This window comes from Streptomyces sp. NPDC001270, from assembly GCF_042896695.1.
GTDB lineage: Bacteria > Actinomycetota > Actinomycetes > Streptomycetales > Streptomycetaceae > Streptomyces.
On record NZ_JBIAXM010000012.1, the window covers coordinates 97,980 to 155,650 of the forward strand.

The 57,671-nt window shown below is 70.4% G+C and carries 49 protein-coding genes, 2 tRNA genes and 1 pseudogene (1 of these 52 only partly in view); 32 read left to right on the plus strand and 20 right to left on the minus strand.

Annotated elements, in window-relative coordinates; all coding sequences use genetic code 11:
- From murJ to trxA, 6 genes are all read left to right on the plus strand, one after another.
- Positions 1-2,533 (plus strand): murein biosynthesis integral membrane protein MurJ (gene murJ / locus ACFY2B_RS21455; protein ID WP_390764677.1); only part of this gene is annotated, 2,533 nt, incomplete at its 5' end.
- A gap of 119 nt (positions 2,534-2,652) precedes the next feature.
- Positions 2,653-4,377, plus strand: a complete 1,725-nt coding sequence (locus ACFY2B_RS21460; protein WP_390764678.1) for a protein kinase family protein — start codon at positions 2,653-2,655, stop codon at positions 4,375-4,377.
- Between the two features lie 26 nt (positions 4,378-4,403).
- Positions 4,404-5,129 (plus strand): RNA polymerase sigma factor SigM, encoded by a 726-nt coding sequence (gene sigM / locus ACFY2B_RS21465; RefSeq protein ID WP_390764679.1) that lies wholly within the window; start codon positions 4,404-4,406, stop codon positions 5,127-5,129.
- A 536-nt stretch (positions 5,130-5,665) separates the two neighbouring features.
- Positions 5,666-6,082 carry a hypothetical protein gene (locus tag ACFY2B_RS21470; RefSeq protein WP_390764680.1) on the plus strand — a complete coding sequence of 139 codons (417 nt, stop codon included), beginning with the start codon at positions 5,666-5,668 and terminating at the stop codon, positions 6,080-6,082.
- A gap of 169 nt (positions 6,083-6,251) precedes the next feature.
- Positions 6,252-7,220 (plus strand): thioredoxin-disulfide reductase, encoded by a 969-nt coding sequence (trxB, locus tag ACFY2B_RS21475; RefSeq protein ID WP_390764681.1) that lies wholly within the window; start codon positions 6,252-6,254, stop codon positions 7,218-7,220.
- 43 nt (positions 7,221-7,263) lie between these two features.
- Positions 7,264-7,596, plus strand: coding sequence for a thioredoxin (trxA, locus tag ACFY2B_RS21480; protein ID WP_376525389.1), 333 nt, complete (start codon positions 7,264-7,266; stop codon positions 7,594-7,596).
- A gap of 119 nt (positions 7,597-7,715) precedes the next feature.
- On the opposite strand, the gene ACFY2B_RS21485 is transcribed toward trxA, so the two are convergent.
- The 9 genes from ACFY2B_RS21485 to rpmH all read right to left on the minus strand — a co-directional run bounded on the left by ACFY2B_RS21485 (position 7,716) and on the right by rpmH (position 14,712).
- Positions 7,716-8,333 (minus strand): GNAT family N-acetyltransferase, encoded by a 618-nt coding sequence (locus ACFY2B_RS21485; protein ID WP_390764682.1) that lies wholly within the window; start codon positions 8,331-8,333, stop codon positions 7,716-7,718.
- Positions 8,334-8,650: 317 nt separating this feature from the next.
- Complete coding sequence (locus ACFY2B_RS21490; RefSeq protein ID WP_390764683.1) at positions 8,651-9,748, minus strand: ParB/RepB/Spo0J family partition protein; 1,098 nt, start codon at positions 9,746-9,748, stop codon at positions 8,651-8,653.
- Complete coding sequence (locus ACFY2B_RS21495) at positions 9,745-10,818, minus strand: ParA family protein (protein ID WP_390764800.1); 1,074 nt, start codon at positions 10,816-10,818, stop codon at positions 9,745-9,747. The genes ACFY2B_RS21490 and ACFY2B_RS21495 overlap by 4 nt, the downstream gene beginning before the upstream one ends.
- 328 nt (positions 10,819-11,146) lie before the next feature.
- On the minus strand, positions 11,147-11,863 hold the full coding sequence (gene rsmG / locus ACFY2B_RS21500) for a 16S rRNA (guanine(527)-N(7))-methyltransferase RsmG (protein WP_376525395.1): 717 nt from the start codon (positions 11,861-11,863) through the stop codon (positions 11,147-11,149).
- A 114-nt stretch (positions 11,864-11,977) separates the two neighbouring features.
- Entirely contained in the window at positions 11,978-12,490 is a 513-nt protein-coding gene (locus ACFY2B_RS21505) for a protein jag (protein ID WP_390764684.1), read from the minus strand.
- A 15-nt stretch (positions 12,491-12,505) separates the two neighbouring features.
- Positions 12,506-13,816, minus strand: a complete 1,311-nt coding sequence (gene yidC / locus ACFY2B_RS21510; protein ID WP_390764685.1) for a membrane protein insertase YidC — start codon at positions 13,814-13,816, stop codon at positions 12,506-12,508.
- A gap of 3 nt (positions 13,817-13,819) precedes the next feature.
- Positions 13,820-14,185 carry a membrane protein insertion efficiency factor YidD gene (gene yidD / locus ACFY2B_RS21515; RefSeq protein ID WP_390764686.1) on the minus strand — a complete coding sequence of 122 codons (366 nt, stop codon included), beginning with the start codon at positions 14,183-14,185 and terminating at the stop codon, positions 13,820-13,822.
- Positions 14,182-14,553 carry a ribonuclease P protein component gene (rnpA, locus tag ACFY2B_RS21520; protein ID WP_390764687.1) on the minus strand — a complete coding sequence of 124 codons (372 nt, stop codon included), beginning with the start codon at positions 14,551-14,553 and terminating at the stop codon, positions 14,182-14,184. The genes yidD and rnpA overlap by 4 nt, the downstream gene beginning before the upstream one ends.
- A gap of 21 nt (positions 14,554-14,574) precedes the next feature.
- Complete coding sequence (gene rpmH, locus ACFY2B_RS21525; RefSeq protein ID WP_003956500.1) at positions 14,575-14,712, minus strand: 50S ribosomal protein L34; 138 nt, start codon at positions 14,710-14,712, stop codon at positions 14,575-14,577.
- Positions 14,713-15,086: 374 nt separating this feature from the next.
- On the opposite strand from rpmH, the gene dnaA reads away from it, so the two are divergent.
- The 9 genes from dnaA (at position 15,087) to ACFY2B_RS21570 (ending at position 28,339) form a co-directional block, all read left to right on the plus strand.
- The gene (gene dnaA / locus ACFY2B_RS21530) at positions 15,087-17,024 is read left to right on the plus strand and encodes a chromosomal replication initiator protein DnaA (RefSeq protein WP_390764688.1); all 1,938 of its coding nucleotides are present in this window, start codon (positions 15,087-15,089) and stop codon (positions 17,022-17,024) included.
- A gap of 1,121 nt (positions 17,025-18,145) precedes the next feature.
- Positions 18,146-19,276 (plus strand): DNA polymerase III subunit beta, encoded by a 1,131-nt coding sequence (dnaN, locus tag ACFY2B_RS21535; protein ID WP_376525401.1) that lies wholly within the window; start codon positions 18,146-18,148, stop codon positions 19,274-19,276.
- Positions 19,277-19,421: 145 nt separating this feature from the next.
- Positions 19,422-20,297 (plus strand): phosphogluconate dehydrogenase (NAD(+)-dependent, decarboxylating), encoded by an 876-nt coding sequence (gnd, locus tag ACFY2B_RS21540; RefSeq protein ID WP_390764689.1) that lies wholly within the window; start codon positions 19,422-19,424, stop codon positions 20,295-20,297.
- Positions 20,298-20,350: 53 nt separating this feature from the next.
- Positions 20,351-21,511: a DNA replication/repair protein RecF gene (gene recF / locus ACFY2B_RS21545; protein WP_390764690.1), complete on the plus strand. Its 1,161-nt coding sequence runs from the start codon at positions 20,351-20,353 to the stop codon at positions 21,509-21,511.
- Positions 21,508-22,050, plus strand: a complete 543-nt coding sequence (locus ACFY2B_RS21550; RefSeq protein ID WP_376525404.1) for a DUF721 domain-containing protein — start codon at positions 21,508-21,510, stop codon at positions 22,048-22,050. Before recF ends, ACFY2B_RS21550 begins: the two co-directional genes overlap by 4 nt.
- Positions 22,051-22,519: 469 nt before the next feature.
- The gene (gyrB, locus tag ACFY2B_RS21555) at positions 22,520-24,580 is read left to right on the plus strand and encodes a DNA topoisomerase (ATP-hydrolyzing) subunit B (RefSeq protein WP_390764691.1); all 2,061 of its coding nucleotides are present in this window, start codon (positions 22,520-22,522) and stop codon (positions 24,578-24,580) included.
- A gap of 42 nt (positions 24,581-24,622) precedes the next feature.
- Positions 24,623-27,220 carry a DNA gyrase subunit A gene (gene gyrA / locus ACFY2B_RS21560; RefSeq protein ID WP_390764692.1) on the plus strand — a complete coding sequence of 866 codons (2,598 nt, stop codon included), beginning with the start codon at positions 24,623-24,625 and terminating at the stop codon, positions 27,218-27,220.
- A gap of 20 nt (positions 27,221-27,240) precedes the next feature.
- Positions 27,241-28,074, plus strand: coding sequence for a DUF3566 domain-containing protein (locus tag ACFY2B_RS21565; protein ID WP_390764693.1), 834 nt, complete (start codon positions 27,241-27,243; stop codon positions 28,072-28,074).
- A 188-nt stretch (positions 28,075-28,262) separates the two neighbouring features.
- Positions 28,263-28,339, plus strand: a tRNA-Ile gene (locus ACFY2B_RS21570).
- 236 nt (positions 28,340-28,575) lie between these two features.
- Here the strand turns inward: ACFY2B_RS21570 and ACFY2B_RS21575 are convergent.
- Complete coding sequence (locus ACFY2B_RS21575) at positions 28,576-29,883, minus strand: MFS transporter (protein WP_390764694.1); 1,308 nt, start codon at positions 29,881-29,883, stop codon at positions 28,576-28,578.
- A 1,201-nt stretch (positions 29,884-31,084) separates the two neighbouring features.
- Here ACFY2B_RS21575 and ACFY2B_RS21580 point away from each other — a divergent pair.
- From ACFY2B_RS21580 to ACFY2B_RS21590, 3 genes are all read left to right on the plus strand, one after another.
- On the plus strand, positions 31,085-31,573 hold the full coding sequence (locus ACFY2B_RS21580; protein ID WP_390764695.1) for a hypothetical protein: 489 nt from the start codon (positions 31,085-31,087) through the stop codon (positions 31,571-31,573).
- Between the two features lie 396 nt (positions 31,574-31,969).
- The gene (locus ACFY2B_RS21585) at positions 31,970-32,158 is read left to right on the plus strand and encodes a ferredoxin (RefSeq protein WP_390764696.1); all 189 of its coding nucleotides are present in this window, start codon (positions 31,970-31,972) and stop codon (positions 32,156-32,158) included.
- A gap of 17 nt (positions 32,159-32,175) precedes the next feature.
- Positions 32,176-32,313: a hypothetical protein gene (locus tag ACFY2B_RS21590; RefSeq protein WP_390764697.1), complete on the plus strand. Its 138-nt coding sequence runs from the start codon at positions 32,176-32,178 to the stop codon at positions 32,311-32,313.
- Positions 32,314-32,650: 337 nt separating this feature from the next.
- Here ACFY2B_RS21590 and ACFY2B_RS21595 read toward each other — a convergent pair whose 3' ends face one another.
- Positions 32,651-32,989, minus strand: coding sequence for a DUF6344 domain-containing protein (locus tag ACFY2B_RS21595; protein ID WP_390764698.1), 339 nt, complete (start codon positions 32,987-32,989; stop codon positions 32,651-32,653).
- 348 nt (positions 32,990-33,337) lie between these two features.
- Here ACFY2B_RS21595 and ACFY2B_RS21600 point away from each other — a divergent pair, with 348 nt between their 5' ends.
- Positions 33,338-33,466, plus strand: coding sequence for a DLW-39 family protein (locus tag ACFY2B_RS21600; protein ID WP_003999697.1), 129 nt, complete (start codon positions 33,338-33,340; stop codon positions 33,464-33,466).
- Between the two features lie 643 nt (positions 33,467-34,109).
- The gene (locus ACFY2B_RS21605) at positions 34,110-35,450 is read left to right on the plus strand and encodes a hypothetical protein (RefSeq protein WP_390764699.1); all 1,341 of its coding nucleotides are present in this window, start codon (positions 34,110-34,112) and stop codon (positions 35,448-35,450) included.
- A gap of 188 nt (positions 35,451-35,638) precedes the next feature.
- Here the strand turns inward: ACFY2B_RS21605 and ACFY2B_RS21610 are convergent, their stop codons facing one another.
- Both ACFY2B_RS21610 and ACFY2B_RS21615 read right to left on the minus strand, forming a co-directional pair.
- Positions 35,639-37,477, minus strand: a complete 1,839-nt coding sequence (locus ACFY2B_RS21610) for a protein kinase (protein ID WP_390764700.1) — start codon at positions 37,475-37,477, stop codon at positions 35,639-35,641.
- Positions 37,478-37,626: 149 nt separating this feature from the next.
- Positions 37,627-38,175: a helix-turn-helix domain-containing protein gene (locus ACFY2B_RS21615; protein WP_376525415.1), complete on the minus strand. Its 549-nt coding sequence runs from the start codon at positions 38,173-38,175 to the stop codon at positions 37,627-37,629.
- A 183-nt stretch (positions 38,176-38,358) separates the two neighbouring features.
- On the opposite strand from ACFY2B_RS21615, the gene ACFY2B_RS21620 reads away from it, so the two are divergent.
- Positions 38,359-38,431 (plus strand) — tRNA-Ala (locus tag ACFY2B_RS21620).
- Positions 38,432-39,061: 630 nt separating this feature from the next.
- Complete coding sequence (locus ACFY2B_RS21625; RefSeq protein WP_390764701.1) at positions 39,062-39,358, plus strand: hypothetical protein; 297 nt, start codon at positions 39,062-39,064, stop codon at positions 39,356-39,358.
- Positions 39,359-39,628: 270 nt separating this feature from the next.
- Here ACFY2B_RS21625 and ACFY2B_RS21630 read toward each other — a convergent pair whose 3' ends face one another.
- Positions 39,629-41,104 carry a serine/threonine-protein kinase gene (locus tag ACFY2B_RS21630; RefSeq protein WP_390764702.1) on the minus strand — a complete coding sequence of 492 codons (1,476 nt, stop codon included), beginning with the start codon at positions 41,102-41,104 and terminating at the stop codon, positions 39,629-39,631.
- 334 nt (positions 41,105-41,438) lie between these two features.
- On the opposite strand from ACFY2B_RS21630, the gene ACFY2B_RS21635 reads away from it, so the two are divergent.
- The 5 genes and pseudogenes from ACFY2B_RS21635 to ACFY2B_RS21655 all read left to right on the plus strand — a co-directional run bounded on the left by ACFY2B_RS21635 (position 41,439) and on the right by ACFY2B_RS21655 (position 47,079).
- Positions 41,439-42,677 (plus strand): hypothetical protein, encoded by a 1,239-nt coding sequence (locus ACFY2B_RS21635; RefSeq protein ID WP_390764703.1) that lies wholly within the window; start codon positions 41,439-41,441, stop codon positions 42,675-42,677.
- A 148-nt stretch (positions 42,678-42,825) separates the two neighbouring features.
- Positions 42,826-43,818, plus strand: coding sequence for a PP2C family protein-serine/threonine phosphatase (locus tag ACFY2B_RS21640; protein ID WP_390764801.1), 993 nt, complete (start codon positions 42,826-42,828; stop codon positions 43,816-43,818).
- 230 nt (positions 43,819-44,048) lie between these two features.
- A complete protein-coding gene (locus tag ACFY2B_RS21645; RefSeq protein WP_390764704.1) occupies positions 44,049-45,584 on the plus strand; it encodes an ABC transporter permease in 1,536 nt (511 codons plus the stop codon).
- Between the two features lie 30 nt (positions 45,585-45,614).
- A pseudogene (locus ACFY2B_RS21650) lies at positions 45,615-46,688 on the plus strand (ATP-binding cassette domain-containing protein); the annotation flags it as partial.
- Between the two features lie 67 nt (positions 46,689-46,755).
- Complete coding sequence (locus tag ACFY2B_RS21655) at positions 46,756-47,079, plus strand: AAA-associated domain-containing protein (RefSeq protein WP_390764705.1); 324 nt, start codon at positions 46,756-46,758, stop codon at positions 47,077-47,079.
- Between the two features lie 324 nt (positions 47,080-47,403).
- Here the strand turns inward: ACFY2B_RS21655 and ACFY2B_RS21660 are convergent, their stop codons facing one another.
- The 4 genes from ACFY2B_RS21660 to ACFY2B_RS21675 all read right to left on the minus strand — a co-directional run bounded on the left by ACFY2B_RS21660 (position 47,404) and on the right by ACFY2B_RS21675 (position 51,462).
- Positions 47,404-47,823: an ArsR/SmtB family transcription factor gene (locus tag ACFY2B_RS21660; RefSeq protein WP_390764706.1), complete on the minus strand. Its 420-nt coding sequence runs from the start codon at positions 47,821-47,823 to the stop codon at positions 47,404-47,406.
- Positions 47,824-47,948: 125 nt separating this feature from the next.
- A complete protein-coding gene (locus tag ACFY2B_RS21665) occupies positions 47,949-50,468 on the minus strand; it encodes an FtsX-like permease family protein (RefSeq protein ID WP_390764707.1) in 2,520 nt (839 codons plus the stop codon).
- Positions 50,469-50,470: 2 nt separating this feature from the next.
- Positions 50,471-51,229, minus strand: a complete 759-nt coding sequence (locus ACFY2B_RS21670) for an ABC transporter ATP-binding protein (RefSeq protein ID WP_390764708.1) — start codon at positions 51,227-51,229, stop codon at positions 50,471-50,473.
- A complete protein-coding gene (locus ACFY2B_RS21675) occupies positions 51,226-51,462 on the minus strand; it encodes a hypothetical protein (protein ID WP_390764709.1) in 237 nt (78 codons plus the stop codon). Before ACFY2B_RS21675 ends, ACFY2B_RS21670 begins: the two co-directional genes overlap by 4 nt.
- 209 nt (positions 51,463-51,671) lie before the next feature.
- On the opposite strand from ACFY2B_RS21675, the gene ACFY2B_RS21680 reads away from it, so the two are divergent.
- Entirely contained in the window at positions 51,672-53,000 is a 1,329-nt protein-coding gene (locus ACFY2B_RS21680; RefSeq protein ID WP_390764710.1) for a sensor histidine kinase, read from the plus strand.
- A 237-nt stretch (positions 53,001-53,237) separates the two neighbouring features.
- Complete coding sequence (locus tag ACFY2B_RS21685; protein WP_390764711.1) at positions 53,238-53,897, plus strand: response regulator transcription factor; 660 nt, start codon at positions 53,238-53,240, stop codon at positions 53,895-53,897.
- 210 nt (positions 53,898-54,107) lie between these two features.
- On the opposite strand, the gene ACFY2B_RS21690 is transcribed toward ACFY2B_RS21685, so the two are convergent.
- Positions 54,108-54,809, minus strand: a complete 702-nt coding sequence (locus ACFY2B_RS21690; RefSeq protein ID WP_390764712.1) for a DUF5324 family protein — start codon at positions 54,807-54,809, stop codon at positions 54,108-54,110.
- A 332-nt stretch (positions 54,810-55,141) separates the two neighbouring features.
- On the opposite strand from ACFY2B_RS21690, the gene ACFY2B_RS21695 reads away from it, so the two are divergent.
- Both ACFY2B_RS21695 and ACFY2B_RS21700 read left to right on the plus strand, forming a co-directional pair.
- On the plus strand, positions 55,142-55,675 hold the full coding sequence (locus ACFY2B_RS21695; protein WP_390764713.1) for a peptidylprolyl isomerase: 534 nt from the start codon (positions 55,142-55,144) through the stop codon (positions 55,673-55,675).
- Between the two features lie 126 nt (positions 55,676-55,801).
- Positions 55,802-56,698 (plus strand): rhomboid family intramembrane serine protease, encoded by an 897-nt coding sequence (locus ACFY2B_RS21700; RefSeq protein WP_390764714.1) that lies wholly within the window; start codon positions 55,802-55,804, stop codon positions 56,696-56,698.
- Positions 56,699-57,014: 316 nt separating this feature from the next.
- Here ACFY2B_RS21700 and crgA read toward each other — a convergent pair whose 3' ends face one another.
- Complete coding sequence (crgA, locus tag ACFY2B_RS21705) at positions 57,015-57,269, minus strand: cell division protein CrgA (protein WP_390764715.1); 255 nt, start codon at positions 57,267-57,269, stop codon at positions 57,015-57,017.
- Between the two features lie 142 nt (positions 57,270-57,411).
- Here crgA and ACFY2B_RS21710 point away from each other — a divergent pair, with 142 nt between their 5' ends.
- Positions 57,412-57,671: the 5' end (the start) of a DUF881 domain-containing protein gene (locus ACFY2B_RS21710; protein ID WP_390764716.1), read on the plus strand. Its footprint extends 547 nt past the window's final position; only the first 260 of its 807 coding nucleotides appear in the window; it begins with the start codon at positions 57,412-57,414; its stop codon lies off the right edge, out of view.

Consider the following 57,671-nt stretch of genomic DNA (forward strand, 5'->3'; position numbering starts at 1 on the left):
CGGGGGGGGGGGGGGGCGCGGGGGGGGGGGGGGGGCGGCCCCCGCCGCCGCCCCCCCCCCCCCGGGGGGGGGGGGGGGGGGCGGGGCCGCCCCCCCCCCCCCCCCCCCCCCCCCCCCCCCCCCCCCCCCCGGCCAGGTGCCGCCGCAGCACGCGGCGGACATGTACCTCCAGGACGCCTACGACCAGGACCCCTACCGGGCCCAGGACCTCACCGCCCAGGATCCGGTCGGTGAGGCGCTCTACGACCGGGCAGCACACCCCCCGCCGCCCCCGGGGACGTATCCGCAACAGCCGCTGTACGGCCAGCCGCCCCAGTCGCCCTACGCCCCCGACCCCCGGGTGTGGGCCCAGACCCCGGCGCCCGAACCGGCCGGACCGACCCAGCACATGCCCTTCGGTGAGGACCCTCGGACGACCCAGTTCGTCGGCGTGGACGACCTTGTCACGCACTCCGGCGAGGAACGCCACGAGCCGGACGCCTTCGCTCATCTCTTCCGGGACCAGCAACAGGGCACCGGACAGCCGCCCATGACGTTGCCGGCCGACTCCGGCCCGGGCGGTGGGCAGGGACCCGCAGGGCCGTACCAGGCGTCGCCGCAACCCGCTACTCCGAACCCGGCAGGGGAGTACCCAGGGCAGTATCAAGCCGCGCCGCACCCGGGGCCGCAGTACCAGGGGGGCCGGCCCCCCGCGGCCCAGTACCCGGCGGGGCAGTATCCGCAGGCTCCGTATCAGCAGGCCCAGTACGAGCAAGGACCGTACGGGCAGGCGCAGTACCAGGCGGCCCCCTCCACGGCCGGCCCGACCGCACCGGCGGGTGGCGTCCCCGGACCCGCCCCGACCGATGCCGCCACGGCCTCGGCGTCCGCTTCCTCCGCCGCCGCTCCCGCCGCGAAGAAGGGCGGGCGCGCGGCCGGTCTGCTGAAGTCGAGTGCCGTGATGGCGGCCGGCACCATGGTCTCCCGCCTGACCGGTTTCATCCGCTCCGCGCTCATCGTGTCGGCGCTGGGTGTCGGTCTGCTCGGCGACACCTTCCAGGTCGCCTACCAGTTGCCGACGATGATCTACATCCTGACCGTCGGCGGTGGCCTCAACTCCGTGTTCGTGCCGCAGCTCGTGCGCGCCATGAAGGAGGACGAGGACGGCGGCGAAGCCTACGCCAACCGGCTGCTGACCCTGGTAATGGTGGCGCTCGGCGCGCTCACGGTGCTCGCCATCGCCGGCGCTCCGCTCCTCATTCGCCTGCTGTCGGACTCGGTGGCGAGCGATCCGGGGGCAAACGAGGTCGGCATCACCTTCGTCCGCTACTTCCTGCCCTCGATCTTCTTCATGGGCGTCCATGTGGTGATGGGTCAGATCCTCAATGCCCGGGGCAAGTTCGGCGCGATGATGTGGACCCCGGTCCTGAACAACATCGTCATCATCGTGACGCTCGGCATGTTCATCTGGGTCTACGGCACCGCGGCGCACTCCGGGATGAAGGTCACGAACATCCCGCAGGAGGGCCAGCGCCTGCTCGGTATCGGCGTGCTGCTCGGACTCGTCGTCCAGTCCCTCGCGATGATCCCGTACCTGCGGGAGACCGGATTCCGGCTGCGGCTGCGGTTCGACTGGAAGGGCCACGGTCTCGGCAAAGCGGCCACGCTCGCCAAGTGGACCTTCCTGTTCGTCCTCGCCAACCAGGCGGGCGCACTCGTCGTCTCCCAACTCTCCACCTCAGCCGGCAAACATTCACCCGTGGACGGCACCGGCTTCGCCGCCTATGCGAACGCCCAGCTGATCTGGGGTCTGCCGCAGGCCATCATCACCGTCTCGCTGATGGCGGCCCTGCTGCCGCGCATCTCGCGCTCGGCCGCGGAGAACGACACCGGCGCCGTCCGCGACGACATCTCCCAGGGACTGCGGACGACGGCCGTGGCGATCGTGCCCGTGGCGTTCGGCTTCGTGGCCCTCGGCATCCCGATGTGCACGCTGATCTTCGGCTCCTCAGGCACCAGCGAGGCCACCAACATGGGTTACATGCTGATGGCCTTCGGCCTCGGCCTGATCCCCTACTCCGTGCAGTACGTCGTCCTGCGCGCCTTCTACGCCTACGAGGACACCCGCACCCCCTTCTACAACACGGTCATCGTGGCCGCCGTCAACGCGGGCGCCTCGGCCGCCTGTTACTTCCTGCTCCCCGCCCGCTGGGCCGTGGCCGGCATGGCCGCCGCGTACGGCCTCGCGTACGCGATCGGCGTGGGCGTCGCCTGGAAGCGGCTGCGCAAGCGGCTCGGCGGCGACCTGGACGGTGCCCGCGTCCTGCGGACGTACGCGCGGCTGTGCATCGCCTCCGTACCGGCCGCGGCGCTCAGCGGCGCCGCCTGCTACGGCATCGGCCACTCCCTGGGTCAGGGCGTCATCAGCTCGTTCCTCGCGCTCGTGGCCGGTGGTGCCCTGCTGCTCGGTGTCTTCTTCGTCGCGGCTCGCCGTATGCGGATCGAGGAGATCAACTCCCTCATGGGGATGGTGCGTGGGCGTCTGGGACGCTGAGGCAGGGGTAGGCGCACAACCATCGTCCGCCCCCGTGTGTCGTGCATAGCGGCAGACTGTGGGCACAATTGGTTTCGGCGTCGGACAGCGTGCAACGGATGGGGAGGCAGGGAACGACGGTGGCGGAACGGAGCACGGCTGCCGTCGACGTGGCAGACAACAGCGGTGACAAGCCGCTGACCGCCAAGGCGGACCAGTCCACGGCCGACGGGGTGGCCCAGAACCCGGAGCGGGACACGGACAACGACGAGGCACAGGGAAACGCCGGGGCCGAGGGTCCCGGGAAGGACACCTCACCTCCCGAGCTGCACAGCGGTCACAAGCTCGCCAGACGCTACCGACTGGAAGAATGTGTCACCCGTCTGGACGGATTCAGCAGCTGGCGTGCGGTCGACGAGAAACTCCGGCGGGCCGTCGGCGTGCACATCCTGCCGGCGGACCACGCGCGGGCCCGTAATGTGCTGGCCGCCGCCCGGTCCTCGGCACTGCTCGGCGATCCTCGCTTCGTCCAGGTCCTGGATGCCGTGGAGGAGAACGATCTCGTCTACGTCGTGCACGAGTGGCTGCCGGACGCCACCGAGCTGACAGCGCTGCTGTCCGCCGGACCACTGGAGCCGCACGACGCCTACCAGATGGTCAGCCAGGTCGCCGGCGCCATGGCGGCGGCCCACCGCGAAGGTCTGGCGCATCTCCGTCTCAACCCGAACGCCGTGCTGCGCGCCTCCACCGGCCAGTGGCGTATCCGGGGCCTCGCCGTGAATGCCGCCCTGCGCGGCATCAACTCCGACACCCCGCAGCGCACGGACACCGAGTCCATCGGCGCCCTCCTGTACGCCGCGCTCACCCAGCGCTGGCCGTACGAGAACGACGCCTACGGGCTGCCCGGCCTGCCCAAGCACATCGGTCTGATCGCCCCGGACCAGGTGCGGGCGGGCGTCCACCGTGGGCTGTCCGAGCTGGCCATGCGTGCGCTCGTCAACGACGGTGCCACGGCCTCCCGGCACGAGGCGCCGTGCACCACGCCGGAGGAGCTGGTGAAGGCGATCGGCGAGATGCCCCGCATCCGTCCGCCGGAGCCGGCGTTCACGGCACCGCCCGAGTACCAGCGCACGACCTACCAGCAGGGCACCTACGGCCGCCCGGCGCCGCGCCCCGGCGCCACCCAGCCCATCCAGTCCCCGCCGCCCCCGTTGCAGAGCCGTACCGGCAAGGTTCTCAAGTGGACGGTCTCCGCACTTCTGATCGCCGCCCTGGGACTGGGCAGCTGGCAGCTCGCGGACGCACTGATGGACCGCGGCAACCAGTCCGGCGACAGCAACAACACCCAGACGTCGGACGGCGGCGAGAAGGGCAAGGGCGATACCAGGCCCGGCACGGCGCTCAAGATCCAGGGTGCCCAGGAGTTCGTCGCCGAGGGCGATGCCCAGCACCCCGGGGATGTCGGCAAGACATACGACGGGGACACCTCGACGAACTGGCGGACCAAGACCTTCAAAGAGGGTCCGCCCATCGCCCCGTACAAGCCGGGTGTGGGCATCGTCTACGACCTTGGTTCGGCGAAGGAGATCTCCGCGGCGTCCATCGGATTGCGCTACGCCGGCGATCACACCACCGTCGAGCTGTATGCGTCCGACTCCCTGACGCCGTCGTCGCTCGAAGCGATGGACAAGATTGGCAGCGCCAGTACGAGTGGCACCGACGCCACGGTGAAGCTCACCAAGCCGGCGAAGAGCCAGTACCTCCTGGTCTGGCTCACCGCGGTGCCGTACTCGGGTCCTGACCCCGCCGAGTACAGCGATGCCGGGTACAAGCAGGCCATCACCGAGGTGAAGTTCACGGGCTGACGCTCACCGGAGCGGGAGGGGGTCAGATGGCGGACGACACCGGGTTCGACGGGGTGAGCGATCAGGATCTGCTCACCCGGCACGTCGGAGGTGATCCCGATGCCTTCGGTGAGCTGGTGCGCCGGCACCGGGATCGACTGTGGGCGGTCGCCCTCCGGACGCTGGGGGACCGCGAGGAGGCCGCTGACGCCGTCCAGGACGCCCTTGTCTCCGCCTACCGGGCTGCGCATACCTTCCGTGGGCATTCGGCCGTCACGACCTGGCTGCACCGGATCACGGTGAACGCCTGTCTGGACCGTGCCCGCAAGGTGGCGTCCCGGAGGACCGCGCCGGTCGACGACACCGAGCGGCTGGAGCAGTTGCTGGAGCCGCATGAATCGGCCTCGGCGCCGGCTGAGCGGAACGATCTGCACCGGCAGCTGCTGGAAGCCCTGGCGACGCTTCCGTACGACCAGCGTGCCGCCCTCGTCCTGGTGGACATGCAGGGCTACCCGGTCGCCGAGGCCGCCCGCATCCTCGATGTGCCCGTCGGGACCGTGAAGAGTCGCTGCGCTCGTGGCAGAGCCAGGCTTCTCCCGCTGGTCTCCCATCTACGGCCGCAAAAAACCGGTGAGGGCACCCGCCCGGATCCGGCACGGAACCACTCGGAGGGGACGTCCGTCCCACCGACAGCGGATGCCGGGGACAGAGACCCCGAGCACACGGGGTCCAGTGATTCAGCCGTAGTGAAGGGCGGAGGTGGGCGAGCGTGAATTCGAGGACAGATACGACCGGGCACCCGGACGTCACCGAGATCTCCGACTTCACCGAAGGTCTGCTCCCACCGTCGCGGATCACGGATGTGCGGCGTCATATCGACGCGTGCGATCTCTGCGCCGACGTCCTCCGCTCTTTGGAGGAGATCCGGGGCCTCCTGGGCACGCTACCCGGCCCGCAGATGCCTGCCGATGTGGCCGGCCGGATCGACGCCGTGCTCGCCGCGGAAGCACTGCTCGATGCCACGCCGCCCGCTGGATCCGCACCGGTCACGGTGTCTGTCAGCGTGTCCCCCGGTTCATGCGGTGAGGACGTCGGTCCATCCGGTGAGAACGCCGGGACGCATGTTTCACGTGAAACATCGGCTCCCACGGACCGTCCCGTCGGTCGTCCCCATGGCGCGACCGGTCCGGGCCGGAAGGATCGCCGCCGTGGACGCCGCAGGACCGTCGTCATGGGAGCCGTCCTCACCGCTGCCGTCCTGGGAGCCGGATCCCTTTTTCTCCGGTCGTTCGGCACCGACAAGGCCCCCGTGACGCCGTACGCAGAGCAGACCACGGCAGCCGACACCTTCTCCGGGGGCAATCTGGAGAACCAGGTGGCCGGCCTTCTCGCCGCACACCAAGTGCAGCCCGGTCCCGACACCCAGGAACCACGGATCAGCACCGAAGCGGTTCCCCAGACACCGAACGCCGTCAAGAGTGCGGGCACTCTGCTCCAGACCTCCGCCCCGGTCCCGGACTGTGTCCGTGGAGGCATCAACGGCAGCGGCGACATCCTCGCCGCCAAAAAGGGGATCTACGACGGGAAGGACGCCTATCTCGTCGTGCTGCCCGACGCCGGCGACAGCGCCCGGGTCACTGCCTACGTCATCGACGCGGCCTGCATCGGCCGGGAGCCCGTATCGCCGGGCACAGTCCTGTGGAAGCAGTCCTTCACCCGTTCCTGAAGGTCTGCGGTTCGTCTCGGTCCGCAACGGCAAACCCGCGCGTGAGGAAGCCCCGTGTGCCCGGACACACCGGGAATGCGGGCCCCGTAGGATCCGTTGGGTGGGGTGAGAGTTCTGACAGGGGCTCCCACCGGTCGAATGACAGAGACCAGAGACGAGGAATGAAGCCGTGAGCGACGTCCGTAACGTGATCATCATCGGCTCCGGGCCCGCCGGTTACACGGCGGCGCTTTACACTGCGCGCGCCTCGCTGAAGCCCCTGGTGTTCGAGGGGGCCGTCACAGCGGGGGGCGCACTGATGAACACCACCGATGTGGAGAACTTCCCGGGCTTCCGCGACGGCATCATGGGTCCCGACCTCATGGACAACATGCGGGCCCAGGCCGAGCGCTTCGGCGCCGAGCTGGTGCCGGACGACATCGTCTCCGTCGACCTCACAGGTGAGATCAAGACCGTCACGGACACCGCCGGTACCGTCCACCAGGCCAAGGCCGTGATCGTCACCACCGGCTCGCAGCACCGCAAGCTCGGCCTGCCGAACGAGGACGCTCTCTCCGGTCGTGGTGTCTCCTGGTGTGCCACCTGTGACGGGTTCTTCTTCAAGGACCAGGACATCGCCGTGATCGGCGGCGGTGACACCGCGATGGAGGAGGCCACCTTCCTCTCGCGGTTCGCCAGGTCGGTGACGATTGTCCACCGCCGGAACAGCCTGCGCGCCTCCAAGGCGATGCAGGAGCGTGCTTTCGCCGACCCGAAGATCAAGTTCGTCTGGGACAGCGAGGTCGCCGAGATCCAGGGCGATCAGAAGCTCTCCGGTCTGAAGCTGCGCAACGTCAAGACGGGTGAGCTGTCCGACCTCCCGGTGACGGGTCTGTTCATCGCGATCGGTCACGACCCGCGGACCGAGTTGTTCAAGGGCCAGCTGGACCTGGACGGAGAGGGTTACCTCAAGGTCGACTCCCCGTCCACTCATACCAACCTGACCGGTGTCTTCGGCGCCGGTGACGTGGTCGACCACACGTACCGACAGGCAGTCACCGCTGCCGGCACCGGCTGCTCGGCCGCTCTCGACGCCGAGCGGTTCCTCTCCGCCCTCGCGGACGCGGAGAAGGCCGAACCCGAGAAGACCTCCGTCTGACCCCCTTCCGCCCCACCGCACGATCAAGTTAAAGGAGCTCGCCGTGGCCGGCAGCCTGAAGAACGTGACCGACGCCTCCTTCGAAGAGGACGTCCTCAAGAGCGACAAGCCCGTCCTGGTGGACTTCTGGGCCGCCTGGTGCGGTCCGTGCCGCCAGATCGCACCGTCTCTGGAGGCGATCGCCGCCGAGCACGGCGACAAGATCGAGGTCGTCAAGCTCAACATCGACGAGAACCCGGGTACGGCCGCCAAGTACGGTGTCATGTCGATTCCGACCCTGAACGTCTACCAGAGCGGCGAGGTCGCGAAGACCATCGTCGGCGCCAAGCCCAAGGCCGCGATCGAACGCGACCTTGAGGAGTTCATCGCCGAGTGAGCCGGCTGAACGGCGCCGTGGTCGAGCCGACGCCATGTTTCACGTGAAACACGAATGGGCCAACCCGCCGGGGTTGGCCCATTCGCTTGAGACCGACGCCCGCTCTAGATCGACGCCCTCTAGAGCGGTCGCAGCGCCGGTTCCTTCTGCACGGCGCCCAGGAGCCGGTCGATCGCCATCTCCACGTCTTCCTTCCAGGAGAGCGTTGTACGCAGCTCCAGACGCAGGCGTGGATAGGCGGGGTGGGGCCGTACCGTCTTGAAGCCCACTGCCAGCAGATGATCGGCCGGCAGGACACAGGCGGGCTCTTTCCAGCGGGCATTCCCGAATGCCTCGATCGCCTTGAAGCCCCTCCGCAGCAGGTCCTTGGCGACGGTCTGCACCATCACACGGCCCAGCCCCTGCCCCTGATAACCCGGCATGATGAACCCGGTCATCAACTGCACGGCGTCCGGGGAGACGGGACTCGTCGGAAACGCCATCGCGCGGGGTACGTAGGCCGGGGGTGCGTAGAGCACGAAGCCGACCGGTGCCTCGTCGACATAGACCACCCGGCCGCAGGATCCCCAGTCGAGCAGGACGGCGGAGAGCCAGCCTTCCTTCTCCACCGCGGCCGTGCCCGCATTCACCGCGGCCTGGCCACTGACCGGGTCGAGTTCCCAGAAGACACACGAGCGACAGCGCTTGGGAACATCCTGAAGGTTGTCCAGCGTGAGCGGTACGAGCCGGCGCCCCATGAAGGCTGTTCCTCGCTTCCTTCGCCCGCGACGTCGCGAGCTGCTGTCAAAGCGCCCCGTTCCCTGAGCAGGCTGCCCACGAAGCCGCCGAGCGCGCCCAGTCCCAGGCCCGCGCTCGCCAGTCTGGTCCGGCCCACCGTTCGCATGACCCCCGCCTCCCAGGGAGGGGTGCTGCCAGGTGAAAGCGCCATACCCGAACGCATCGTATCCACGATGCGTTTGCATCGATACCGCCAGAAAGCAAAGAGCGGACCGCGTTCCAGTACACACCGGACACGATCCGCTCCGTCACCCGACAGGGCAGGGTCGGCGCACGCTCAGTCCTCCAGGACCTCCGAGTCCACTTCCTGGAGGTCCTGCGGGAAGACCGGTCCCTCACCCGGGGCGAGCGTCCCGAGGATCCTCTCAAGGTCTTCCATGGAGGCGAACTCCACGGTGATCTTGCCCTTCTTCTGGCCGAGGTCGACCTTCACCCGTGTCTCGAAGCGGTCCGAGAGCCGAGTGGCGAGATCGTTCAGCGCTGGGGAGACCCGGGTTCCGGCGCGGGGTCCCTTGGAGCGCTGAGTGGCCTGGGGACGCGAACCCATCAGGGTCACGATCTCCTCGACCGCACGCACCGAAAGTCCCTCGGCCACGATCCGGTGAGCCAGCCGGTCCTGCTCCTCGGAGTCCTCCACCGAGAGCAGCGCCCGGGCGTGACCGGCGGACAGCACCCCGGCGGCGACCCTGCGCTGGACGGACGGCGACAGCTTCAGCAGACGCAGGGTGTTGGACACCTGCGGACGGGATCGCCCGATGCGGTCCGCCAGCTGATCGTGGGTGCAGTTGAAGTCCTTGAGCAGCTGGTCGTAGGCGGCGGCCTCCTCCAGCGGATTCAGCTGGGCCCGGTGCAGGTTCTCCAGCAGCGCGTCCAGGAGGAGCTTCTCGTCGTCCGTCGCCCGGACGATCGCGGGGATCGCTTCGAGGCCGGCCTCACGGCAGGCTCGCCAGCGCCGCTCGCCCATGATGAGTTCGTAGCGGCCGGGACCCAACTGCCGTACGACGACGGGCTGGAGGAGGCCGACCTCCTTGATGGAGGTAACAAGCTCTTGCAGCGCGTCCTCGTCGAAGACCTCACGCGGCTGGCGCGGGTTCGGTGTGATGGAGTCGAGGGGGATCTCGGCGAAGTGAGCGCCCATCGGCGGTGCGGGCGCCTCTGCGACGCCGAACACCGACGGTTCCTCGGTCTCCTGTACAACAGGCGGCAGCGTGGCCACCTTGGCCGCGGCAACCCCACGGTCGGCCGTCAGCACCGGGGCCGCGGGGGACGGGGATGTCGCTCCCCCGATCGCGGCCGATGCCGGGTTCTTCTCCGTCGGGGCAGCAGGAATCAGCGCGCCCAGACCTCGGCCCAACCCCCTCCGTCGCTCGCTCACTGGATCCCCTCCACCATGCTCGGATTGCTCTGCGCCCCAATATGGGCCTGAGTCGGGTCGTAGTTGACACCGACCCCCTTCAACGCGATTTCTCGTGCCGCCTCAAGATAGGACAGGGCACCACTCGATCCCGGATCGTAGGTCAGTACCGTCTGGCCATAGCTCGGCGCCTCGGAGATACGGACCGAGCGTGGAATGCTCGTCCTCAGCACCTCGTCACCGAAGTGACTGCGCACCTCTTCCGCGACCTGAGAAGCAAGACGCGTCCGGCCGTCGTACATGGTGAGCAGGATGGTCGACACATGCAGGGTGGGATTGAGGTGGCCCCGCACCAGATCGACGTTACGCAACAGCTGACCCAGACCCTCCAGCGCGTAGTACTCGCACTGGATGGGGATGAGGACCTCGGCCCCCGCCACCAAGGCGTTGACGGTCAACAGGCCGAGCGACGGCGGGCAGTCGATGAGGATGTAGTCCAATGGCTGTTCGTACGCCTGGATGGCCCGCTGCAGCCGACTCTCGCGGGCCACCAGCGACACCAACTCGATCTCCGCACCGGCGAGGTCGATGGTGGCGGGGGCGCAGAAGAGACCCTCGACATCGGGGACCGGCTGGACGACCTCCGCAAGAGGCTTGCTTTCGACCAACACGTCGTAGATGGAAGGCACTTCGGCGTGATGGTCGATCCCCAACGCGGTGGAGGCGTTGCCCTGCGGGTCGAGGTCGACCACCAGGACACGACCGCCATGCAGAGCGAGCGAAGCGGCAAGATTGACCGTCGTCGTCGTCTTGCCCACGCCACCCTTCTGGTTGGCGACCACGACAACTCGGGTCCGCTCGGGGCGCGGCAGACCTTCGCCGGCGCGGCCCAGAGCCTCCACCGCCAATTGGGCAGCACGACCGATGGGAGTGTCGTCCATCGGAGGCGGTGTTTCACGTGAAACATCCGCCCCCATCGACTCGGTGCGGGGACCGGGGACCGGATCGGTCATCGGTCCCGCGATGTTGGCGTCGGACCGCAAGGATTCACTCTCCTCGACTTCAGGCTCGCAATGAACAGAGCCTCCCATGCCTTCGGGGTCGTGAACCAGTGAGCCCTGGTGTTCTGTGGAGAATTCCACCTCTGTGGACAACTCCGTGCCTCTGGAGAGGGACGGATTGCCATCTGAAGGCGCTGTCTCCCCGAGAGAACCGAGGGGCTTGCGGTCGCGAGGTTCGGCCGCGGCCCGGCCGCGACTGATGATGCCGTGCAGCAGTGAGCGACGTTTCACGTGAAACACGATGCACAGCGGCTGCGACGGTATCTCCGCGACACTCCGGGTTGCGTAGGTTTGGAGGCTTGTGTGGAGTAAGTGGCGTCGTCAGGACGGATCAGCAGCGCTCATCCGCCCGACCGTCTCAGCGACGTCTGCGCGTGCGCCCGGTACGGGCCGCCTTCGCCCGCTTGGCCGCAAAGCGCACACCGCCAGGGCTCTCCCCGACCTCGACCCGTACGACGGTCGACAGCGGGTCTACGACCCCCTCGCCCACATGCAGAACAGAGGTCGACACCGCTCCGAGCTTGCTCAGTGCCGCCCCCGCGGCCTTCAGCTCCTCCTCGGCGGTGTCGCCCTTCAGCGCGAGCATCTCGCCATACGGCCGCAGCAGGGGGATCCCCCATCCGGCGAGCCGGTCCAGAGGCGCCACCGCCCGGGCCGTCACCACATGGACCGGCGGTACCTTCCCCATGACTTCCTCGGCCCGCCCACGGACGACCGTCACATGGTCCAGGCCCAGCATCTCGACGACTTCGGTCAGGAAGTTCGTGCGCCGGAGCAGCGGCTCCAGCAGCGTGATCTTCAGGTCCTCACGGACGAGTGCGAGAGGGATCCCCGGCAGGCCGGCGCCCGAGCCGACGTCGCACACCGTCACCCCCTCCGGAACCACCTCGGAGAGCACCGCGCAGTTGAGCAGGTGCCGACCCCACAAGCGGGGCACCTCGCGCGGGCCGATCAGCCCACGCTGCACACCGGCCTCGGCCAGCAGCTCCGCGTAGCGGACCGCATCGGCGAAACGCTCGCCAAACACTTCCCGCGCCTGTTCGGGCGCAGGGGGGAGATCCGCTGCCTCCGTCACGGGGACCGTCCTTCCGTACAGCGTCGACGTCGTACGCCGACCACAGAACAACCAGGCTGACAAAGTTCGGCCCCGCCTGGACAACAGACGGGGCCGGTAGAACCAGGGGGCCGATCAGGCGGGCAGCACGACGACGAACCGCTGCGGCTCCTCGCCCTCGGACTCGCTGCGCAGCCCCGCGGCCTTGACCGCGTCATGCACGACCTTGCGCTCGAACGGGGTCATCGGCTTCAGCTTGACGGGCTCACCGGAGCTTTTGACCTCAGCAGCGGCCTTCGCACCCAGCTCGGAGAGTTCGCCGCGCTTCTGGGCACGGTAGCCCGCGATGTCCAGCATCAGCCGGCTGCGGTCCCCGGTCTCCCTGTGCACGGCCAGGCGAGTCAGCTCCTGAAGGGCTTCCAGCACCTCGCCGTCACGGCCGACCAGCTTCTGCAGATCGCGGCCGCCCGTGTCGCTGATGATCGACACGGAGGCGCGGTCCGCTTCGACATCCATGTCGATGTCGCCGTCGAGGTCGGCGATGTCGAGCAGACCCTCAAGGTAGTCCGCCGCGATCTCACCCTCCTGCTCCAGGCGGGTCAGGGTGTCTGCACCCTCGGCAGCGGCGGAGGTGGTGCCTTCCGTCACGGGATGGGCTCCTTCTTACTTCTTGGACGGGGACTTGGGCCGCTGCGGATTCTTGCGCTGACCGGACTGGGCCTTGCTTCGGGTGCCGGCACTCGGCTTCGCCGCCTGCTTGGCTGCGGGCTCGGCGTCCTGCGGCTGTTCGGACTTCCCCAGCGACGTGGACGGGGCATCGGCATCGGCGTCGGCGTCGGCCTCTGGATGGGCGCCGGCGTCGGCCTGCTTCGGGCCGCCGGACTGGCGCTGGGCCTTGCTCTGGCGCTTGGGCTGCTGGCGCTTGGGAGCGGCAGCGGTGGTGGTCGTCGTCGTGCCGTCCTCGGCCACGGTGACGGTCTGGCTGTCGCTCTTGAGGACCGTGCCGTCGGCCTGTGCGGCGAGACCCGCCTTGCTCAGGCCGTTGATGAACTTGCGCTCGAACTCATTGCGGTCCCGGCCCTTGCTCACGATCGCCTTGATGATGGCCTTCTCGCTGCGTCGGCCGACCTTGCCGTGGTGCGTGACGTGCTTGGTCAGACGCTCCAGATAGGCGGCCTGGGCCTTGGAACCCGGGGTGGGGTTGTTGCGGATGACGTACATCTGCTGGCCCATGGTCCACACGTTGGTGGTCAGCCAGTAGACGAGGACACCGACCGGGAAGTTGATGCCGAAGACGGCGAACATGACCGGGAAGACGTACATCAGCATCTTCTGCTGCTGCATGAACGGCGTCTTCACCGTGGTGTCGACGTTCTTCGTCATCAGCTGGCGCTGCGTGTAGAACTGCGACGCCGACATCAGGACGATCATGATCGCGGTGACGACCCGGACATCGGTCAGCGAGGCACCGAGGGCGGCGACCTTGCCCGAGCCATCGGTGAACTTCGCGGCCAGCGGGGCGCCGATGATGTGCGCCTTCTGGGCGCTGGCGAGCAGCTGGTCGTTGATCACGCCGATGGTCTTGCCCGACGCGATGCCGTTGAGCACGTGGTACAGGGCGAAGAAGAACGGGGACTGCGCCAGGATGGGAAGGCACGAGGAGAGCGGGTTGGTGCCCGACTCCTTGTACAGCTTCATCATCTCTTCGGACTGACGCTGCTTGTCGTTCTTGTAACGCTCCTGGATCTTCTTCATCTCGGGCTGGAGCGTCTGCATGGCCCGGGTCGCCTTGATCTGCTTCACGAAGAGCGGGATCAGGCAGATGCGGATCAGGATCACCAGGGACACGATGGACAGGCCCCAGGCCCATCCGGTGTCAGGGCCGAAGACGGCGCCGTACACCGTGTGGAACTGGACGATGACCCAGGAAACGGGTGTCGTGATGAAGCTGAAGAGGCTGGCAATCGAGTCCACTAATCATGCTCCTTGGGCATGGGACGAGGTCTCAGCGGCCGGGCTCGAAGGAAGCCCGGAAGGGAGCTTCTCCTCGGGGGCCGGTTCGGCGGCGGAGGGCCCGCCCTTGCGTGCGCGCCAAGCGCCGCGCAGCATTTCGTGCCACCTGGGACGCTTGCGCGGCGGTACATGATCCACACCGCCGAGCGACCACGGATTGCACCGGAGGATGCGCCAGGCGGTGAGTGCCGTGCCCTTGATCGCACCGTGTCGGTCGATGGCCGTGTAGCCGTAGTGGGAACACGACGGGTAGTACTTGCACACCGGTCCGAGCAGCGGACTGATCGTCTTCTGGTACAGCTTGATCAGAACCAGTAGTGGATACTTCATCGCGCGCCCCCTCCCAGCAGCCGCCCCACGGCGGCATCCAGGTCCCGGGCCAGCTGTGCATGGTCTGCGTCACCCGCTTCGGGCAGCGCTCGTACGACTACCAGGCTACCGGGGGGAAAGAGGGCGACTCGTTCCCGCATCAGGTGACGCAGTCGGCGCTTCACTTTGTTGCGGACGACGGCGCCGCCCACGGCCTTGCTGACGACGAAACCCGCACGCGTCGGGGGAGCACTCTCCTCAGGCGCGTGCGGGTCCGTGGCACCGCTACGAAGGTGGACGACGAGGAGCGGGCGCCCGGCCCGACGACCCCGTCGTACCGCGGTCGCGAAGTCCTCGCGCCGCCTCAGCCGATTCTCGGTGGGCAGCACGACGTCATGACCTGATCGGGATCAGGCGGACAGGCGGGCGCGACCCTTGCTGCGGCGGGACGCGAGAATCGCGCGGCCGGCACGGGTGCGCATACGCAGCCGGAAGCCGTGGGTCTTCGCGCGACGACGGTTGTTCGGCTGGAAGGTGCGCTTGCTCACTCGGGGGCTCCAGAAGGTATCGGTGGTGGCGGGTGCCGTCCTGGCTGTCACCGTGCGCCCACGAGTAGCTCGCAGTGACGCCCGAGTGCACCGCTTACCGATCACCTGACGTGACCTGTGCCCATCGGAGGCAGGCGGCAGCAGCCATCGACAACTCGACCTGGTTACGGTACGCGCGGCTACGCCATCCGGTCAAACCCGGAGTCGCGCAGAGACACTATCCACAGGCTGGGGACAACAACTTGAACCGTAGCCGCCGCGCTGACTACCGTGACTGGACTCCGATTCGTTCCCTTGTCCCCCGCACCACCCGTTTTAGATCCCGACCCGTCCCACAACCACACGTTCGTGGGACCTGTGAGAGAGCGTGCCCTGTGGCTGACGTACCTGCCGATCTTGCCGCAGTGTGGCCGCGAGTACTGGAGCAGCTCCTCGGCGAAGGCCGTGGTCAGGGTGTGGAAGCGAAGGACGAGCACTGGATCAGGCGCTGCCAGCCGCTCGCCCTGGTCGCGGACACCGCGCTGCTCGCCGTACCGAACGAATTCGCCAAAGGCGTGCTGGAGGGCCGGCTGGCACCGATCGTCAGCGAGACCCTGAGCCGCGAGTGCGGCCGCCCGATCCGCATCGCGATCACCGTCGACGAGTCCGCGGGCGAGCCCCCGGTGCCGCCCGTCCCCAAGCCCGCGCCCTCGTACGACGAGGGCGGGCCGGCGTCGCCCGCGTCCCGCTACGAGGAGCCCGCGCTGCCCTCCGGCCCGTACGAGGGGTACGGCCGGCACCGCGCCGACCCGTTGCCGGGCGCCGAGTCCGGCCCTGGCGCGGACCAGATCCCCACCCCCCGCCCGGCCTATCCGTCCGAGTACCAGCGCCCCGAGCCCGGGGCCTGGCCGCAGCCCGGCCAGGACGAATACAGCTGGCAGCAGCCGCGACTCGGCTTTCCGGAGCGCGATCCGTACGCGTCGCCGCCGTCGCAGGACTCCTATGGGTCACGCGACGCCTACGCGTCGCCGGACGCCTACCCCCCGGGACAGCGCGCGTACGGCTCCGGGCAGGACTACCGCCCGCCGGGCCGGGAGCGCCCGTACGAGCAGCAGCGCTCCGCCTACGACGCGTCGCATACGGACTACGACCAGCGCGGCCCGGCCCGGCGTGAGCTGCCCGAGCCGCCGTCCGGCTCCGGCCAGGCACACCGCGGCGGCCCGATGGCGCCGAACCTGCCGACGACCGGCGTCGGCCCACTGACCGCGCAGCCGGCTCCGGCGGCCGGTCCGGGCGAGCCGACGGCGCGGCTGAACCCGAAGTACCTCTTCGACACCTTCGTCATCGGCGCCTCCAACCGTTTCGCGCACGCGGCCGCGGTCGCCGTCGCCGAGGCGCCCGCGAAGGCGTACAACCCCCTCTTCATCTACGGCGAGTCCGGACTCGGCAAGACCCACCTGCTGCACGCCATCGGGCACTACGCGCGCAGCCTCTACCCGGGCACGCGCGTGCGGTACGTGAGCTCGGAGGAGTTCACCAACGAGTTCATCAACTCCATCCGCGACGGCAAGGGCGACAGCTTCCGCAAGCGCTACCGCGAGATGGACATCCTCCTCGTCGACGACATCCAGTTCCTCGCGGACAAGGAGTCGACGCAGGAGGAGTTCTTCCACACCTTCAACACGCTGCACAACGCCAACAAGCAGATCGTGCTCTCCAGCGACCGGCCGCCCAAGCAGCTGGTCACCCTGGAGGACCGGCTGCGCAACCGCTTCGAGTGGGGCCTGATCACCGACGTCCAGCCGCCCGAGCTGGAGACGCGTATCGCGATCCTGCGCAAGAAGGCGGTGCAGGAGCAGCTCAACGCGCCGCCCGAGGTGCTGGAGTTCATCGCCTCGCGGATCTCGCGCAACATCCGCGAGCTGGAGGGCGCCCTGATCCGGGTGACCGCGTTCGCCTCGCTCAACCGGCAGCCGGTGGACCTGGGGCTGACGGAGATCGTCCTCAAGGACCTGATCCCCGGCGGCGAGGACTCGGCCCCCGAGATCACCGCGACGGCGATCATGGCCGCGACCGCCGACTACTTCGGGCTCACCGTCGAGGACCTGTGCGGCACCTCGCGCGGCCGCGCCCTGGTGACCGCCCGGCAGATCGCCATGTATCTGTGCCGTGAGCTGACCGATCTGTCGCTGCCGAAGATCGGCGCGCAGTTCGGCGGGCGCGACCACACGACGGTCATGCACGCCGACCGCAAGATCCGCGCGCTGATGGCCGAGCGCCGCTCCATCTACAACCAGGTCACCGAGCTGACCAACCGCATCAAGAACGGCTGACGCCGACCACCGCACGCACGGGGCGCCCCTGGGATCCACCGAGATCCCAGGGGCGCCCTTCGTGATTCCGGGGTTTCCGGGGGGCGGAAAACATAACGGGGGGAGAGAGGAGTCGTGCGGAGGCTTGGGCCGCCGTCGTGCGCCGTTCCGTCCCGTCCCGGTGTCCCCGGGGATTCCGGGTGCTGCCAGGGCCCCGTGGGCGCGAGCCACCCGCTCCAGCGCCGCGGACCGCCGGGCTCGAAGCCACCCGCCGCCTCCCCGCCACCGCCTCCGTCGCCTCCTCCGCCCCTCTCCGCAGTCCCGGAGGGCCGGGCCGGGCCGGCGCGGCCGAAGATTCCCGACGTCCGTCGGCCACCCCGTGTTCGATTACCCGCCGGGTTACGGCCGCCCTCCACAGATTCGGTGACTTTCTGTCGTCCACACCCTGGGGACTGCCGAGTTGTCCAGATCGTGTCCACAGCCGACCCTGTCGAAAAACCATCACGGCAGGTCATCCGGTTGTGGATCGGTGGATGACAGATCTCCACAGGCTGTGGACGAAGCGGAGATCCACAAGCTGTGCACAAAGTTGTCCACCGGCAACCCACAGGATGAGGACCGTTGTCCCCAGCGAACGCCGCGTTCTCCACATGACTGTCCACTGTTCGGCAACACAACGCACCCGATCACCGTGTCGAGTGAAAGGCGTCACATCAAGCTGCCGGACTGGCATGTGGGAAACGTGGGTAAACCTGGGGACACAGCTGGGGAGAACTGGCCTCAGGCTGTGGGCGGGGTGTGCAGAACTTCTTGTTCTCCACAGACAGGCCCGGTTGTCCACCGCCTCCACCCACAGGGTCCGTGGATAAAATATCCGCGCTGAGCAGGGTAAACGTGGTTATCCACGGTTTCCACAGGCCCTACTACTACCGCCAAGCAGAGAGAGAGCGGGATCCGTTTCGAAGCGGGGCCTGTGCACAACTCGCTGTCTCGTGCCCGACTGCCTCCCGGCACGACTTGACCCCGACAGGCACCTGCTGTCACTGCGGTGCGTCAGACTGGTTCCCCGGTGTTCTTCCCCACCCTGGGGACAGCGACACCGCGTCGTAGGGCTCAGTGGCAACAGCAGGAGGCGGCTTACGGTGAAGATCCGGGTGGAACGCGACGTACTCGCGGAGGCAGTGGCCTGGGCGGCACGCAGCCTCCCGGCCCGTCCGCCGGCGCCTGTCCTCGCCGGCCTCCTGCTCAAGGCCGAGGACGGCCAGCTGAGCCTGTCCGGCTTCGACTACGAGGTCTCCGCGCGGGTGAGCGTCGACGCGGAGGTCGAGGAGGAGGGCACGGTCCTCGTCTCCGGCCGCCTCCTGGCCGACATCTGCCGCGCCCTCCCCAACCGCCCGGTGGAGATTTCCACAGACGGTGTACGGGCGACGGTGGTCTGCGGCTCCTCGCGCTTCACCCTCCACACCCTGCCCGTGGAGGAGTACCCCTCCCTGCCGCAGATGCCGGTCGCGACGGGCACGGTCCCCGGCGAGGTCTTCGCCGCCGCCGTCGCGCAGGTCGCCATCGCGGCCGGTCGCGACGACACGCTGCCCGTCCTCACCGGTGTGCGCATCGAGATCGAGGGCGACACGGTCACGCTGGCCTCCACCGACCGCTACCGCTTCGCGGTCCGCGAGTTCCTGTGGAAGCCCGAGAACCCGGACACGTCGGCGGTCGCCCTGGTGCCCGCCAAGACGCTCCTGGACACCGCCAAGGCGCTGACCAGCGGCGACAGCGTCACGCTTGCCCTGTCCGGCTCCGGAGCGGGCGAGGGGCTGATCGGTTTCGAGGGCGCGGGCCGGCGGACGACCACGCGTCTGCTGGAAGGCGACCTGCCGAAGTACCGCACGCTGTTCCCGACCGAGTTCAACTCGGTCGCGGTGATCGAGACCGCCCCCTTCGTGGAGGCCGTCAAGCGTGTGGCCCTGGTCGCCGAGCGCAACACCCCGGTGCGGCTCAGCTTCGAGCAGGGCGTGCTGATCCTGGAGGCGGGCTCCAGCGACGACGCACAGGCTGTGGAAAGAGTGGACGCGCAACTGGACGGCGACGACATCTCCGTCGCCTTCAACCCCACCTTCCTGCTCGACGGGCTCAGCGCCATCGACTCGCCGGTGGCCCAGCTGTCGTTCACCACGTCCACGAAGCCCGCGCTGCTCAGCGGCAGGCCCGCGGTGGACGCCGAGGCGGACGAGACCTACAAGTACCTGATCATGCCGGTGCGCCTCAGCGGCTGATCCTCGCGTCCCGCAAAGCCCCAGGTGAGGGCGTACGTATGAGCGCGTATGCCCACAGCTGTGCACGGCGGTCCGGGTCTAGGCTCAGCCGCGGGTACGAACGTGTGCCCCATCCGTCACACAGCTACCGAAGGACACCAATCAGATGGAGCTCGGTCTCGTCGGCCTCGGCAAGATGGGCGGCAACATGCGCGAGCGGATCCGCCGCGCGGGCCACACCGTCATCGGATACGACCGCAACGCGGACCTCGCCGATGTCCACAGCCTGGAGGAGCTTGTGGGCAAACTGTCCGGGCCGCGCGTGGTCTGGGTGATGGTGCCGGCCGGCGAGGCCACCCAGTCCACGGTCGACGAACTGGCCGGGTTGCTGGAGCCGGGCGACGTCGTCGTGGACGGCGGCAACTCCCGCTGGACGGACGACGAGAGGCACGCCGGGGAACTGGCGGCCAAGGGCATAGGCTTCGTCGACTGCGGTGTCTCGGGCGGGGTCTGGGGGCTGGAGAACGGCTACGCCCTGATGTACGGAGGCGACGCGGAGCATGTCGCCAAGGTGCGGCCGGTCTTCGAAGCGCTCAAGCCAGAGGGCGACTTCGGCGCGGTGCACGCCGGGCAGGTCGGCGCGGGCCACTTCGCGAAGATGGTCCACAACGGCATCGAGTACGCGATGATGCAGGCATACGCCGAGGGCTGGGAGCTGCTGGAGAAGGCCGACTCCGTCACGGACGTGCGTGAGGTCTTCCGCTCCTGGCAGCAGGGGACGGTGATCCGTTCCTGGCTGCTCGATCTCGCGGTGAACGCCCTCGACGCGGACGAGCACCTGGCCGGGCTGAAGGGTTATGCACAGGACTCCGGCGAGGGACGGTGGACGGTGGAGGCCGCCATAGACCACGCGGTGCCGCTGCCCGCGATCACCGCATCGCTGTTCGCGCGGTTCGCCTCGCGGCAGGACGACTCGCCGCAGATGAAGATGATCGCGGCGCTGCGGAACCAGTTCGGCGGCCACGCGGTGGCGAAGAAGTAATCCACAGGGCCGGGGTTCCGGTCCACAAGCCTGGGGGAGGTCGGCGCACGACCATGCACGTCACGCATCTTTCGCTGGCCGACTTCCGCTCGTACGCCCGGGTCGAGGTCCCGCTCGACCCGGGCGTCACCGCGTTCGTCGGCCCCAACGGGCAGGGCAAGACGAACCTCGTCGAGGCGGTCGGCTATCTGGCCACCCTCGGCAGCCACCGGGTCGCCTCGGACGCCCCGCTGGTCCGCATGGGGGCCGAGCGTGCGGTCATCCGCGCCCAGGTCAGGCAGGGCGAGCGGCAGCAACTGGTCGAGCTGGAGGTGAACCCGGGCAAGGCGAACCGCGCCCGCATCAACCGGTCGTCGCAGGTCCGGCCGCGGGACGTGCTGGGGATCGTACGGACCGTGCTGTTCGCGCCCGAGGACCTGGCACTGGTCAAGGGCGATCCGGGTGAGCGGCGGCGCTTCCTCGACGAGCTGATCACGGCCCGCGCGCCGCGCATGGCGGGGGTGCGTTCGGACTACGAGCGGGTCCTGAAGCAGCGCAACACGCTCCTGAAGTCGGCGGCGTTGGCCCGCAGGCACGGCGGCGGCCGGACCGGGGAAGCCCCTGGGCGGGGGAATCCGGGCGCCGGGGCGGATCTGTCCACGCTCGACATCTGGGACCAGCATCTCGCGCGCGCGGGCGCCGAACTGCTCGCCCAGCGGCTCGACCTGATCTCCGCGCTCGAACCGCTGGCCGACAAGGCGTACGAGCAACTGGCTCCCGGGGGCGGCCCGGTCGCCCTGGAGTACAAGCCGTCGGCGCCGGGCGAGGCCCATACCCGCGAGGAGCTGTACGGGCAGCTGATGGCGGCGCTCGCGGAGGCGCGCAAGCAGGAGATCGAGCGCGGTGTCACCCTCGTCGGCCCGCATCGCGACGATGTGGTCCTCAAGCTCGGCCGGCTGCCGGCCAAGGGCTACGCCTCGCACGGCGAGTCCTGGTCGTACGCGCTGGCGTTGCGGCTGGCCTCGTACGACCTGCTGCGCTCGGAGGGCAACGAACCGGTGCTCGTGCTGGACGACGTCTTCGCCGAACTGGACGCCCGCCGCCGGGAGCGGCTCGCGGAACTGGTCGCGCCGGGTGAGCAGGTGCTGGTGACCGCCGCGGTCGACGACGACGTGCCGCACGTGCTGGCAGGGGCCCGGTACACGGTGTCGGACGGGACGGTGGAGCGCGCGTGAGTACGGACGAGCCCGCCCCCGCGCGGCCCGAGCACTCCCCCGAGCCCTCGGGCGTCGATCTCGCGCGCGTGGCGCTGCGCGCGGCGAAGGAGGCGGCACGCGCGCGTGGGGACGCGGTGCGGCAGAAGAAGCAGGCGCGGCGCGGGGGTCTGCGCTCCGGCGCGCGCGCCGACGGCCGCGATCCGATGGCACTGGGCGCCGCGATCAACCGGTTGATCACCGAGCGCGGCTGGGAGGCGCCGGCCGCGGTGGGCGGGGTGATGGGCCGCTGGCCGCAGATCGTCGGCGACGACCTGGCCAAGCACTGTGTGCCGCAGCGGTACGACGAGGAGGAGTGCGTGCTGGCGGTGCAGTGCGACTCCACGGCCTGGGCGACGCAGCTACGGTTGCTCGCGCCGACGCTGGTGGCACGCCTCAACGAGGATCTGGGACACGGGACGGTGAAGTCGATCAAGGTGTTCGGTCCCGGTGGCCCCACACGTCGCTACGGCCCCCTTCGTGCCCCGGGCAGCAGGGGCCCCGGCGACACCTATGGGTGACCGACGCGTCGCCGAGAGGTGGCGGACGGGGCTGCGGAACGGGCCTGGGCGGGCGCGGCCGAGTGGGTGACCGACTTCACATATTCGCTGGTCCGGCGGGCTTTCCGGATCATGGAGGGTCGCCCGGCCGGGGGATCGCGCGGGGGCCCGGAACGTGACCTGACCGTGGAGTAGCCGGGGGTTGACAGCTCGAAGCGCTGAGTGGCGCTGTGAGCCTCTTGGAGCCCCCATCCGTATATCGGTACCCGGCCGAGACCGGTTGAGGGCGGCACATGGGGACTCAGGTACCGGCAAACCCCCATCACTGTCGGCGCTACCGGTAGACTGGAAGCCAATCCCGCCCCAAACGTGGGGACCGTCCGGGAAAAGCTGAGCACCGCTGATTCAGGGCTTACCAACGCAACATGCCGCAGCCGCTCCGGCAACCTGCCGACGAGTTCGGCTCGTGCTGTGCCAGAAAGGGCGCTTCGTGGCCGATTCCGGCAACCTCAACGAGAACATCCCGTCCCCCGACGCCGGCGCCGACGGCGCGGTGACCTCGTCGAACGGCGACGTCACCGCTTCGTACGACGCCAGCGCGATCACCGTGCTTGAGGGTCTGGACGCGGTTCGCAAGCGACCCGGTATGTACATCGGCTCGACCGGCGAGCGCGGTCTGCACCACCTCGTGTACGAGGTCGTCGACAACTCGGTCGACGAGGCGCTGGCCGGGTACGCGGACACGATCGACGTGACGATCCTCGCCGACGGCGGCGTCCGCGTCGTCGACAACGGCCGCGGCATCCCGGTGGGCATCGTCCCCTCCGAGGGGAAGCCGGCCCTGGAGGTCGTGCTGACCGTGCTGCACGCGGGCGGCAAGTTCGGCGGCGGCGGCTACGCGGTCTCCGGTGGTCTGCACGGCGTCGGCGTCTCCGTCGTCAACGCGCTGTCCAGCAAGGTGTCGGTCGAGGTCAGGACCGACGGCCGGCGCTGGACGCAGGACTACAAGATGGGCGTGCCGACCGCCCCGCTCGCCGAGCACGAGGAGACGGGCGAGACCGGCACCTCGGTCACGTTCTGGGCCGACGCGGAGATCTTCGAGACCACCGACTACTCCTTCGAGACGCTGTCGCGGCGCTTCCAGGAGATGGCGTTCCTCAACAAGGGCCTGTTCATCCGGCTCACCGACGAGCGCGAGTCCGCGAAGGCGACCGCCGGCGCGGACGAGGCGGGGGCCGACGAGAAGGACGAGGTCAAGTCGGTCACGTACCACTACGAGGGCGGCATCGTCGACTTCGTGAAGTACCTCAACTCCCGCAAGGGCGACGTGGTGCACCCCACCGTCATCGACCTGGAGGCCGAGGACAAGGACAAGAGCCTGTCCCTCGAGGTCGCGATGCAGTGGAACAGCGGCTACAGCGAGGGCGTGTACTCCTTCGCGAACATCATCCACACCCATGAGGGCGGTACGCACGAGGAGGGCTTCCGGGCGGCGCTGACCTCGCTGATCAACAAGTACGCGCGGGACAAGAAGCTGCTGCGGGAGAAGGACGACAACCTCACGGGCGACGACATCCGCGAGGGCCTGACCGCGATCATCTCGGTGAAGCTGAGCGAGCCGCAGTTCGAGGGCCAGACGAAGACCAAGCTGGGCAACACGGAGGCCAAGACCTTCGTCCAGAAGGCCGTCTACGAGCACCTCAACGACTGGCTGGACCGCAACCCGAACGAAGCCTCGGACATCATCCGCAAGGGCATCCAGGCGGCCACCGCGCGCGTGGCGGCCCGCAAGGCGCGGGATCTGACCCGTCGCAAGGGCCTGTTGGAGTCGGCGTCGCTGCCGGGCAAGCTCTCCGACTGCCAGTCGAACGATCCCACCAAGTGCGAGATCTTCATCGTCGAGGGTGACTCCGCCGGTGGTTCGGCCAAGTCCGGCCGCAACCCGCAGTACCAGGCGATCCTCCCGATCCGCGGCAAGATCCTCAACGTCGAGAAGGCCAGGATCGACAAGATCCTCCAGAACCAGGAGATCCAGGCGCTGATCTCCGCCTTCGGCACGGGTGTGCACGAGGACTTCGACATCGAGAAGCTCCGCTATCACAAGATCATTCTGATGGCGGACGCCGACGTCGACGGCCAGCACATCAACACCCTGCTGCTGACCTTCCTGTTCCGCTTCATGCGGGACCTGGTGGAGCGGGGCCATGTGTTCCTCTCCCGCCCGCCGCTCTACAAGATCAAGTGGGGCCGGGAGGACGTCGAGTACGCGTACTCCGACCGTGAGCGCGACGCGCTCCTGGAGCTGGGCCGCCAGCGCGGCAAGCGCATCAGGGAGGACTCGATCCAGCGCTTCAAGGGCCTCGGCGAGATGAACGCCGAGGAGCTGCGCGTGACGACGATGGACGTCGACCACCGTGTCCTCGGCCAGGTCACCCTCGACGACGCCGCCCAGGCCGACGACCTGTTCTCGGTCCTGATGGGCGAGGACGTCGAGGCCCGCCGCCAGTTCATCCAGCGCAACGCCAAGGACGTTCGCTTCCTCGACATCTGAGTCGGTCTCTGCTGACCGCACCGGGAAGGATCTTCACCAGCAATGGCCGACGAGAACACTCCAGTCACGCCCGAGGCAGAGGGCGGCGACACCACCATGCGCATCGAGCCCGTCGGGCTCGAAACGGAGATGCAGCGTTCGTATCTGGACTACGCGATGTCCGTCATCGTCTCGCGTGCGCTGCCCGATGTCCGGGACGGTCTCAAGCCCGTCCACCGGCGGGTGCTGTACGCCATGTACGACGGCGGGTACCGGCCGGAGCGCGGCTTCTACAAGTGCGCCCGCGTGGTCGGCGACGTCATGGGCAACTACCACCCGCACGGCGACAGCTCGATCTACGACGCGCTGGTGCGACTGGCCCAGCCGTGGGCGATGCGGATGCCGCTCGTCGACTCCAACGGCAACTTCGGCTCTCCGGGCAACGACCCGGCGGCCGCCATGCGCTACACCGAGTGCAAGATGGCGCCGCTGTCGATGGAGATGGTCCGGGACATCGACGAGGACACCGTCGACTTCACGGACAACTACGACGGCCGTTCGCAGGAGCCGACCGTCCTGCCCGCCCGGTTCCCGAACCTGCTGATCAACGGCTCGGCGGGCATCGCGGTCGGCATGGCGACCAACATCCCGCCGCACAACCTGCGCGAGGTCGCGGCGGGCGCCCAGTGGTGCCTGGAGAACCCCGACGCCTCGCACGAGGAACTGCTCGACGCCCTCATCGAGCGCATCAAGGGCCCGGACTTCCCGACCGGTGCGCTGGTGGTGGGCCGCAAGGGCATCGAGGAGGCGTACCGCACCGGCCGTGGCTCGATCACCATGCGTGCGGTCGTCGAGGTCGAGGAGATCCAGAACCGGCAGTGCCTGGTGGTCACCGAACTGCCGTACCAGGTCAACCCGGACAATCTCGCGCAGAAGATCGCCGACCTGGTCAAGGACGGCAAGGTCGGCGGGATCGCGGACGTCCGTGACGAGACGTCCTCGCGCACCGGCCAGCGCCTGGTGATCGTCCTCAAGCGGGACGCGGTCGCCAAGGTCGTCCTGAACAACCTGTACAAGCACACCGACCTTCAGACGAACTTCGGCGCCAACATGCTGGCGCTGGTCGACGGAGTGCCCCGCACCCTGTCCCTGGACGCGTTCATCCGGCACTGGGTGACGCACCAGATCGAGGTCGTCGTCCGCCGTACGCGCTTCCGGCTGCGCAAGGCCGAGGAGCGGGCGCACATCCTGCGCGGCCTGCTCAAGGCCCTGGACGCCATCGACGAGGTCATCGCGCTGATCAGGGGCAGTGCGACCGTCGAGGTGGCGCGCACGGGCCTGATGGGCCTGCTGGAGATCGACGAGATCCAGGCGAACGCCATCCTGGAGATGCAGCTGCGCCGGCTGGCCGCCCTGGAGCGCCAGAAGATCGTCCAGGAGCACGACGAACTCCAGGCGAAGATCACCGAGTACAACGAGATCCTCGCCTCGCCGGTCCGCCAGCGCGGCATCGTCAGCGAGGAACTGGCCGCGATCGTCGAGAAGTACGGCGACGACCGCAAGACCATGCTGGTGCCTTACGACGGTGACATGTCCATCGAGGACCTGATCGCCGAGGAGGACATCGTCGTCACCGTCAGCCGCGGCGGCTACGTGAAGCGGACGAAGACGGACGACTACCGGGCACAGAAGCGCGGCGGCAAGGGCGTACGCGGCACGAAGCTGAAGGAAGACGACATCGTCGACCACTTCTTCGTTTCGACCACCCACCACTGGCTGCTGTTCTTCACCAACAAGGGGCGGGTCTACCGGGCCAAGGCGTACGAGCTGCCGGACGCCGGCCGGGACGCGCGCGGCCAGCACGTGGCGAACCTGCTGGCCTTCCAGCCGGACGAGGCGATCGCCGAGATCCTGGCGATCCGCGACTACGAGGCCGCGCCGTACCTTGTCCTGGCCACCAAGGCGGGCCTGGTCAAGAAGACGCCTCTGAAGGATTACGATTCGCCGCGTTCCGGTGGTGTCATCGCGATCAACCTGCGCGAGCGGGAGGACGGTTCCGATGACGAACTGATCGGGGCCGAACTGGTCTCGGCGGACGACGATCTGGTCCTGATCAGCAAGAAGGCGCAGTCGATCAGGTTCACCGCCTCGGACGAGACGCTGCGGCCGATGGGCCGGGCGACCTCGGGTGTCAAGGGGATGAGTTTCCGCGAGGGCGACGAGCTTCTCTCGATGAATGTCGTTCGACCCGGTACGTTCGTGTTCACTGCCACGGACGGCGGGTACGCGAAGCGGACCGCCGTCGACGAGTACCGCGTCCAGGGCCGCGGCGGCCTGGGTATCAAGGCCGCCAAGATCGTGGAGGACCGCGGTTCGCTCGTCGGCGCGCTGATCGTCGAGGAGAGTGACGAAATCCTCGCCATCACCCTGTCCGGCGGTGTGATTCGTACGCGAGTCAACGAGGTCAGGGAGACGGGCCGTGACACCATGGGCGTCCAACTGATCAACCTGGGCAAGCGCGATGCCGTCGTCGGTATCGCACGTAACGCCGAGGCGGGGCGTGAGGCGGAGGAAGTCGACGGCGACGTGGCCGTGGACGAAACCGCCGAGGACGTCGCGGCCACCGGCACGGACGAGGGTGAGGCATCCTCGGCCGAGTAGCACGAGGAGTGTGTGTCATCGTGAGCGGAGCCACGGGCGCCGGTTCGGTCGGTACCTCGACCGGGACCGATTCCGGTACGGGAACGGACGACGGCGGCCGTGGCTCCGCCGCGGACGCCGGGAACGCCGGGAACGCCGGGAACGCTGTGAACCCTATGAACACGGTGGATCCGCACACGACCAATCTCCAGCCGGTCAAGTCGCCCGCGACCGACCCGCACTCGCCCGATACTCATGGATCCCAGGGGGGAACTGTGACGGACACCCGAGGCCCGCACACCCAGCATTACGGCGCTGGGGTGGGCCCGGCCACCCCCGGTGCGCAGCCGCCGGCAGGTGAGGCGCAGGGCGCCTCGCCGCTGCCCGGTGAGCGGCAGCAGCAGCCCACCGGGCCCTATCACCCGCCGCAGGCGTACTCGGCGCAGACCTCCTCCTCGACGGGGTCCACGCGCCGGCCGCGCACCGGCGCACGGACCACGCCGCGCACCCGCAAGGCGCGCCTGCGCGTGGCCAAGGCGGACCCGTGGTCGGTGATGAAGGTCAGCTTCCTGCTCTCGATCGCGCTCGGCATCTGCACGATCGTCGCCTCGGCGGTGCTGTGGATGGTCCTGGACGCGATGGGCGTCTTCTCGACGGTCGGCGGCACCATCTCCGAGGCGACCGGCTCGAACGAGGGGAATGGCTTTGACCTGCAGTCCTTCCTGTCGCTGCCGAAGGTCCTGACGTTCACGGCGATCATCGCGGTCATCGACGTCGTCCTGGCGACGGCACTGGCCACGCTGGGCGCGTTCATCTACAACCTGTCCGCGGGCTTCGTCGGCGGCGTCGAGCTGACGCTCGCCGAGGACGAGTGACGGGCTGCCCCGGAACGCGTGACGGGTCGCCGGGGACGCGTCACGGGCCGCCCGGGACGCGTGACTTTCCAGGCCACTGCGATGCCAAACCTCTGCCGTGCAGCCTGCGACAACCGATTTTGGGACTGCCCCGGTCGTGCGCTAATCTTCAGGGGTCAGCGCGCGGGACACACACCGCAGAGCGCGGCGGGGCTATAGCTCAGTTGGTTAGAGCGCATCCCTGATAAGGATGAGGCCACAGGTTCAAATCCTGTTAGCCCCACCAGCGAGAAGACCTCCGGTCCATCAGGGCCGGGGGTCTTTTGGTGTGACGGTGGGCGCCAAGCGTCAGGGGCAGGTGGGGTGCAGTGGACGCCGCAGCGGTCGATCGCCTTGCTGTGACACCTCGTCGGACGGCCGACGGATCCCTGTGATCCGTCGGCCGTCCGCGGTTTTCGGCTCGTTGCCTTGCTACCGGTGCGTGACACGTGCGCGGTGTCCCCATTTCAGCGGTGTCTTTATTCAGCCTTGCCCATGTTCGGAGGGTTCGGGGAGGTCGGTGCCCGGTGCGGCCGGGGCGGTGGCCGGTTCGGGGGTGGGGCCGGGCGCGGTGGAGGTGAGGCCGCGGACCTGGGGGGAGAGGAGGGCCGCGGCCGTGGCCAGGGCGATGAGGGTGGCACAGGCGGCCAACGCGGGTCTGGTGCCGGTGAGGTCCGCCGTGGGGCCGGCCACGAGGAGGCCGAGCGGGGCGAAGGCCAGGGAGCCGAACCAGTCGTAGGAGCTGACGCGGGACAGGGCCGCTTCGGGGATCTCGCGCTGGATGGTGGTGGACCACAGCACGGCGAAGACGTCGGAGGAGACCCCCGAGCAGAACATGACCGTCGTCGTCAGCCAGACCGGGGCCGACGCGGCGAGCAGGGCGGTCGGCACGGCAGCCGGGAAGGTGGCCACCACCGCCACGAGGACCGGTCGCCGCACCCGGACGCGGGTGGCCAGTCCGGCCCCGGCGATGGTGCCGAGCGCCTGGGCGGCGACGATGATCGACCAGGCACGGGCCCCGCCCAGATCCTCCTCGGCGATCAGGGGACCCAGTACGCCCGCGTTGGCGTTCAGCGCGGCGACCACGACCGCGTACTGGGCGACGACCACCCACAGCCACTGCCGGGAGGAGAACTCGCGCCAGCCCTCCCGCAGGTCGTCCCAGCCCGAGGACGTCTTCGCCGGGCGGCCCGGCACACGCAGGCGGGCGGTGAGGGCGGCGCTGACGACGAAGGACGCGGCGTTCAGGGCGAGTGCCCAGCCGGCTCCGATCCAGGCGACGGTGAGCCCGGACAGGGCGAGACCGAGAAGCAGGGAGATGTTGGTGCCCACCCGGAGCAGTCCGTTGGCCTGCTGGAGCCGGTCGGCGGGCACGACCAGCGGCACCACGCCGTCCATGGCGGGGGAGAACAGGGCGGTCGCGGTGCCGGCCACCACCGCCAGCGCGCACATGAGGACGAGGGGCGCGTGGCCGGACAGTGCCAGGGCGGCGAGGCCCGCGTAGGCGGCGGCGCCGGCGAGATCGGCCAGGACCATCAACCGCGCGCGCGACATCCGGTCCGCGAGCACCCCGCCGACCAGGATGAACACCAGCTGCGGCAGTGCCTGGCAGGCCAGGACCAGCGACAGCCGTGCGGGTGTCGCCCCGGGCAGGGCCAGCACGGCGAAACCGAGCGCCACGCGGGCGAAGCCGTTGCCGAGCACCGAGATGACACGGGCCGAGGCGAGCAGCAGGAACTGGTGGGATCGCTGGTCGTGCGGGTGGCCGGAGCGTGGGGTGGAGGACGTCACGGCGTCGCACTGTAGGGCGGGGGCGCGGGTGGTGTTCGGCAAACCGGCCATCACCCGGCAGGACAGGAAAACGCTCGACCGCTGGCGACGGGGGATGCACCAGCGGTCGAGCTATGGCCAAGGGTAACAAGGCCGGTCGGGCCGTGGGGGCCAACTGCCGATCGGCGACCGGGAGTTGTGATCTGGATCACGGGGCGGTGTGTGTCGTCGCCGCTGCCGCCGGCCGGCGTTCTGCCGTCGGTGGTGCGATCCGTTCGGGTGGGGTGGGGGATGCGGTCCGTTCCGGTTGGGGTCCGTGGTGTGGTCGGTCCCTGCCGGGCGGGACGACTTTCCCGCCCCCGGCGCGCCCACCAGCATGACCGGGCCGCCCGTCAGTTCCGCGCCGCGGAGCTGGTCGACGAGGGCTTCCGCACCCCGGGGATCAGCACCTGGAGCACCGCGGCGAGGGTGCCGAACCGGGCCGGTACGTTCTCGGCCAGCCGCCAGTCGCTGATGGAAAACTCGCTCTCTACGGCTGACCTGCGGCTATGTCCGGGGGTGGACGCCAGACTCTCGTTGCGATGCGCCGCAGATGGCAGGATCGCGATACAGTAGCCGACCGGTTACTCGCTGTCCGGACAGGTCAGCACCCCAGAGCTTCGGAGAACAGCTCATGGCGCCGTATATTCTCGGCCACCTTCGACCCAAGTCGTCGCACGGCGGCGCGGGTCCGGCCACGCGGACCTGGCAGGACGCGCAAGCCCGACCGTAAGCCCGGACGTGACGCGGTGAGCCCGACATCCCGACCGCAGGTCCGAGAGGCGCGTGACCCCGGCCGCTTCCGACGGCTGTCGCGCTGACCACCGGGCCCCCGATCCTCCGATCCGCGCTCATCCCGTCGGCTCGGCGCGGATCGATGCCGCCCGCAGCGTCCGGCACTGGTCCCCGCGTGGGGAGGGACCAGTGCCGGACGGCGGGGTTTCGGCGGCCGGGGTGGCCGAAACCCGCGGGCGCGCCGCAAGTCGTACGCCATTGCGTACGCGTCTACGTTCATGCGCCCGTACGCCTCTACGTCGGTACGCCCTGAGCGTCCCTGCCTCGCCCTGTGAATCTGACGATCCGTCAGTTATGGTCGGCCGTCAGGGATGCTTCCGAAAGGGTGAGCGCGGTGGAATCACGTCTCCAGAGCCCGGAGCCTTCGGGTACCCCTCGCTGGGTTGCGATGTTCTACGAGCCGGCCTCGGCGGCATGGCGGATCGGCGCCGAGTCGCCGCATCGTTCCCCGGTGCTGCACGCGGTGGGCGAGATGACTCAGACCGTACGCGCGCGTGGTGGCGAACCGGTCGTCGTCCTGTGGGGGCCGCGGGACGGCGCGTGGCACCGGGCCGAACGCTCCGTGGCGTCCCCCGGGGACGTGGCGTCTGCCGGGGACGTGGCGTCTCCCGTTTCGGCGGGGCCGTCGCCCGCTGAGCCCGTCGACCGCGCCGACGAGGCGAGCGAGGCGAGCGAGCGAGTGGAGCCGCAGAGCAAGCTCGCGGAACGGATGGACGACCGGCGGCATCAGGTGCTCATGGCGGGACTGGGCAAGGCGGGCCTCTACGACCTCGCGCCGGACGATCTCACCGCCGTACAGACCCTCGTCGACCGACTGGACGAGACCACCCTGCGCAGGGTCGCCCACTGGCTCGCGACCGCCGGCGGCGAGGGCTGAGCGCTTCGCTGGAAGTGCCGCGAAGTGGAAGTTCCGCGGTGTGCCGTCGTTCGTCTGCGGCGCCGTCGTGGCTGGTCACGTGGTTCCCCGCGCCCCTTCAGGGCGCTGCCGAACCGGAGCGGATGTCGCACAGCCTGCTTGGCCGCGCCATCGTGTCCGCGTCCTTTCCGGATCTGTGTCGGGTTCGGGCCCGGATTTGGGCCCGGATGTGGGCCCGAGGTCCGGGTCCGGACCGGTTCCGGGGACTTCCGGGGCCGGGCCCGGGTTTCGGGGCGTCCAAGTCCGATTCGCCGGACCGTTGCGAGGGCAGTGACGTCGTTGTAGGTCAGGTCCCTTGGTCCGCATCGCCGGTCGTACCCGATCGGGGGGCGATGCCCGCTCGCGACGGGAGTGCGCATGACAGTCTCCATCGACCGCAACCTCTGTTACGGCTCCGGCGAGTGCGCCCACCGGGTGCCGTCCGTCTTCGCGTTCGAGGACGGATACGGCGTCGTACGCCCCGGTCGCGAGGGCGGCGAAGACAAGGCGCTCGTGCGGGACGCGGCCGAGCGGTGCCCCTCCCAGGCGATCAGCGTCACCGAGTAGCGGGGATACGCAGTCCGGTGGTGGAGACTTCGGGCAGCTCCGGGGTGGAGAACCTGGGCACTCCTGTGGTGGAGACCTTGGTGACGCTCGGCCGCCGCTATGTGCGGGCCGCGCCGCGCTCGTTCGGCAAGGCGGTCCTGGTGGCCCGGGGCTGAATCCGTATCTGCGGGCCGGGGAAAGCGGGCATGCGAAGGCCCCGGCCGGGGGGAGGCCGGGGGCTTCTGGCGATGTGAAGCTGTACGCAATTCGCCTTTGAAAGGTGTTGCTCGCTACGTCGCTACGCCGTTACGTCGCGGCATCACGGTGTTGCTGTGGTGCGTTGTTGCTGTGTAGCGGAGGCACGCTGTCCCGCGGCCCTTGCCGTTCCGCCGCCCCGGGTGTCCCGGGCACTGCGTCACGACGGCACTGCGTCTTTGGTGTTCCTGCCGCTGCATTACGTCATCACGCGTATTTCTTGATCACGCGTACTTCTCGCGGTGGAGGGGCCCCGGGTCAGCAGGTGAGTGGCGCGTCGGCTTCCGCTTCGGTCGGGGCGTTCGCTGACGTGTCTTCGAGGGGGCGGTGGCGGCAACTCGGGGACTTGCCGTGGGCCTCGGCGCCGATCCGTTGCTTCATCGTCGGGGGCAGCGTGCCGGCCCGGGCCCAGGATCTGGACCAGGAGAACTGGGCCGCCGCCGGTGCCGGCGCGGGTGCGGCGCTCTTGAGCGGAGCTTCGATCTGCGGTGCGGCCGCCGCGGTGGCGGCGGTGCCGAGTCCGAGCGCCGTGCACAGCGCGAGGAAGGCGGTGACGATGGCGGTCCACAGCTTCATGACCGTGGTGGTGCGGGCCATGACCCCTCACTTTCAGGTTGGGCGATTTGCGTACTTTCCTCATGATGTGTATGAGCGTCGCAAAGTGGTGGACCTGGGCCCGTGGCGCGTCGATGTTCAGATGAACACCACTCGAATGGGCTCAGATCAGAAGAAAAGCTCCCAAATATGGGTGGCACTGGATGAAAGGGGAGCAAAGTGACGCTGTGTGGAAGGATGATCACTCTGCGGTGAAGGACCCGCCGACCTGGTCTATTGCGGTTTTGAGGGCGGGAGTTGGGACCCGGCTCAGGTCACCGACCGATATCGGTCGGTGTGTATAGTCGGGCGGCAGAGGTCCCCTACGTCAAGGAAAGACGAGGTCGCGCGGTGAAGAAGCTTCTCCTGGTCGCACTGGCCGCCATCGGCGGGCTCCTCGTGTACCGCCAGATCCAGGCGGATCGCGCCGAGCAGGATCTGTGGACGGAGGCGACTGACTCCGTGCCCACGGGTTCGTGAACAAAGACACCAGAAACTGAATCGGACCCCGGCCGCCCCTGCGGTCGGGGTTTTGTGTTGCCTGGACGCCGATGACGGGGTAGGGGCCGCCCACGAGCGGGGCGTTTCGGACGGCCGCACGGATCGGCGGGATGACCCGGGTGCGCGTTGGGCAGGATGGGCCACGGTCCATACGGGCGGTGCGGCGCGGCGGCGGAGACAGCTCTCCTGGCGGTCCGTCGGCCGCGAGCGGCGTAGGACGACGTGCGGGGCGGCGGCGTGTGGCGTACGGGGCGTGCGGTGCGTGCGGTGCGTGCGGTGCGTGTGGTGCGTGTGGTGCGTGCGCGTGGTGCGTGACGGCATGCGGTGTACGACGGCGTGCGGCGCGGCGCCGTGCGGTGTACGACAACCTGTCGTGCGCGGCGCCGTGTGGTGTACGACGGCGTGTGGTGCGTGCCGACGTGCGGTATCCGGCTTCCCGCTGTATATGCGTCCCGTCGACGGACGGATGTGCGTCCCGGCGGCGGGGCGAACTGCGGGACACGACGAGGGGTGGCGCGGAATGGGGCGGCATACGGCGTGGTGGTGGTCCGGGCGAACCCGGTGGCGCCGTCGGGCGCCCGGCACCGCCGTGCGTGGTGCGGCGGCAGTCGGGACGTTGGCTGTGTTGTGCGCTGTCGCGCTGCTGCCGGGTACGCCGGCCGCGGCCGCGACCGCGTCGGCGGGCGTGGGCTCGGGCTCGGGCGCGGCGACCGAGGATTCCCCGGGGTACGCCTTCACGCCCGGCGCCCGTACCGTCACCGGAGCGGCGAGCACCACGGACGCGGCGCGGCTGGAACCGGGCGAAACCTACCGGAGTTCCCTCGCGGGGAATCGCAAGCTCTACTACCGTCTGGAACTCCAGGCGCCGACGACCGCGTACGTCCCCGTGACCGCCATACCCCCCGCCCGTGCCACCGTCTCGGCCAGCGACGGCATCAGGGTGTCGGTGCAGGACGCCACCGGCGGTTCCTGCTCCTACGCTTCGGCGCGCTTCGGCGCCGGCCTGAGCCCCCGGCCGGTCACGGCACTGGGGATGCGCGAGGCCGGCAAGACCCTGTGCCAGGGGGCGGGTACGTACTACGTGCTGGTCGAACGCCTGGAAACACCCGATACATCCGGCTCGGGTGGCGCGTCCGACTCGGCTTCAGGATCCGGCTCGGGTTCGGCCTCCGACCCGGGTTCCGGCTCCGGGGCCTGGGACCTGGAATTGGCGCCGGTGGCCGAGCCGGGTCTGACGCGGTCCGGGAGCACCAGCGCACCCGAGGTGTGGGACTCCGCCTCGCCCGAGCCGGTCACCGGCGAGCCCCGGCGGCGGACCGGCGGAGCGGGCTTCGCCACGGCGCGGGCCTTGGAGCAGGGGGTGTGGCAGACGGACCTGCGGCCCGGACAGACCCTCTTCTACAAGGTGCCGGTCGACTGGGGCCAGCAGGTGCACGCCACCGCCGACCTCGGCAGTACGACGGGGTCGGGCGGCTATGTCAGCGGCGCCCTCGACCTGACGCTCCACAACCCCGTACGCGGCTACGTCGACGACGCGGCCCTCAGTTACAACGGCAGCCAGCAGGAGGCCGCCCTCGATCCCCTGCCGCCCGTCGAGTACCGCAACCGGTACGCCGTGCCCGACGAGGTGAACTCCATGCGCTTCGCCGGCTCGTACTACCTCGTCGTGCACCTCAGCGAGGGGATGGCCGACACGTTCGGCCAGGGCCCCTTCGGGGTGACATTGCGCGTGCGTCTCAGCGGTACTCCGCACACCGCCCCCGGGTACGCCGGGCAGCCCGAGCCGCGGGACGTCTTCGACGTCACGGCCCAGGACCGGGAGGCGGCCGTGACCGGGCGGACCGACGGCGGGGGGAACACCGCGATGCGGGCGCTCGCGACCGGCGGCATCGGCATGGGGAGCGTGCTGCTGCTGGTGCTCGGGGTGTGGACGGTGGCGGCCCGGCGACGGACCCGCGCCTAGCCCCGGTCCGTCGCCGAGGACGAGTGCCGCCGCTCAGACGCGGATCGCCTCTCCTCCACGGACTGCTGCTCCGACGTGGACCGTCCCTCCCTCCGTGGATCGCCCTTTCTCCACGGATCGCGGCTCAGACGCTGACCGGCGCTAAGACACTGACCGGCGCTCGCCGCTCGCCGCTCGCCGCTCGCCGCTCAGACGCGGGTCAGGGCCCAGAAGCCCACGGCGTAGCAGGCCAGCGCGAGAAGGAGGATCGGTATCGCGGCCTTCGCCGGAGGGCCGGGACGGCGGGCACGGCGCGCGTGGCGCGTGGCGCGGTGCGGCGCGGGTGCCGGAGATTCCGGCAGGGGCACGTGATCCGGCACGGGTGCGAGAGATTCCGGCGCGGAATCGGGAACCCGCGGGCTCTGAGCGGTGTACGAAACAGTAGGGGCGTCAACGCGGCGCGGCTGTTCCGGCGGCAGGGCCTGAGCAGGGTTCCACGGGGTCTGCGGATGGGGGGAGGAAAGGGCATGGGGGGAGACGTAGGGGGAGGGGGAGGCCGAGGAGTGTCCGGGGTTGGGCACGGTCACCGTTGGCGGTTGTGCTTGCGCGGGGTGCTGGGGTTGCGGCTGCGCAGTCTGGTGATCGGCCTGGTGGTCGATGTGGTGGTCGACGTGTTGGTCGGCCTGCTGCGGCAGCGGGACGTAGGGCTGGGCGGCCGGTGTCGGAGGCGATTGGGTGCCGTGCGGCCGGGCGGGCTGCGGAGGCGGCAGATGGAAGCTCCCGGTGTCCGACATACCGGCCGACTGCGGACCGGTGGCCTCGCGCGGATCGACGGATGCGGGCGCTTCCGGAGAGCCGGGTACGGAGCCCGTGCCGGCGGGCCCGGTCCGACCCGAGACACGGTACGGGTCCTGCGTGGGGTGGTCGTGCACCGAAGCGGACATGTCCTGCGCGCCGAATGGGCCATGGCCCCTGCCGACGCCGGAGACCGCGGAACTGGAGAAAGAGGCACCGGAGACCGCTGCACCAGAGACCCCGGCTCCGGCCGTCCAGACCCCCTCTCCGGCTGTCCAGGCTCCGGACGCGCCGCCCGGCGCGGCCGGTCCCGGCTGCCCGGGTCGGGTTCCGGCATTCCCCTCCGCCTCGACGTCCACGCCCGACGCGGGCTTGAGGGGGCCCTCGGGTCCGAAACCGGGAGGAAGTGGGCCAAGTTGGTCGAAGATCTCGATCAACTCGTCGTCGGGGCCGGGCTCCGGCAGGAGTTCCATGGCCGAGACGAGCGCCTTGCGGGCACCCGTGGCGGTGCGGAAACGGGCCACCGGATCCGGTTGCAGCAGCGTCGACACCACCTGCCAGAGCGGCTCGGGGACGCCCTTGGGCGCACCCGGCGTCCCGCGCTCGGCGAAGTACTGGACGAGGGCCTTCGCGTCGGGCTTGGCGCCCTCCAGCAGATACAGCGCGACCAGGCCCGCGGCGAACAGGTCGGCGGGAAAGTCGGGTTCCGCGCCCAGCATCTGCTCGGGCGCGAGATAGCCCGGCGTTCCCACCACGAGGTTGGTCTCGGTCAGCCGCGGTTCGCCGAGCCGCATGGCGATGCCGAAGTCCGACAGGCGCAGCCGTGGCCGGCCGGTTCCGGTGGCTTCCAGCAGGATGTTGGCTGGCTTGATGTCGCGGTGCACGACACCTTCCTCGTGCACCGCGGCGAGGCCGGACAGGAGCTGGTCGAGCAGGGTGCAGACGACGGCCGGCGGCAGCGGGCCGTAGTCGCCGACCAGGTGGACGAGCGAGCCGCCGGCGACGAGGTCCATGGTGAACAGGACCTTGTCGTCGTCGGCGGCCCAACTGGCCGGAGCAAGGACATGGGGGTGATCGATCCGCAGGGCCTGTTCCCGTACGAACCGCAGGAGGGAGTGGGCGTCGCGTTGCTGGAGCACCTTGGCGGCGACATAGCGGCGGCGACGGTGGTCCCAGGCACGCCAGACGGCGCCGACGCCTCCGTGTCCGATCGGGTCGGCCAGTTCGTACCGGCCGGCGAAGACCTCACCCATGGCTGTCCGTCGCTCCTCCCCCTGCGGTTCCCCCTTGCCCCTCTTGCTTCCCCCGAGATGAGTGATACGACCCCTTGTCGTGCTCTCAGGCACTCCCCCGCTGCGTCGGCCCGTCCGCCGGACCCCCTCCGATGGACGGACCGGGGGAGTCAGCTCTGGTGGGACTGGTAGTGCGCGACGGCGTCGGAGGTGCGGCCCGCGCCGTACACCCGGAGGAACTCTGCCAGTTCGGGGTGGCTCGGGGCGAGGGAGTCGGCGGCCTCGATGATGTCCCCCGCGGCGGCCACCGAGCGCAGCAGCGACTGGATCTCGCGGACCACCCGCTTGACCGTCGGCGCGCCCGAAACGCTCGTCGTCTGTGTGGTGTTGCTGAGCATGGAGCCCCCCTGCGACTTCTTGATCTCCTCCATGCGGTCGGTCGCCTCGGCCGCGCTGACACTGCCGTCCGCGACCTGCGCCGCCAGGTCCTGCAGCAGCTGCACCCGCTGGACCACCGCGGGATTGCCGATCTTGGCGCGCTGGCCGCTCATCAGCTGTGACAGCATCGGAGCGGACAGTCCCAGTACCGCCGCGAGGCGGGCCTGGTTGAGTCCGAGATCGTCTATGAGCTTTCGAAAGAGCGCCCCCAACGGCTCTCCGTACCAGTTCCGCTGCAGCTCCCGCGCTCTGGCGGTGGCTTCCTGCTGTGCGGCGTCCATTTCGCGTCTCCCCATCGCTTCCCCAAGAAACGTGGTTCGCTGTAGCGAACCACGCCGAGCATCTTACGGAGCGTGGTCGTTTCCAGGGACCCCCATCTTTTTTGCGAGATCCCGGGGGTGACCCGGTACTCTGGTCTGCGGCGCCGACCCGAGCGTGATGCTCGTGACGGACGTCTTTCACCAGGGGCCTTAGCTCAGTTGGTAGAGCGCTGTCTTTGCATGGCAGATGTCAGGGGTTCGACTCCCCTAGGCTCCACCGCAGGTCAGGTGCCCTCCGAGGACGAATCTCGGAGGGCACTTCCATGATCAGAAACCGTGCAGGGCCCCACAACCCCGAACGATCATGGATTGCCCGTCCCTGCCTGAGGGCGTGATCAATGCGCTCGTCGTCCTGGAGTGCAGACGGGACGAAGGTGGCGTAACTCCCACTCTCGCGCCAGCCGCAGGCTTGTCGTTCCTGCGGCTCCCGGATGGGGAGACCCCGGCCCGCAGGCGGCGATTTCCTCTGCGTTACTCGGCGGGGGCGTCCGTACAAGCGCAGACCGCCCCACCGCGCCCAGAGGATGGGGATGGGGTGGCTGCTCTGACCGAGTCACCCAGCAGTAGACTCAAAGACCAAGCAATAGCGGCAAAAGTCAAACAACGGATACAAAGACGCAGCAACAGAACTAAAGGTCAAATAACAGACAAGTAGAGCCTCTTGTCGAGGACGGGGTGCATGAGAACGCCCCCGGTCGGCTCGGCGGCCGGTTCGGAACTTCCTTCCGCTCGTGGTGAGCAGGAGTTCGCGTCGGGTGCCCCCATCCGGAGTGGTTTGGCTCAACGTCTTCCGGGTGTGTGACGAACGGACGAGTGATCGCGTCGTCCACCACTTCGGGAGGCATTCATGAAGACGCGTATGGCCCTGGCTCTGAGCGGGGCCGCGACGCTGCTGGCGACGACGTTGGGGGCGCCCGCGGCGCTGGCCGCAACACCGGGTTCGACGGCGGAGGCCGCCCCCGCACACCGCGTCGCGGCACGGGGATGCGTCAACGCCGACAGGTTCCCCCTGATCGTCCGGAACACGACTGATGCTCCCGCGCTCGTCTTCGACCAGCGCGACTGCCGGGGGTCGGTGATCGGGGTCGTCCCGCCCGGGCAGACGCAGGTCTTCGAGTTCGGGGAAAGCGTCTACTACAACTGACGCACGGTCGGGACGGTTCACCGTATGGGACGGTCCTGGTTGGTCCTGGTCAGTCCCCTTGGTCCCGATCAATCCCGGTCCGTCCCGGTCCGTCTCGGTCGGATCGGTGTCCGGCCGGGCCGCCGGGCGGCGGTAGGCCGGGCGTCGGGTGCGGCTGCCGGGTGGTCTTCCGCGCTCCTCGGGTCGGGACGGGCGCGTCGGCCGGGCCGCTGGTGGCACTGCTGGACCGGCCACGAAGGCGCGCGTGACGCGTGGTGCTTCCCGGCCGGGTCAATCGTTGTCGTTGTCGGCCTCGTCGTCCTGCTGGGTGTGGTTCTTCCCGGAGTCGTTCGTGGCGCCGGCCGGGGCCTGGTCCGCGGACGGCGGACCGGTGGACCCGGCCGTGGAACCGGTGGAGGGCGACGGGTCGGGTCCGGAGGTCTCCGCCGAGCCGGAGCCGGCCGAGAACAAGGCCATGCCGATCAGCAGCGCGGCCAGGAAAAGCACCGCCGCGGCGATGGCACCCACCAGTCTGGGGCTGCGGGTGACGAGGAGCCGCAGTGCGGGGCTACGGCTGCGGCCCCGGCGGGGCAGGGCGGCGTGGGCGCTGGAGTTCGGCAGCGCGTAGGTGGTCGCGGGGCCCGGTTCGGCGGATGGGTGCCGGGCTGTCGTCCCGCCGCCGACCGGTCCGAGCGCGCCCGCGCCCGGATGCCCGACCGGACCGGCGCCCGCTCGGCTGCCGCGACCGCCGCCCGCTCGGCCGCCCCGGTTGCCCGGACCACTGCCGGTCCGCCCGGCCGCGGCGGCGCCCGGCCTCCCGCCCGGGCCGGCGGCCGTGTGCCGGGCCGCTGCCTGGGGTGTCGGACCGGCGGTGGCAGGGCCGGGTCCGGGGCCGCCCGGGCCGGCTGCGCGCCTGCCGGACTGCCGGGGCTCGGCGGGCGGGAGCGGTTCGCGGTGCCCACGCCAGGAGTCGACGCCGAACCAGCCGGCGACCTGGGCCGCGGTGGGGCGGGCTTCGGGCTGCTTGGCGAGCATGCCGAGCAGGTAGTTCTCCAGCGCGGGCGGCATGTCGACGCCGTACTGCCGGGGCGGGGTGGGCGCGGTGTCGAGGTGGTGGTGGAGGATGGCGACCGCCGTGTCGGCCTCGAAGGGCGGTCGGCCGGTGAGGAGTTGGTAGAGCACACAGCCCAGGGAGTACACGTCGGACGGCGGCCCGGCGTTCCGGCCCAGGGCGCGTTCGGGCGCCAGGTACAGGCTGGTGCCGACGATCTGGCCGGTCGCGGTGAGGCCGCCCGCCGGGTCGTCCATGAAGCGGGCGATGCCGAAGTCGCCGATCTTGAGGGAGCCGTCGGCGGCGAGCAGCAGGTTCCCGGGCTTGATGTCGCGGTGCACGATCCCCTGCTGGTGCGCGGCGGTCAGGCCGGCCGCCGCCTCGGCCGCGATGCGGGCCACCCGCTCCGGGGGCAGCGAACCCGCACTGGCCAGCACGTGCGCGAGGCTGTCGCCCTCGACCAGTTCCATCACCAGGAACAGCCGGTCCTCATGAGCACCAAAGTCCAGGACCCCCACCACATGGGGGTGGTCGAGCCGTCCCGCGGTCTGCGCCTCCAGCCGGAATCGGGCGGTGGCGGTGGCGTCGGAGCCCTGGGCCAGCAGGAACTTGATCGCCACATCTCTGTCGAGCGTCTCGTCCCGTGCCTGCCAGACCTCACCCATCGCTCCGCGCCCGAGGGTGGTCTGCGGCCGATACCGGCCCGCTATCAGCACCTGTCCTTCATCCTCACGCCGTGGGCCAACTCCTGTCGCCGCAGGCCAACACTCTGTGCGTGGGGCGGTGTTGGTGGGGGTGCCGCAGCGGGCTCAGCCTACTTGCCGGTGCGGGCCGTCCGATCCCGGCTCCGTCCCGCGGGGGCACCCGGGGAGGGCCGCGGGGCTTCCGGCTCCGTCCCGGCGGGCACTACGGGCATCGCTCGGTCGTTCGATAGAGACCGGGTACTGCCCGGTCGTACGGTACGGACGATCTATACGATGGTGCCCGGAATGGGTGACCGGGGGTCATTACGGGTGGGGGCGAACCGATCATGACGTACCGCGGGCTTTCGTGGGCGTGAGCGGGGCCGGGCGCGGGCAGCCGCGGGACCTGCTGCTGCGTGCGGCGAGGTTCGTGGGCCGTACGCTGCGCGGCGAGTGGCAGGGGATCGTCGTCGAACCGCTGCGGCAGCTTCGGCGGCGCGGGCCGTCCGGGCTCTCGCTGGCGTTCGTGGCGGCGTTCGGGGTCATCTTCTTCCACGACCTGGCTCAGCGGCCGACGGGTGCGCTGGTGGTGTGGCGGGTGGGCGGGGTCACCGCCGATCTGCCGCTGTGGGTCGCCCTGCTGCGTACGCCGGTGTCCCTCTACGTACCCGCTCTCGATCTGCCGGTCTGGGCTGGTATCACCCAGTTGTTCCTGGCGTTCGCGCTGGCCGAACTCGCCCTGGGCCGGGCCCGTACGCTCGCGGTGGCGTACGCGGCCACGCTGGCCGGCACCCTGTCGGTGCGGGTGATGATCGCGCTCGGGCCGGGCTGGTGGGGGCTGGGGCTGCCGCCCGGGATCGGGCAGGTCCTGGACACCGGGCCGTCCGCCGCGGTGGTGGGCCTGTTCACCTACCTCTCCGTCGTCCGGCGCGCTCCGGTGGTGTTCACCCTCACCGGCGGGTCGATGGTGTGGGAGTCGATCGCAGTACCCAACCTGGCCGGCCGTGAGCATCTGATCGCGGTGGCCGTCGCGATCGTCCTCGGCCTCCTGCACGGTCACCGGCCACAGTGGCTCGGCCGCCGGTTCCCGCTGCGGCCGGAGCGGGAAGCCTTGCGTTTCCCCTGGCGGCCGGAGTGGGCAGCCCCGCGTTTCCCCCGGCGGCCGGAGTGGGCAGCCTTGCGTTTCCCCCCATGGCTCCCCCGGCGGTCGGAGCGGCTCGGTCTTCGTGTCCCCGGCCGCACCCACGCCCCCGAGGCTCCCTCTCCTGCGCCTGCCCGCTCCCCGAGCCCTGCCCCGGTACCCTCACCCAGCCCCGACTCGAATCCACCCGCCACCCCTGCGCCCCTGCCGGAAGCCGACGCGTCCCCGGCGAATTCCCCCGCACGCCCACCACGGCCCCCAGTGCCCCTACCGGCCCTGGCCCCGGCCGCTTCGCCAGGATCTTCGGCATCTCCCGGATCTCCCGGATCTCCCGGATCTCCGGGAACTCGGGAATCTCCGGAATCTACCGAATCTCCGGAATCTCCTGGGTCACTGAAATCATCGGAAAATTCTGTATCTCCCGATTCCATGGGGGAAGGGCGATGCGGGCCGGTCCTGCACTGAGCCGCGCGCTCTGGAGGCCGATGCACGGGTCTGCCACGATGATCCTGTTCGGCGGCAAGCGTGGAGGGGGAGGCGCCCGGTGCCGGAGAAGGACGAGACCGCGCGGAGCCCCCGTCGCACGGTGCTGGCCGTGCTGCCCTTCGCCACGATGGCGGCGGTCGCCGTCGCCGACCTCACCACCAGCCCATCCGTAGGGTTTCTGCCGCTGGTCGCGGTGGGACCCGCGTTCGCGCCACTCGTCGGCGGCTGGCGGCGCACCGCCGGCATCGGCCTGCTGGCGCTGCTGCTCTCCGCCGGTCTCAGCTGGTACAGCGACCTGTTCGACGCGCGGCGCGGCTACATGGCCCTCGCCGCGGTCCTCGGGGTCACCGTGGCGGGGCTGGTGGCCGTGTCCATGCGGGAGCGGCGGGAGGCGGAGCTGGACAGCTTCCGGTCGATCGCCGAGGCTGCCCAGCAGGTGCTGCTCAAGCCGGTGCCGCGGCTCGCCGGTCGGCTGCGCGCCGCGGTCGCCTACATGTCCGCCGTCGCCGAGGCCCGTATCGGCGGCGATCTGTACGAGGTGGTCGCCTTCCCCGGCGGGGTGCGGGTGATCGTCGGGGACGTCCAGGGCAAGGGGCTTGAGGCGGTGGAGACGGCTGCCGTGGTCCTGGGCGCGTTCCGCGAGGCCGCGCCGGACGAAGCGGATCTGGCCCGGGTGGGGCTGCGGTTGGAGCGGGCCGTGGACCGGCAGTTGGACGGTGAGAAGTTCGTCACCGCGATCCTGGCCGAGGTGAGCGACGAGCGCGTCACCTTCCTCAACTTCGGGCACCCCGCGCCCCTGCTGATCCGTGCCGAGGGCACGGTGGACCTGCCCGAACCGGCCGCGTACGCGCTGCCGCTGGGCCTGGGCGCGCACGGCGGGGAGCCGCCGGAGCCCTTCGACGCGGACTTCTTCCCCGGGGACCAACTGCTGCTGTACACCGACGGGGTGACCGAGGCGCGGGACGCCGACGGGCGTTTCTACCCGCTGCCGGAGCGCGCCCACCTGCTGAAGGAGCGGGACGCGGAGGCCGCCCTGGAGACCCTGCGCCAGGACCTGCTCCAGCACGTCAGCGGCCCGCTCCAGGACGATGCCGCGATGCTCCTGCTGCGCTACCGGTGACCCTGCCGCAGTCCGGGCGCGGCGTCGGGTGTCGCTCCGACCTCGCTATTTGCGTGCAGACGCAACAAGAGGCACGCTCAGGGGGCCGGGCCCCGTCACGGGCGCCGCGCCGCGGAGAGCTGTGCGCCGTACGGCATGAACTTGGCGTGAGCTGTGCGACATGAGCCATACGTCACGCGTCGTGCGTCGTACCTCGCGCTTCGTGCGTCGTGCGCTGTGCTTCACGCTTCGTGCGTCACGCTTCGTGTGGCGTACGTCGGCTCGCGCTGTCGGTCGCGTTCACCTTCGGCTACGCGTACGCCGCGGCCAAGAGCAGGAGGCTGGAGCGGATCCTGATCCCCACGCTCGACATCCTGCAGTCCGTTCCGGTGCTGGGCTTCCTGACCGTGGCCGTGACCGGCTTCATCGCCCTGTTCCCCGGCTCCGTGCTGGGCCTGGAGTTCGCCTCCATCTTCGCGATCTTCACCTCGCAGGCGTGGAACACGACGTTCGGCTTCTCCTACTCCCTCACCGCCCTCCCGCGTGAACTCGACGAGCTGTCACGGTCGTTCCGCTTCACCCGGTGGATGCGGTTCTGGAGGGTCGAACTGCCCGCCGGCATGATCGGCCTGGTCTGGAACGGCATGATGAGCTTCGGCGGCGGCTGGTTCTTCCTGGTCGCCTCCGAGGCGATCAGCGTCAACAACCAGCGGTACGCGCTGCCCGGCGTCGGCTCGTACGCCGGCGCCGCGATCACCCGTGGCGACCTGGGGCGGGTCGGCTGGGCCATCCTCACCATGGCCGTCATGGTCATCGGCGTGAACTTCCTCTTCTGGAGGCCGCTGACGGCGTGGGCGGAGATGTTCAAGAACGAGCAGTCCGAGGCGAGCGAGATCCAGCGCTCGGTGGTGCTGGACTTCCTGCGGCGCTCGCACTGGCCCCAACTGCTCGGCCGGGTGCTGGGCCCGGTGGGCCGGGGCCTCGGGCAGGCGGGCCGGATCTTCGGCCGGGACGACCGGCCGCTGACGGTGGACCGCACCCGGCAGCGCACCGGTGACCTCGTCTTCGCCCTCGTCGCGGGCGGGCTGATCCTGTGGGGCCTGGCGGACCTGGGCCGCTACCTCCACGACCGCACCGGCCTCGGCGTGTTCGGCGAGCCGCTGCTGGTGGGCCTGGCCACCCTCGGCCGGGTGGTGGTGCTGGTCGCGGTGGCGACGGTGATCTGGGTGCCGATCGGCGTGAAGATCGGGTTCTCGCCCCGGCTCACCCGCATCGCCCAGCCGGTCGTCCAGGTCCTCGCGTCCTTCCCCGCCAACTTCCTCTTCCCGCTGGCGGTGTGGTTCTTCCTGCGGACCGGACTGTCCATCGACCTCGGCGGCACCCTGCTGATGGCCCTGGGCGCCCAGTGGTACATCCTCTTCAACAGCATCGCGGGCGCCATGGCCATCCCGACCGACCTGCGGGAGGCCATGGACGACCTCGGCGTCCGCGGATGGCAGCGATGGCGGCGGCTGATCGTGCCGGGCATCTTCCCGGCGTACGTCACCGGCGGCATCACCGCGTCCGGCGGCGCCTGGAACGCCTCGATCGTCTCCGAGGTCGTCACCTTCGGCGGCACCACGCTCACCGCGACCGGCCTGAGCGCGTACATCGCACGGGCCACCGGGCACGGCGACTCCCCGCAGTTGATCGCCGGGGTGGCCGTGATGAGCCTGTACGTCGTCGCCCTCAACCGCCTGCTGTGGCGGCGCCTGTACCGGCTGGCCGAGAGCCGCTACTCCCTCTGAACGCCCAGACCTTCCCGCATTGGAGACGCCATGGTGCTGAACACCCTCCGCAACCTGCGGGCGGGCCGGCAGGCCCGAACCTCCCTCGCCCACCTCACCGCCGACCGCCCCCGGCCCGCCGACGGCGAGCCGCTGCCGGAGACCGTCGGCCTGACCAAGTCGTACGCCGGAGCCGACGGCGAGCTGCCCGTCCTGTCCGGCATCGACCTCCAGGTCCGGGCGGGCGAGGTGGTCGCCCTGCTGGGCAAGTCGGGCTCGGGCAAGTCCACGCTGCTGCGCTGCCTGGCCGGACTGCTGCCCGTCAGCTCCGGCGCCGTCGCCTACCGGGGCACACCGCTGACCGGGGCCAACCCGGGTACGGCGATGGTCTTCCAGACCTTCGCCCTGCTGCCGTGGCTGACCGTGCAGCAGAACGCCGAACTCGGCCTGGAGGCCAAGGGGGTGCCCGCCGCCGAGCGCGCCGACGCGGCCGTGCAGGCGATCGACCTGATCGGCCTCGACGGTTTCGAGTCCGCCTAACCCAAGGAGCTGTCCGGCGGCATGCGCCAGCGGGTCGGCTTCGCGCGGGCCCTGGTCGTCGAGCCGGACGTGCTGATGATGGACGAGCCGTTCTCCGCCCTCGACGTGCTGACCGCCGAGAATCTGCGCGGCGAGCTGATGGAGCTGTGGGAGTCGGGCCGGTTCCCCACCCGGGCCATCGTGCTGGTCACCCACAACATCGAGGAGGCGGTGCTGATGGCCGACCGGATCGTGGTGCTGGGCGCGCGGCCCTACGGCACCATCCGCGAGGTCTTCGAGGTCGGTCTCGACCGCCCCCGGGACCGGGACTCGGCCGCCTTCGACGAGCTGATCGACCGTGTCTACCGCACCATGACCGGCCGGCAGAAGGAAGGCCGCGTCCCCGGCCGGCACGAGCCGGTCGAACTGGAGAAACGCACTCCCGGCAACACCCCGCTGCCGTCGGCGAGCGTGGACGGTCTGTCCGGTCTCGCGGAGATGGTGCTGCATCGCGGCGGCCGCTGCGACCTCGCGGACCTCGCGGACGACCTCGGACTGGCGGTGGACGACCTGCTGCCCCAGGTCGACGCGCTCGACCTGCTCGGCTTCGCCCGCCTCAGCGGCGACGACCTGCTGCTGACGCCGGTCGGCACCGAGTTCGCGGGCGCGGACCGTGCAGGAGTCGAAGAAGATCTTCGCCGCGGCCGTCCGGCGGGCCCCGCTGGTCAGGCTGATCACCAACAGCCTGCGGTCCAACGCCGAGGGAACCCTGCGCGCAGGGTTCTTCCGCGGCCTCCTGGCCCACCACTTCACCGCCGAGCAGGTCACCCAACAGCTGGACACGGCCACCGACTGGGGCCGCTACGCCGAGCTGTACTCCTACGACGCGGAACCGGAGGAGTACCACCTCGACGAGAACGGCGACATCGGGGAGCCCGCTGATCCCGACGACCCCGATGAGATCCGGCCGCCGACCGCCGCCTCGGCTCCGCGGTGACCGGCCTGGCGAAGCGGCGGGCCGGGACGGGCGGGGCGGGCGGCGGTCCGGCCTGAGCGGGGTGCCGGGTGTGAGCGGGGTGCCGGGCCGGGGTGGGGCGGCAGGCCGGAACGCGGCGGCGCAGGCGGCGGACCGAACTCCTGGTGCAGGGTGCCGGGATCGGGTGGGGTGGCGGGAACGGGTGGGGCGGAGTGCCCGGGTGGGGCGGCGGGTCGGCACGAGTCGGGTGGCGGGCCGGCCCGGCGTGGGCCGGCCGTTGGGACAGCTCGGGGGACAGCCGGGGCGGGGGAGTCCGCAGGCGGGACGGTCGGTGTTCCGTGCCGGTCAGTGTTCCGTCGCGGGACGTGGTGTCCGGACCCTTCTGACCTGGGCGCCCGCTTCCTGCGTCGCGTGCTCGGGCTGCCGTGCGGTCTCCGCTGCCGGGGCCGGGCCCGCGAGGTCCGCCTCGTCCGCGGCCAGTACCGCGCTCTCCAGCAGCGCCCGCACCCGTGGACCCGCCGCCCGGTAGTAGATGCGCGTGCCGTCCCGCCGGGAGGCCACCAGCCCCAGGGAGCGCAGCTTCGCCAGGTGCTGCGAGGTGGCCGCGACATGGGCGCCGATCAGCTCGGCGAGCCGGCTGACCGGCAGTTCCCGCTCGCTCAGCGCCCACAGCAGCCGGTACCGCGACGGGTCGGCGACCGCCTTGAGCACCGCCACCGACCGCTCGGCCCGCTCCTCGTCCCAGGACGCTACTTGCGCTCTCATGCAAGTATGCTAACCGCTGCGGTGGGCCGACGGCGTCGGAAGCGGCTCGCGGGACCGCCCGGCCCACCTGGCCGGTCCATCCTGCCCGGCCCGCCTGGCCGCCCGGCCCCGCGCCTGCCCGTCCGTCAAGCGGTACGGATCGTCTCCGCGGGTGGGTGGCGCAGGGTGCGCCGGGTGGGGAGTTCCACGGTGACGAAGGCCGTCACGGCGACCGTGACCGCCGTGGCGGGCAGCAGCCACAGCGGGCCCGTCGGCCAGGGGCGGCCGAGGAAACCCTGGCCCAGCAGGGCGAGCGGAACCGCCGACAGGAGCAGCCCGGCGGCGAGCGCCGACGCGGCGATCACCGCGGCCTCACGGCGCATCATCGACCGGATCTGCCGGGGCGTCGTACCCACCAGCCGCAGTGCGGCGATCTCCGTGCGCCGCTGGGCCGTGGCGGCGACCAGCTTGTTGGCGATGCTCAGCAGCAGGTAGGCGAGCAGCACCACCACGGTGGCCAGGTTGATCCACACCTCCGGCGGGGTGTCGGTGCCGTCGTCCGCCGGACCGGTGCCGCTGAGGACCAGTCCGGGCCGGGACTCGGCGAACCCCGCGAGGGCGCGGCGTGCCGCCGCCGTGCCGTCCGTACGGACCAGGACGCTCGGCTGCGGCGCCGATGTGGTGTGCCCGGCGGCGAGGTCGCGGGAGAGGACCACCGAGCCGAAGCCGAGCCCACGCCCGTACACGGCGGCGACCCGGGCGTCGACCGGCGTGCCGTCGCCGAGTACCAGTCGCACCCGGTCGCCGCGCTGCCTGCCGCGGGAGCCGGCCACCTCGGCGCTCACGGCGACCGTGCGTCCGGTGAGCCCGGACACCGCGCCCTCGCGCACGCCCAGGTCCAGCACGCCCGCCGCGTCCGGGCCCAGGACCAGCGCCGACTCGGACTCGGTCTGCACGTCGCCGAACTGCTCGTACTGCCAGACCACCGTGGTCGTACCGACCGGTGCCGCCGCCCGCACACCCGGCAGCCGCCGTACGGCAGCGAGCGTCCCGTCGGTCACCGGGCCCTGCCCGGGTGCGCTCAGCCGGTACTGCCCGAGGGTGCCGTCCCGGGTGTCGGCGGCCGTGGCGGCGAGCACGGTCGTCTGCGTCAGGGTGTACGTCAGGACGAACACGACCGCCATGGCCAGCGGGCTGACCACACCGGCGATCCGCTGGGCGTAGGCACGGATGTTGGCCAGCGCCAGCCAGGTGGGCGCGGCGGTGCCGGGCCGCAGCAGCCGTACCGCCGCCGACCCGGCCCGGGCGACCAGGGCCGGCCCGGCCAGGGCCAGACCGATCGCCGAGACGATGCCCGCGAGCGAGGTGGCCGTGGCCCCGACCATCGTTCGCGCGAGCAGCGGCACCACCGACATGACGCCCGCGCCGGCGATCAGCAGCAGACCGGCGCTGGTTCGCGCCCGCGAGGGCCGGCGCGGCTCGCTGCGCGACTCGGCGACCGCCTCCGTCGCCGCCATCCGCGAGGTCCGCCAGGCCGCGGCCCGCGCGGAGAGCCCGACGACCCCGAGCATCAGCAGCAGCGTCGCCACGGCGGGCAGCGGGCCGACGGTGAGCGGCAGGTCCGCGGAGAGCACTCCCCGGTCGGCCAGCAACTGCCGGAACTGTCCGGCCAGCAGATAACCGAGGGCCACACCGGGCACCAGCGCCACGGCCGCGACCAGCGTCGACTGACCGGCCGCGAGCCGCCGGATCTGCTTCGGGGTCGCCCCGACCGCCCGCATCAGCGCCAGGTCACGGCGCTGCCCGGCGATGCACACGCCCAGCGCGCCCGCCGTGACGAACCCGGTGACCAGCAGCACGATCCCGGCGAGCGAACCCGCGAGCACGATCAGCAGCGAGCGCGACGCGTCCGCGCCCGGCGACACGGCCACGCCCACGTCCGCACCGGTACGGACCTTCAGCCCGCTGCCCGCGACCCGCTCGCGCACCGCGTCGGCGACCCGGTCGCGCGCCCCCGGCCGGGTCGTCAGACCGACCAGGTCGACGGTCCCCGCACGGCCCGCCAGGCGTACGGCCGTGGCGTCGGCGACATAGACGCCGGCGCCCGGCCCGGTCACCACGGCGGAGACCCGGTAGGCGGTGGCGGGCCGGTCACCGGCCAGTACCCGCACCGGGTCGCCGACGCCGACCCCGGCCGCACCGGCCAGCTCGGCGGACAACGCGATCTCACCGGAACCGGTGGGCGCCCGGCCCTCGACCCGCGCCGTCGCGAGCAGCCGGGTCGAGGACCAGCCGTGCCCGGCCGGACCGGGGTCCGCGGCCGGCACGACCCCGCCGTGGGGGCCGACGAGCGAGACGGGGAAACCGACGTCCCCGACCACCGCCGACACATCCGGCAGTGCGGCCAGCCGGTCCACCAGCGCGGCCGGGAGCCTGGCCCGTTCGGGCAGTGCGATCGGCAGGTCTCCCTCGGGGTGGAACTCCTGGTCGGCGCCGACCACCAGGTCCGCGCCCGCGAGCCGGCCCGGGGGCAGATGCGAGCGCAGACCGGTCTCGGCCAGCACGCCCGTGGTGGTGACCAGCGCCGCGCCGCCCAGCACGGCGCACGCCACGGCGAGCAGGGCGGCGATCCGGTGGGCGGCCATACGGACCGCGAGATGCAGCATGGCTAGCGCTCTCCCAACGCGACGAGACGGTCGGCGAGTCCGGGTGCGGTGGGGGCGTCCAGGGCGTCGACCACCCGGCCGTCGGCCATCACCAGCGCCCGGTGCGCGCGGGCCGCGGCCGCCGGGTCGTGGGTGACCATCACGACCGTCTGCCCCAGGTCGTCGACCAGTTCGCGCAGCAGGTCCAGCACCTGGTGGGCACTGCGCAGGTCGAGTGCCCCGGTCGGCTCGTCGGCGAAGACCACGGCGGGCCGGGCCGCGAGCGCCCGCACCACGGCGGCCCGCTGCTGCTGGCCGCCGGACAGTTCGGCCGGGCGGTGTCCGAGCCGGTCGGCCAGCCCGACCCGCTCCACCAGGACCCGCAGCCAGTCCCGGTCGGGACGCCGGCCGGCCAGCCGCAACGGCAGCGTGATGTTGTCCTCGACGCTCAGCGAGGGAATGAGGTTGTATGCCTGGAACACGAAACCGACGCGCTCACGCCGTAGTTCGGTGCGACGGGTCTCGTTGAGCCCGGCTGTTTCGCGGCCGGCGATACGGACGCTGCCCGTGGTCGGGGTGTCCAGTCCGGCGGCACAGTGCATCAGCGTGCTCTTGCCGGAGCCCGACGGCCCCATCACGGCGAGGAACGTGCCGTGTCCGACGGTCAGCGAGACGTCGTCGAGGGCGCGGACACCGCCGTCGTACGTCTTGGTCACGTGCTCCAGCGCGATGGCGGGGGCGACCGGCGTGGCACGGACGGCGGGATCGGTCGTGGTGGTCATCGCCGACCCCGCAGCCGCAGCACCACGAGGCCGATCACGCTGGCCGCGGTGACCAGGCCGCACGCGAGGCTCACGGCGGTGGTGACACCGGCCACCGAGGTCACCGTGTTGGCGGCGGCACTCAGCACCAGCAGCAGCCACAGCACCGTGCGGCCGACCCGCGGTGACTCGGGGCGCGGGCCGCCCTCCCGGGCGGGGGCGGCGGTGAGGCGATAGGGGTCGTTGTCCGGCATCCGGGGCTCCTCCAGGGGGCTCGCTCGGCGGCTTTCCGTCACGTCAGGACGCTACGGAGCGAGGGCCCCCGGGCCGATCCCGTGCGCAGCCCGGTCGGAGGTACAGCAGGCTGTACTTTCCGCCTGCGAACCCGTCGGCGGCCCGGCTCCCGTCGTAGGGTCGGCGGCGACCCGGGAGACGGACACGGGTGGCCACCGGGGAGGCAGGAATGAATACGGACCGCACCACCGCCACACCGGAAGCCACAGCCGGGGCCACGGCCGGCCGGCCCGCCCAGACCGACCGGGCGACCCGGTCCGCCCGGCCCCTCAGTGAGATCACCGTACGGACCGCCCTCGCCGCCCTCGCCGCGATCCAGCAGCTCGCCGGAGGGCTCGGCACGGCACTGCTCGCACTGGCCGTACTGCTGTGGACCGTGCTCAGCGCGGTCACCGTGCCCGCAGGTGTGGGGCTGCTGCTCGCCCCCCTCGCGCTGCGCGCCCTGCACCGGCTCGCCCGCCGGGAACGCGAGCGGCTGAACCGCTGGGGTCCCGAGATCGTCGCACCCGACGCATCCCCCACCGGACTGCGCGCCGCGCTCGGAGACCCCACCACCCGCCGCGAACTGCGCTGGCTGGTCCGGCACGCCACCCTGGGTCTGCTGCTGGGCCTGGCCGGAGTCCTGCTGCCGATCGCGGCCGTCCGGGACGGCACCTTCCCGATCTGGTGGCGGTTCGCGCCCAGCGACGCCACCAGCACCTCGCTCGGATTCGGCGTCGCCCACTCCTGGACGGCAGCGGCCTCCGTGACCCTCCTGGGCGTGGCCTGGGCCGCCATCATCCTGGGCCTGACGCCCGCGATGGCCCGGTTGCAGGCCCGGCCAGGCCGGAGCCTGCTCGCCGTCGGCCCGGACACCGACCTCTCGCTGCGCGTCGCCGAGCTGACCGCGACCCGCGCCGCCGCCCTGGACGCCCACGCCACCGAACTGCGCCGCATCGAGCGCTCGTTGCACGACGGCACCCAGAACCGGATCGTCACCGTGACCGTCCTGCTCGGCGCCGCCCGCAGGATGGTGGCCCGTGACCCCTCCGGCGCCGAGGAACTGCTGGAACGCGCCCAGACCGCCGCCGAACAGGCGCTCGCGGAGCTGCGCACGGTCTCCCGGAGCATCCTGCCGCCGGTGCTCGCCGACCGTGGACTCGCGGGCGCGCTGTCCGGCCTCGCCGCGAACTGTGCCGTGCCCTGCCGCGTCGCTGTCGAGGCGCCACAGCGATGCGCCGCGTCCGTGGAGGCCACCGCCTATTTCGTCGTGGCCGAGGCGCTGACCAACATCGCCAAGCACAGCGGTGCCACCACGGCGGCGGTGACGGTGCGCGGCCGGGGCGGGCGGCTGTTCCTGCGGATCGAGGACGACGGCCGCGGCGGCGCGGACGAGGAGGGCGGCTCCGGGCTCACCGGCATCCGCCGTCGCATCGCCGCGCACGACGGTACGCTCACCGTGGCCAGCCCGCCGGGCGGACCCACCGTCCTCGAAGCGGATCTGCCTGTCGGATCCTGACCGTCGGCCCCTGTCACGTGGCCCGTGCCGTACGGACGGCGCCCGCGGACAGAGAGCCGGTCGGGTCAGCCGCGACCGACGGACCGGAGCGGCGGGAAAGACCGGTCAGCCGCGACAGACGGGGGCCGGCAGCGGCGGCAGAGACCGGAGAGCCCGGCCGGGCTCACCGGGACCGGTGGCAGAGCGGACAGAGACCTGTGGAACGTGCCAGGCGGACGGTGACCTGTGGATCGTGACGTGCGGATCGTGATAGCCGAGGACGACCCGTTGCTGCGCGAGGGCCTCGCCCTCCTGCTGCGGGCGGAGTCCCTCGACGTGGTGGCCACCGCGGACAACCCCGAGGACGTGCTCGACGCCATCGACCGGTACAAGCCCGACATCGCCATCCTCGACGTCCGGATGCCGCCCACCCACACCGACGAAGGCATCCGCGCGGCCGTCGAGGCCCGGCGCAGGCGGCCCGACCTCGCCGTCCTCGTCCTGTCCGCCTACGTCGAGCAGTCCTTCGCCACCGAACTGCTCACCGGAGGCGTGGGCGGCCTCGGCTATCTGTTGAAGGAGCGCGTGGGACGCGTCGAGGAATTCCTGGACGCGCTCGGACGGGTGGCCGACGGTGGCACCGCCATTGACCCCGAGGTCGTGGCGCAACTGTTCACCCGCTCCCGCCAGGACACCCGGCTGGAACGGCTCAGCCCTCGCGAGCGGGAGGTGCTCGCCCTGATGGCCGAGGGGCTGGGCAACGGTGCCATCGCCGAGCGGCTCGTGGTCACCGAAGGGGCCGTCCACAAACACATCCGCAGCATCTTCGCCAAGCTCGACCTCGCCCCCACCGACCGGGTGGACCGGCGGGTGGCCGCCGTCCTCCACTACCTGGAGGACGCCCGCCGGCGGGCGTGACCACCCGATGTCGACCACCCGATGTTTCACGTGAAACACGGGCCCGCAGGCATCCAAGGGCGGCAGGCGTCCAAGGGCAGGGGACACCCGCAACGGGCACAGGAGGCAACCCCGTGGCGCATGGCGCCGGGCGGGAGACCTGGAAGGCTGATCTCCCGCCGTACGGCGCCACACCGGACGCCGGGCGTTCGGACGTCCGGCGTCCGGACGTCAGCGCTGGTCGTCGTCCCTGCGGGACGGCTCCTCGGCCTGCTTGGCCCGGACCTCGGGGTCCAGGGAGGCGTCGGGGCTGCCGTCCACCGAATGCAGCCGATGCGCCTCGGACACATCCGTCGCGGCGGGCGGTTCGACCAGCCAGTCGGGGTTGGTCTGGCTGTCCCACCACTTCCAGGCGGCGACGACGGCGCCGGCCAGCACGCCGGCCACGGCCAGCACCTTCGCCGTCCGGCCGGCCTTAGCCCGCCGCTCGTGCTTGCGGACCAGCTTCTGGATCTCCTGGGGCGAGACCTGGCCACGCAGTGCGGCGAGCGCCGCCGCACTCCGCGCTGCGGCCTCGTCACGGACCGGTCCGGCCGCGGCCACGGCCTGCTCGATCCGCGGCCGTGAGTACTCGGCGGCCTGCCGGGCCGCCCGGCGGGTGCGTACGGCTGCGTCATGCGCCGCCTGGTCCATCTTCGGCGGCACATGGGACCGCGCCAGTTCCAGACGCGGAGCGAGCCGGGCGCCGTACTGGACGCGGGCCTGTCCGGCGGCCTGCGACATCACGGGCGCCAGCCGTACGCGCGCCTCCTGTGCATAGTGCGCGGCACGGTCCATGGCTGTGTCGGCGTAGGGCGCCACCACTTCCGCGGCGTGCAGCACGCTGTCCTTTGCCGAGCCGGTCGCGGCGCGCACGCTGTCGATGCGGGTCACGGGATCCTCCTTCTCGGTGGCGTACGGTATTTCGACTTTCCACCCTTTTCAGGATCATGCCTGCCCGCGGGCCCCGAAGCATGCGGGGCGGGCATACGGGTGCTGGTCCGCTCGATCAGGAGCAGAACGTACGAAGCACACATTCCACTGAAGGGGAACTTGTCGTCGACGATGCCACGGATCGCTGCTGCATGCGCCTCGGGTCCGAGCGGACGGGAGCCGGTTTCCGCAAGCGATTCGTGGAGATGCCCGCCCGCACACGGCCGCCGGGCGACGTGCGGGCCGAGCCGTGCGAGGATCGGAGAGTCACAGGAAACAACGGAAGGCAGATCGTGGCCGAGCAGCTTTACGCCACCCTGAAGACCAACCGCGGCGACATCGAGGTCCGGCTCTTTCCGAACCACGCGCCCAAGACGGTCAGGAACTTCGTCGAACTCGCCCAGGGTGAGCGGGAGTGGGAGCACCCGAAGACCGGCGTGAAGAGCAAGGACCGGCTCTACGACGGCACGATCTTCCACCGGGTCATCAGCGGCTTCATGATCCAGGGCGGCGACCCGCTCGGCACCGGCATCGGCGGCCCCGGCTACGAGTTCGAGGACGAGTTCCACCCGGACCTGTCCTTCAACAAGCCGTACCTGCTGGCCATGGCCAACGCCGGCCCCGGCACCAACGGCTCGCAGTTCTTCATCACGGTCGAGTCGACCACCTGGCTGAACCGGAAGCACACCATCTTCGGTGAGATCACCGACCCGGCCAGCCAGAAGGTCGTGGACGCCATCGCCGGTGTCCGTACCAGCCGCCCCAACGACCGGCCCGTCGACGACGTCGTCCTGGAATCGGTCGTCGTCGAGAAGCGTCAGGGCTGAGCCGCGCCGTTTCGCCGCCACCGGTCCGCGCAGGCGCTCCGGTTCTGCCGCAGGGAACCAAACGCCCCGCTCGTCCGTAAGGATGGGCGGGGCGGTGTAGTGCCCGAAACCGACCGAGGGGACCCCATGGACCAGGCCACAGGCCACGCGCAGGACGCCCAGAGCCTGCCCGTGTGCTACCGGCATCCGGACCGCGAGACCGGTATCCGCTGCACCCGCTGCGAGCGACCGATCTGTCCGGAATGCATGGTCAGTGCCTCCGTGGGCTTCCAGTGCCCCGACTGTGTCCGCGGCGGTTCCGGCACCGGACAGCAGCCCCCGGCCGCCGCCTCTCGGCCCCGCACCATCGCGGGCGGCACGGTGACGTCCGATCCCCGGCTGATCACCAAGGTCCTGATCGGCCTCAACCTGGCCCTCTTCCTGGTTCAGCAGGCCGTCGGCGACAGCTTCACCAACCGGCTGGAGCTGATCGGCCAGGCGTACGTCCCGGTCCTCGGCTCGGTCGAAGGCATCGCGGAAGGCCAGTACTACCGCCTGCTGACCGCGATGTTCCTGCACGCGAGCGTCGTCCACATCCTGTTCAACATGCTCAGCCTGTGGTGGATCGGCGGCCCGCTGGAAACGGCCCTCGGCCGGGCCCGCTATGTGGCGCTCTACTTCGTCTCCGGACTGGCCGGCAGCGCCCTCAGCTATCTTCTCGCCGCGCCCAACCAGCCCTCGCTGGGTGCCTCCGGGGCGATCTTCGGACTGTTCGGCGCCACCGCCGTCCTCCTGCGCCGGCTCAACTACGACATGCGCCCGGTCATCGCCCTGCTGGTGATCAACCTGATCTTCACCTTCAGCCCCGGCTTCAACATCGCCTGGCAGGCGCACATCGGTGGCCTGGTGGCCGGCGTCATCACCGGTTACGCGATGGTGCACGCCCCGCGGAAGAACCGGGCGCTGATCCAGTACGGCGCGTGCGCCCTGGTGCTGGTGGTCGTCGTGGCCATGACCGTCATCAGAACGACGCAGCTCACGTGACCAGGGCGGACCGCTCCAGGTGAACGCGCCGCCTTGGTGCAGCTGATACCGAACCGTTGTCCACAGCCCGTGTCGAATCCTGTGCACAGTGTGCGGGACACGTACGCCCCCCGCCGCCTGAGTGTGTTTTCCCAGGTCGGACGGGGGGCGAACAAGTTTGCGGCGACCAGTAGGTCAGTCACACCGGCGTCAACACCCAGTGGGTTATCCACAGATCTTCAGACCTTTTCCCCAGGGGGTGTGGATGTCGGCCCCGGGCCTGTGGATAACTCAGCGGATAGCCCTGGGTAGAGCCGTGTTCACCGGAGCGCGGCTCTTACTTCCACTGGGTGGAGACGCCGAACCCGGCCGCGATGAACGCGAAACCGACCACGATGTTCCAGTTGTCCAGGGAATCGATGGGCAGCGAGCCGTCGGTCACGTAGAAGACGACGATCCAGGCCAGTCCGATGAGGAACATGGCCAGCATCACGGGTGCCACCCAGGCGCGGTTGTTCAGCTTGATAGCCGCCGCCTGCCTCGCCTGTGGCGGCGTGTAGTCGGCCTTCTTGCGGATACGTGACTTCGGCACGAGGGTCTCTCCTGTCGATGCGCTGCGTGGCCGCGCAGGTAACTGGATCGGGCTCCGGAGCAGCGTACAAGGGGACGCTGAGTACTCCCCCGGGCGTCCGTTAGCGTAGTGGTTCCGCGGCGCCGAAGGAGATAAGGGTACGTTGAGCAATTCTGCCGACTCCCCCGGGAGGAGATCAACGGGTTCCCCGCAGGTCCGCGCGGATCGGCAGGCCGGCTCGCCGCGCCTGCGGCCGGTGCGGATCCTCACGGTGGGCGTGTTCGCCCTCGCCGGGCTCATCTTCTTCACCAGCTTCGACACGGCCAAGGGTACGGACATCCGCACGGATGCCTCCCTGCTGAAGCTGTCCGACCTGATCCAGGAGCGCAGCCGCAAGAACAAGGAACTGGACGAGTCCAACGC

What these genes read in the sequence shown, in the direction of transcription:
- ACFY2B_RS21700 (WP_390764714.1), top strand. Translation starts at nt 55,802, where the DNA reads ATGGACCAGGCCACAGGCCACGCGCAGGACGCCCAGAGCCTGCCCGTG.
- ACFY2B_RS21625 (WP_390764701.1), top strand. Translation starts at nt 39,062, where the DNA reads ATGAAGACGCGTATGGCCCTGGCTCTGAGCGGGGCCGCGACGCTGCTG.
- ACFY2B_RS21670 (WP_390764708.1), bottom strand. Translation starts at nt 51,229, where the DNA reads ATGACCACCACGACCGATCCCGCCGTCCGTGCCACGCCGGTCGCCCCC.
- ACFY2B_RS21495 (WP_390764800.1), bottom strand. Translation starts at nt 10,818, where the DNA reads ATGGGAGGCTCTGTTCATTGCGAGCCTGAAGTCGAGGAGAGTGAATCC.
- ACFY2B_RS21665 (WP_390764707.1), bottom strand. Translation starts at nt 50,468, where the DNA reads ATGCTGCATCTCGCGGTCCGTATGGCCGCCCACCGGATCGCCGCCCTG.
- ACFY2B_RS21680 (WP_390764710.1), top strand. Translation starts at nt 51,672, where the DNA reads ATGAATACGGACCGCACCACCGCCACACCGGAAGCCACAGCCGGGGCC.
- ACFY2B_RS21580 (WP_390764695.1), top strand. Translation starts at nt 31,085, where the DNA reads ATGTTCTACGAGCCGGCCTCGGCGGCATGGCGGATCGGCGCCGAGTCG.
- gyrA (WP_390764692.1), top strand. Translation starts at nt 24,623, where the DNA reads ATGGCCGACGAGAACACTCCAGTCACGCCCGAGGCAGAGGGCGGCGAC.
- recF (WP_390764690.1), top strand. Translation starts at nt 20,351, where the DNA reads ATGCACGTCACGCATCTTTCGCTGGCCGACTTCCGCTCGTACGCCCGG.
- ACFY2B_RS21640 (WP_390764801.1), top strand. Translation starts at nt 42,826, where the DNA reads ATGGCGGCGGTCGCCGTCGCCGACCTCACCACCAGCCCATCCGTAGGG.
- ACFY2B_RS21585 (WP_390764696.1), top strand. Translation starts at nt 31,970, where the DNA reads ATGACAGTCTCCATCGACCGCAACCTCTGTTACGGCTCCGGCGAGTGC.
- ACFY2B_RS21595 (WP_390764698.1), bottom strand. Translation starts at nt 32,989, where the DNA reads ATGGCCCGCACCACCACGGTCATGAAGCTGTGGACCGCCATCGTCACC.
- ACFY2B_RS21610 (WP_390764700.1), bottom strand. Translation starts at nt 37,477, where the DNA reads ATGGGTGAGGTCTTCGCCGGCCGGTACGAACTGGCCGACCCGATCGGA.
- gnd (WP_390764689.1), top strand. Translation starts at nt 19,422, where the DNA reads ATGGAGCTCGGTCTCGTCGGCCTCGGCAAGATGGGCGGCAACATGCGC.
- sigM (WP_390764679.1), top strand. Translation starts at nt 4,404, where the DNA reads ATGGCGGACGACACCGGGTTCGACGGGGTGAGCGATCAGGATCTGCTC.
- ACFY2B_RS21660 (WP_390764706.1), bottom strand. Translation starts at nt 47,823, where the DNA reads ATGAGAGCGCAAGTAGCGTCCTGGGACGAGGAGCGGGCCGAGCGGTCG.
- yidD (WP_390764686.1), bottom strand. Translation starts at nt 14,185, where the DNA reads ATGAAGTATCCACTACTGGTTCTGATCAAGCTGTACCAGAAGACGATC.
- ACFY2B_RS21675 (WP_390764709.1), bottom strand. Translation starts at nt 51,462, where the DNA reads ATGCCGGACAACGACCCCTATCGCCTCACCGCCGCCCCCGCCCGGGAG.
- ACFY2B_RS21485 (WP_390764682.1), bottom strand. Translation starts at nt 8,333, where the DNA reads ATGGGGCGCCGGCTCGTACCGCTCACGCTGGACAACCTTCAGGATGTT.
- ACFY2B_RS21615 (WP_376525415.1), bottom strand. Translation starts at nt 38,175, where the DNA reads ATGGACGCCGCACAGCAGGAAGCCACCGCCAGAGCGCGGGAGCTGCAG.